46 protein-coding genes and 1 other annotated feature (2 of these 47 running past the window's edge) are annotated in these 57,671 nt (G+C 61.2%); of the genes, 28 read left to right on the top strand and 18 right to left on the bottom strand.

Annotation, left to right across the window (positions count from 1 at the left end; translation table 11 throughout):
• From serA to rpsO, 3 genes are all read right to left on the bottom strand, one after another.
• Positions 1 to 1,290 carry the 5' portion of a phosphoglycerate dehydrogenase gene (gene serA, locus SE16_RS08900; protein ID WP_054493168.1) on the bottom strand. Its footprint begins 324 nt before the window's first position, so the window shows 1,290 of its 1,614 coding nt (coding positions 1-1,290); the start codon lies at positions 1,288 to 1,290; its stop codon lies off the left edge, out of view.
• 108 nt (positions 1,291 to 1,398) lie between these two features.
• Positions 1,399 to 3,660, bottom strand: coding sequence for a polyribonucleotide nucleotidyltransferase (locus SE16_RS08895; RefSeq protein WP_082374270.1), 2,262 nt, complete (start codon positions 3,658 to 3,660; stop codon positions 1,399 to 1,401).
• A 209-nt stretch (positions 3,661 to 3,869) separates the two neighbouring features.
• Positions 3,870 to 4,139, bottom strand: a complete 270-nt coding sequence (gene rpsO, locus SE16_RS08890) for a 30S ribosomal protein S15 (RefSeq protein ID WP_054493167.1) — start codon at positions 4,137 to 4,139, stop codon at positions 3,870 to 3,872.
• A 210-nt stretch (positions 4,140 to 4,349) separates the two neighbouring features.
• On the opposite strand from rpsO, the gene SE16_RS08885 reads away from it, so the two are divergent.
• Complete coding sequence (locus SE16_RS08885) at positions 4,350 to 5,522, top strand: restriction endonuclease (RefSeq protein WP_160316992.1); 1,173 nt, start codon at positions 4,350 to 4,352, stop codon at positions 5,520 to 5,522.
• Positions 5,523 to 5,549: 27 nt separating this feature from the next.
• On the opposite strand, the gene SE16_RS08880 is transcribed toward SE16_RS08885, so the two are convergent.
• The 3 genes from SE16_RS08880 to cas6 form a co-directional block, all read right to left on the bottom strand.
• Positions 5,550 to 6,644, bottom strand: coding sequence for a response regulator transcription factor (locus tag SE16_RS08880; protein WP_054493165.1), 1,095 nt, complete (start codon positions 6,642 to 6,644; stop codon positions 5,550 to 5,552).
• On the bottom strand, positions 6,641 to 9,388 hold the full coding sequence (locus tag SE16_RS08875; protein WP_054493164.1) for a GAF domain-containing protein: 2,748 nt from the start codon (positions 9,386 to 9,388) through the stop codon (positions 6,641 to 6,643). The genes SE16_RS08880 and SE16_RS08875 overlap by 4 nt, the downstream gene beginning before the upstream one ends.
• A 110-nt stretch (positions 9,389 to 9,498) precedes the next feature.
• A complete protein-coding gene (gene cas6 / locus SE16_RS08870; RefSeq protein ID WP_054493163.1) occupies positions 9,499 to 10,515 on the bottom strand; it encodes a CRISPR system precrRNA processing endoribonuclease RAMP protein Cas6 in 1,017 nt (338 codons plus the stop codon).
• A gap of 269 nt (positions 10,516 to 10,784) precedes the next feature.
• Between cas6 and SE16_RS08865 the strand changes: the two genes are divergently transcribed.
• Genes SE16_RS08865 through SE16_RS08855 form a run of 3 tightly spaced genes read left to right on the top strand, consistent with a single transcriptional unit; the run spans position 10,785 to position 17,139 of the window.
• Positions 10,785 to 11,729 carry a DMT family transporter gene (locus tag SE16_RS08865; RefSeq protein ID WP_200907298.1) on the top strand — a complete coding sequence of 315 codons (945 nt, stop codon included), beginning with the start codon at positions 10,785 to 10,787 and terminating at the stop codon, positions 11,727 to 11,729.
• Between the two features lie 22 nt (positions 11,730 to 11,751).
• Positions 11,752 to 14,487, top strand: a complete 2,736-nt coding sequence (locus SE16_RS08860; protein ID WP_060687491.1) for a hypothetical protein — start codon at positions 11,752 to 11,754, stop codon at positions 14,485 to 14,487.
• 39 nt (positions 14,488 to 14,526) lie between these two features.
• The gene (locus SE16_RS08855; protein WP_060687489.1) at positions 14,527 to 17,139 is read left to right on the top strand and encodes a CBS domain-containing protein; all 2,613 of its coding nucleotides are present in this window, start codon (positions 14,527 to 14,529) and stop codon (positions 17,137 to 17,139) included.
• 6 nt (positions 17,140 to 17,145) lie between these two features.
• Here the strand turns inward: SE16_RS08855 and SE16_RS08850 are convergent, their stop codons facing one another.
• From SE16_RS08850 to SE16_RS08815, 8 genes are all read right to left on the bottom strand, one after another.
• Entirely contained in the window at positions 17,146 to 18,660 is a 1,515-nt protein-coding gene (locus tag SE16_RS08850; protein ID WP_161804527.1) for a LysM peptidoglycan-binding domain-containing protein, read from the bottom strand.
• A 17-nt stretch (positions 18,661 to 18,677) separates the two neighbouring features.
• Positions 18,678 to 20,255 (bottom strand): GAF domain-containing sensor histidine kinase, encoded by a 1,578-nt coding sequence (locus tag SE16_RS08845; protein WP_054492501.1) that lies wholly within the window; start codon positions 20,253 to 20,255, stop codon positions 18,678 to 18,680.
• Between the two features lie 5 nt (positions 20,256 to 20,260).
• Positions 20,261 to 20,836, bottom strand: a complete 576-nt coding sequence (locus SE16_RS08840; protein ID WP_054492500.1) for a PilN domain-containing protein — start codon at positions 20,834 to 20,836, stop codon at positions 20,261 to 20,263.
• Between the two features lie 49 nt (positions 20,837 to 20,885).
• Positions 20,886 to 21,746 carry a type IV pilus biogenesis protein PilM gene (locus SE16_RS08835; protein WP_054492499.1) on the bottom strand — a complete coding sequence of 287 codons (861 nt, stop codon included), beginning with the start codon at positions 21,744 to 21,746 and terminating at the stop codon, positions 20,886 to 20,888.
• A 6-nt stretch (positions 21,747 to 21,752) separates the two neighbouring features.
• Positions 21,753 to 23,714 carry a proprotein convertase P-domain-containing protein gene (locus SE16_RS16210; protein WP_060687485.1) on the bottom strand — a complete coding sequence of 654 codons (1,962 nt, stop codon included), beginning with the start codon at positions 23,712 to 23,714 and terminating at the stop codon, positions 21,753 to 21,755.
• Positions 23,715 to 23,808: 94 nt separating this feature from the next.
• A complete protein-coding gene (locus SE16_RS08825; RefSeq protein ID WP_082374421.1) occupies positions 23,809 to 25,317 on the bottom strand; it encodes a CpaF family protein in 1,509 nt (502 codons plus the stop codon).
• Between the two features lie 22 nt (positions 25,318 to 25,339).
• Positions 25,340 to 26,746 (bottom strand): hypothetical protein, encoded by a 1,407-nt coding sequence (locus SE16_RS08820; protein WP_054493946.1) that lies wholly within the window; start codon positions 26,744 to 26,746, stop codon positions 25,340 to 25,342.
• A gap of 24 nt (positions 26,747 to 26,770) precedes the next feature.
• Positions 26,771 to 27,061 (bottom strand): DUF6812 domain-containing protein, encoded by a 291-nt coding sequence (locus SE16_RS08815; protein ID WP_054493947.1) that lies wholly within the window; start codon positions 27,059 to 27,061, stop codon positions 26,771 to 26,773.
• A gap of 200 nt (positions 27,062 to 27,261) precedes the next feature.
• Between SE16_RS08815 and SE16_RS08810 the strand changes: the two genes are divergently transcribed.
• Positions 27,262 to 28,914, top strand: a complete 1,653-nt coding sequence (locus tag SE16_RS08810) for a GAF domain-containing sensor histidine kinase (protein WP_054493948.1) — start codon at positions 27,262 to 27,264, stop codon at positions 28,912 to 28,914.
• 30 nt (positions 28,915 to 28,944) lie between these two features.
• Positions 28,945 to 29,475 carry a tetratricopeptide repeat protein gene (locus SE16_RS08805; protein WP_054493949.1) on the top strand — a complete coding sequence of 177 codons (531 nt, stop codon included), beginning with the start codon at positions 28,945 to 28,947 and terminating at the stop codon, positions 29,473 to 29,475.
• 81 nt (positions 29,476 to 29,556) lie between these two features.
• Here the strand turns inward: SE16_RS08805 and SE16_RS08800 are convergent, their stop codons facing one another.
• Both SE16_RS08800 and SE16_RS08795 read right to left on the bottom strand, forming a co-directional pair.
• Complete coding sequence (locus SE16_RS08800) at positions 29,557 to 32,256, bottom strand: valine--tRNA ligase (protein ID WP_054493950.1); 2,700 nt, start codon at positions 32,254 to 32,256, stop codon at positions 29,557 to 29,559.
• Between the two features lie 36 nt (positions 32,257 to 32,292).
• A complete protein-coding gene (locus SE16_RS08795) occupies positions 32,293 to 33,012 on the bottom strand; it encodes a methyltransferase domain-containing protein (RefSeq protein WP_054493951.1) in 720 nt (239 codons plus the stop codon).
• Between the two features lie 33 nt (positions 33,013 to 33,045).
• Positions 33,046 to 33,265 (bottom strand) — a binding site (T-box leader).
• A gap of 1,000 nt (positions 33,266 to 34,265) precedes the next feature.
• On the opposite strand from SE16_RS08795, the gene SE16_RS08790 reads away from it, so the two are divergent.
• From SE16_RS08790 to SE16_RS08685, 22 genes are all read left to right on the top strand, one after another.
• Positions 34,266 to 34,844 (top strand): GNAT family N-acetyltransferase, encoded by a 579-nt coding sequence (locus SE16_RS08790; protein ID WP_054493952.1) that lies wholly within the window; start codon positions 34,266 to 34,268, stop codon positions 34,842 to 34,844.
• A gap of 3 nt (positions 34,845 to 34,847) precedes the next feature.
• Positions 34,848 to 35,762, top strand: coding sequence for a deoxyribonuclease IV (locus tag SE16_RS08785; protein WP_082381998.1), 915 nt, complete (start codon positions 34,848 to 34,850; stop codon positions 35,760 to 35,762).
• Positions 35,763 to 35,771: 9 nt separating this feature from the next.
• On the top strand, positions 35,772 to 37,379 hold the full coding sequence (locus tag SE16_RS08780) for an ATP-binding protein (RefSeq protein WP_054493953.1): 1,608 nt from the start codon (positions 35,772 to 35,774) through the stop codon (positions 37,377 to 37,379).
• 11 nt (positions 37,380 to 37,390) lie between these two features.
• Positions 37,391 to 40,147 carry a DNA polymerase I gene (gene polA / locus SE16_RS08775; RefSeq protein WP_054493954.1) on the top strand — a complete coding sequence of 919 codons (2,757 nt, stop codon included), beginning with the start codon at positions 37,391 to 37,393 and terminating at the stop codon, positions 40,145 to 40,147.
• On the top strand, positions 40,140 to 40,928 hold the full coding sequence (locus SE16_RS08770; protein ID WP_060687483.1) for a DUF72 domain-containing protein: 789 nt from the start codon (positions 40,140 to 40,142) through the stop codon (positions 40,926 to 40,928). Before polA ends, SE16_RS08770 begins: the two co-directional genes overlap by 8 nt.
• A gap of 73 nt (positions 40,929 to 41,001) precedes the next feature.
• Positions 41,002 to 41,595: a TetR/AcrR family transcriptional regulator gene (locus SE16_RS08765; protein WP_054492666.1), complete on the top strand. Its 594-nt coding sequence runs from the start codon at positions 41,002 to 41,004 to the stop codon at positions 41,593 to 41,595.
• Positions 41,592 to 42,524, top strand: a complete 933-nt coding sequence (locus SE16_RS08760) for a nucleoside hydrolase (protein ID WP_054492665.1) — start codon at positions 41,592 to 41,594, stop codon at positions 42,522 to 42,524. Before SE16_RS08765 ends, SE16_RS08760 begins: the two co-directional genes overlap by 4 nt.
• A 341-nt stretch (positions 42,525 to 42,865) precedes the next feature.
• Positions 42,866 to 43,969, top strand: coding sequence for an ABC transporter ATP-binding protein (locus SE16_RS08755; protein ID WP_054492664.1), 1,104 nt, complete (start codon positions 42,866 to 42,868; stop codon positions 43,967 to 43,969).
• A 5-nt stretch (positions 43,970 to 43,974) separates the two neighbouring features.
• Entirely contained in the window at positions 43,975 to 45,165 is a 1,191-nt protein-coding gene (locus SE16_RS08750; protein WP_054492663.1) for an ABC transporter ATP-binding protein, read from the top strand.
• Positions 45,166 to 45,298: 133 nt separating this feature from the next.
• Positions 45,299 to 45,619 (top strand): EthD family reductase, encoded by a 321-nt coding sequence (locus SE16_RS08745; protein ID WP_054492662.1) that lies wholly within the window; start codon positions 45,299 to 45,301, stop codon positions 45,617 to 45,619.
• A gap of 2 nt (positions 45,620 to 45,621) precedes the next feature.
• Positions 45,622 to 46,395 carry an enoyl-CoA hydratase-related protein gene (locus SE16_RS08740; RefSeq protein WP_054492661.1) on the top strand — a complete coding sequence of 258 codons (774 nt, stop codon included), beginning with the start codon at positions 45,622 to 45,624 and terminating at the stop codon, positions 46,393 to 46,395.
• Positions 46,396 to 46,428: 33 nt separating this feature from the next.
• A complete protein-coding gene (locus SE16_RS08735; protein ID WP_054492660.1) occupies positions 46,429 to 47,223 on the top strand; it encodes an enoyl-CoA hydratase-related protein in 795 nt (264 codons plus the stop codon).
• A gap of 62 nt (positions 47,224 to 47,285) precedes the next feature.
• The gene (locus tag SE16_RS08730; RefSeq protein ID WP_054492659.1) at positions 47,286 to 48,155 is read left to right on the top strand and encodes a 3-hydroxyacyl-CoA dehydrogenase NAD-binding domain-containing protein; all 870 of its coding nucleotides are present in this window, start codon (positions 47,286 to 47,288) and stop codon (positions 48,153 to 48,155) included.
• 56 nt (positions 48,156 to 48,211) lie between these two features.
• The gene (locus SE16_RS08725; RefSeq protein ID WP_082374163.1) at positions 48,212 to 48,784 is read left to right on the top strand and encodes a DsbA family oxidoreductase; all 573 of its coding nucleotides are present in this window, start codon (positions 48,212 to 48,214) and stop codon (positions 48,782 to 48,784) included.
• A 16-nt stretch (positions 48,785 to 48,800) separates the two neighbouring features.
• The gene (locus SE16_RS08720; protein ID WP_054492657.1) at positions 48,801 to 49,556 is read left to right on the top strand and encodes a 3-hydroxyacyl-CoA dehydrogenase family protein; all 756 of its coding nucleotides are present in this window, start codon (positions 48,801 to 48,803) and stop codon (positions 49,554 to 49,556) included.
• Positions 49,553 to 49,987 (top strand): PaaI family thioesterase, encoded by a 435-nt coding sequence (locus tag SE16_RS08715; protein WP_054492656.1) that lies wholly within the window; start codon positions 49,553 to 49,555, stop codon positions 49,985 to 49,987. The genes SE16_RS08720 and SE16_RS08715 overlap by 4 nt, the downstream gene beginning before the upstream one ends.
• A gap of 17 nt (positions 49,988 to 50,004) precedes the next feature.
• Positions 50,005 to 50,925 carry a hypothetical protein gene (locus SE16_RS08710; protein WP_054492655.1) on the top strand — a complete coding sequence of 307 codons (921 nt, stop codon included), beginning with the start codon at positions 50,005 to 50,007 and terminating at the stop codon, positions 50,923 to 50,925.
• Between the two features lie 90 nt (positions 50,926 to 51,015).
• Positions 51,016 to 51,321, top strand: coding sequence for a hypothetical protein (locus SE16_RS08705; protein WP_152918070.1), 306 nt, complete (start codon positions 51,016 to 51,018; stop codon positions 51,319 to 51,321).
• A gap of 57 nt (positions 51,322 to 51,378) precedes the next feature.
• Positions 51,379 to 52,950: an L-glutamate gamma-semialdehyde dehydrogenase gene (gene pruA / locus SE16_RS08700; RefSeq protein WP_054492653.1), complete on the top strand. Its 1,572-nt coding sequence runs from the start codon at positions 51,379 to 51,381 to the stop codon at positions 52,948 to 52,950.
• Positions 52,951 to 53,183: 233 nt separating this feature from the next.
• Positions 53,184 to 53,954: a slipin family protein gene (locus SE16_RS08695; RefSeq protein ID WP_054492652.1), complete on the top strand. Its 771-nt coding sequence runs from the start codon at positions 53,184 to 53,186 to the stop codon at positions 53,952 to 53,954.
• Between the two features lie 138 nt (positions 53,955 to 54,092).
• Complete coding sequence (trxB, locus tag SE16_RS08690; RefSeq protein WP_054492651.1) at positions 54,093 to 55,046, top strand: thioredoxin-disulfide reductase; 954 nt, start codon at positions 54,093 to 54,095, stop codon at positions 55,044 to 55,046.
• A 113-nt stretch (positions 55,047 to 55,159) separates the two neighbouring features.
• Positions 55,160 to 55,930 carry an alpha/beta fold hydrolase gene (locus SE16_RS08685; protein WP_054492650.1) on the top strand — a complete coding sequence of 257 codons (771 nt, stop codon included), beginning with the start codon at positions 55,160 to 55,162 and terminating at the stop codon, positions 55,928 to 55,930.
• A 38-nt stretch (positions 55,931 to 55,968) separates the two neighbouring features.
• Here SE16_RS08685 and SE16_RS08680 read toward each other — a convergent pair whose 3' ends face one another.
• Together SE16_RS08680 and SE16_RS08675 are read right to left on the bottom strand one after the other, a co-directional pair.
• The gene (locus SE16_RS08680; protein ID WP_082374160.1) at positions 55,969 to 57,159 is read right to left on the bottom strand and encodes an MFS transporter; all 1,191 of its coding nucleotides are present in this window, start codon (positions 57,157 to 57,159) and stop codon (positions 55,969 to 55,971) included.
• A gap of 63 nt (positions 57,160 to 57,222) precedes the next feature.
• A protein-coding gene (locus SE16_RS08675) for a hypothetical protein (protein ID WP_060687480.1) crosses the window boundary here: on the bottom strand, positions 57,223 to 57,671 show its final stretch. Its footprint extends 586 nt past the window's final position; only the last 449 of its 1,035 coding nucleotides appear in the window; its start codon lies beyond the right edge, outside the window; it ends in the stop codon at positions 57,223 to 57,225.

The following is a 57,671-nucleotide window of genomic DNA, read 5'->3' as shown; positions in this document are numbered from 1 at the left end:
CAGGCGCACCTCGATGGTTTCGCTCAACCCGTCGGTTGCCGTGTGGCGTTCTTCAACCACGCGCAAGCCCCGTTGTTGCGCCAGCAAATCGGCGTTCACGAAGTTCACATGGTATTCGCCAATCGGTTCCAGCAAGCCTTTGATGACCGCCGCACGCAAAAGCCGCGTATCTTCGTTGAACGCTCCCCGGTAGATGATGCGCACTTCACTGGGACCATGCGCCACCAATTGCACCGCCAGCCGTGCCAGGCGTTCCGCCAAGTCCACAAAGGGGCGCAGTTCGCGCAGGGTTTCGGGGGCGAGCATGGGGGCGTTGACGGTTGTCGGCGCGAGTTCGCCGCGCAGAGACATGAGCACGGCGCGCGCCACTTCCGTCGCGACGCCGATTTGCGCTTCGGTGGTACTGGCGCCCAGGTGGGGCGTGGTGACGATTTTGGGGTGCGTCGCCAGGCGTGTGTCGCGCGGGGGCTCTTCGCTGAACACGTCGAGCGCGGCGCCCGCCAGCCGCCCTTCGTCCAGCGCCTGTATCAGTGCGTCTTCGTCCACAACACCGCCGCGCGCCACGTTGATGAGGTAGGCGGTGGGTTTCATCAGCGCCAGCCGCTCCGCGTTGATGAGGTTGCGCGTGCTTTCCACCAGCGGCACGTGCAGCGAAATGAAATCGGCGGTTGCCAGCAATTCTTCCAGTGAGACGAGTTCAACGCCCAGCGCTTGGGCGCGTTCACGGGGAAGGTAGGGGTCGTAGGCAAGCACGCGCATGCCCAAGCCGCGCGCACGCCGCGCGACTTCACCCCCCACACGCCCAAAGCCGACAATGCCCATCACCTTGTCCACCACCGCCGTCCCGACGAAGCGATGGCGGTCCCACTCGCCCCGTTGCATGGCTTGGTGCGCTTGTGGAATGTTGCGCGCCACGGCAAACATCAGCGCGATGGCGTGTTCGGCGGCGGCGATACAGTTGGCGGTGGGCGCGTTGACGACGATAATCCCGCGTTCAGTGGCGGCGCGCAGGTCAATGTTATCCACACCCGTGCCCGCACGCCCGATGACGCGCAAACGTTCTCCCGCTTCAATCACATCGCGCGTGACTTTGGTGCCACTTCGCACGATGAGCGCGTCGTATTCGGGAATGATGCGCACCAACTCTTCGTGGGGAATTTTGTAGCGCGTATCCACCTCGGCTTCTTCACGCAACAGCGCCAACCCCGATTCGGCCAGCGGTTCGGTGACGAGAATGCGTGTTGTTGTGGGGCGGTGTGTGCGTTCAATCGGTTGAGCGACTTCTTGCATGGGTCTCCTCCTCAAAACTGGATAATGGTTGACAGTGGACCTCTCTCGCGACAAAAGCAAACGGGCGAACTCATTGAGTTCGCCCGTCGTTGGGTCTGTGTCGGGTGGTTAGCGGCGTCCGCCACGACCACCACCGCCGCCACGGCGGCCGCCGTCGCGGCCACGACCACCACCACCGCCACGGCGGCCGTCGCCGCTTGAGCGGCGCGAGCCACGGTCGGCGGCTTGGGCTTCTTCGAGCGTCCATCCTTCCAGCACGGCCTGACGCGACAGGCGGATTTTGCCTTCGGGGTCAATGTTGATGACCATCACCATGATTTCATCACCAACCTTGACCACGTCTTCCACCTTGTCCACGCGGCGGTCGGCCAGTTGCGAAATGTGCACCAGCCCTTCCTGACCGGGGCGCAGTTGCACGAACGCCCCGAAATCGGTGACGCGCACCACTTTGCCTGTGTAGATTTTACCGACTTCGACATCTTCGGTGTAGTAGCGCACCAATTCTTCGGCGCGTTTGGCGGCTTCGCCGTCGGTCGCCGCCAGATAGACCGTGCCGTCTTCGGCGATATCCACTTTGACGCCCGTTTCTTCCTGAATGCTGCGCACATGCTTCCCGCCGGGACCAATCAGCGCGCCAATCTTGTCCACAGGAATGCTCATGGTGAAGATGCGCGGTGCATACGGCGAGAGTTCGGCGCGCGGCTCAGGAATGGTTTCGAGCATGACATCCAGAATGGCGAGGCGCGCGTCGCGTGCTTGCGCCAGCGCCTGGCGCAGCAATTCGATATCCAGCCCCTTGATTTTGATATCCATTTGCAGGGCGTTGATACCGTCGCGCGTGCCAGCGACTTTGAAGTCCATGTCGCCCAGGTGGTCTTCCATGCCTTGAATATCGGTCAGCACCACGAAGCGGTTTGTTTCGGGGTCGCTGATCAGCCCCATGGCGATGCCCGCAACAGGCTTCTTGATGGGCACGCCGGCGTCCATCAGGGCAAGCGTGCTCGCGCAGACGCTCGCCATGGAGGTAGACCCGTTCGAGGAAAGCACTTCGCTCACCACGCGAATGGTGTACGGGAACTCTTTTTCGTCGGGAATCATGGGACGCAGGGCGTTTTCGGCCAGGTTGCCATGCCCGATTTCACGGCGGCGGGGCCCACGCAAGGGGCGGGCTTCGCCGGTGCTGAAGGGCGGGAAGTTGTAGTGGTGCATGTAGCGCTTGCTTTCCATCACGCCCAGGTCGTCGAGCATTTGCTCTTCGCCCATCGTCCCCAGCGTGGCAATGCTGAGCACCTGTGTTTCACCGCGCTGGAAGAGCCCCGAACCATGCGAGCGTGGGCTGAGACCGACCGCGGCAAAGAGTGGACGAATTTCATGCGGCTTGCGCCCGTCGGGGCGGATGCCTTCTTCCAGGATGCGGCGGCGCACGGTTTCTTTCACCACGTCATCGTACACGGTGGTAATGTCTTCGAGGGGGAATTCGTATTCGCCCGTGACCTCATCGTAGAACGAGGCGGCCAGTTCCGCGCCCAACGCCGCCAGGGCGTCGTTGCGCTCTTCTTTGCTCATCGCCGAGGCGATAATTTCTTCCACACGACCGCCCAGCCATTCGCGCACACGTTGCGCCACTTCGTCGCCCGGTTTGTACACTTCGTAGGGCATTTCAGGCTTGCCGATTTCGGCTTTCATGCGGTTTTGCAGGGCAATCACCGGCTGGAAGGCGCGGTGCGCCAGTTCGAGCGCGCGGAGCATTGTTTCTTCGTCCACTTCGTTCGAGGCGCATTCCACCATGTTGATGGCGTCGGCGGTGCCCGAAACGCGCAAATCCAGGCGGCTGTTTTCGTACTGCGAAACGGTGGGGTTGATCAGGAAGTTACCCTCGTCATCCAGTGAGATGCGCACGTGCCCGATGGGGCCCTCAAAGGGAATCCCGCTGATGCTCAGCGCGGCGCTCGCCCCAATCACGCCCAGCGTGTCAAGCGGGTGCTCCTGGTCATAACTGAGCGGCGTGACGATGATTTGCACATCGTTGCGGAAGCCTTTGGGGAAGAGCGGGCGCAGCGAGCGGTCAATCAGGCGGCTGTAAAGAATCGCCGACTCACTGGGGCGCCCTTCGCGGCGGAAGAAACTGCCCGGAATACGCCCGATGGCGTAGAGGCGTTCTTCAAAATCCACCGTCAGCGGGAAAAAGGTGATACCGGGGCGCGGCTCTTTCGCCGCAACCGCTGTCACCAGCACCATCGAATCGCCCATGCGCACCGTCACGGCGCCGTCGGCTTGCGGTGCGAGCAAGCCGGTTTGGATGATGATTTCCTTATCGCCGAGCGTCGTGGTGTACGTTTTGGGTTCTTGCGTCATTTTTTGAACGTCCATAGATCCTCCTCCAGAACCTTCATTGTTGTTTCTTCCTCGCCTGGCCCTGGAGGTAGGTACTGGAAAGAACCGCGAAGAGCCTTCGAGGCTCTCTCCAATCCCTACCCCCGCCAAGGCCAGGGCGAGTGTTGGCAAACGAAAAAGCGAGCAGATGGGATTGCCATCTACTCGCTTTTCAGGCCATCACATCATGCTCCAACCAACACACCTTACTTGCGCAGGCCCAGCCGCTCGATGATTTCCTTGTAGCGCTGGTAATCCTTCTGCTGGAGGTAGCGCAACAAGCGGCGGCGCTGGCCTACCAGTTTGAGAAGCCCACGGCGTGAGTGGTGGTCGTGTTTGTGTACTTTGAGGTGTTCGGTCAGGTAGTTGATACGAGCCGTCAACAAGGCAATTTGCACTTCGGGCGAACCCGTATCACCTTCAAAACGCTGAAATTCCTTGATGATTGCTTCTTTCTGTGCTTTATCGAGCGCCATGAAAAGCCTCCTCATCCTAACACCCGTCGGCCCGCTCGCAAGGCCGGGGGCTCGTTGTTTTCACCTTACAGCCTGCGTAGTATAGCATGAGCGGAAAATCGCGCAAAGTTTTCGGAGGCAGAGGGGGTGTTTTGCGGGTTGACGCGCACAATTTCTCGCCATACAATGAATGAAGGAATGAAAGAAGAAACGACCCATTTGGAAGCAACGATGGCTACCCCAAATTCGACCACCCCAATGACGTATCTTGATGCGGCATATGTTGTGTTGCGTGATGCAGGACAGCCGCTTCATTACCGCGAAATTACACAGCGTGCGCTCGAACGAGGGCTCATTGCGCCTGCCGGGCTTACCCCTGATGCCACCATGGGGTCACGCCTCTACACCGACACCAAGCAGAGCGGTTCTCGTTTTGTGCGTGCTGGGCGTGGGGTGTTCGGATTGGCTGAGTGGGAGCCTACGGGATTGGAAGCCGCCATTGCCCAGCAGGAAAAAAAGGTGCGCCAGGAACTTCGTGCGCGCCTGTTGCAAATGCCGCCCGAACGGTTTGAGGCGTTGGTGGCGGAACTGCTTTTGCAGATGGGATTTGAGGAGAACTCCATCCAGGTGACACAGCGAAGCAATGATGGCGGCATTGATGTCGTCGGTATTTTTCGCGCCGCTGGTATTACGCATTTGCATACTGCTGTGCAGGTGAAACGCTGGAAACAGCCTGTAGGGGCGCGCCTTGTTCGGGAATTACGTGGCTCATTGGAAGCCCACCAACATGGCATGATTCTCACGACGAGTTTTTTCACGCCGGCCGCGCGTAGCGAGGCTGTTGCCGCTGGAAAGAAAGCCATTACGCTCATTGACGGCGAGACACTTCTGGACTTGCTCATCAAGTATCGTGTCGGGATTGTGGACCGCCAGGTGTTCATTCTGGATTTGGATGAAGAATGGTGGCATGAGTGGAATAGTGCTGACACGGGTCGCGCTGAGAACGCCCCAGCAGAGCGCGAAAGTAGCAAAGCGCCAGAGGCGCCCCGTTCTGGGCGCGTTCGCTCAAAAACGCAACGCGCCCGCAATACGCGGATAACCGGTATGCGGCTTTTGGGGCGTGAGTATCGGCTTCGCACGTGGCGTGAAGCGCTTCTCACGGTTTGTCAGGTGCTTGCGGAACAGCACAGTGATTTTGCCCAACGTGCTGTGACGTTGAAAGGTCGCAAGCGGCAATACGTTGCCCCGACGCCCTCAGGGATGATTGGTCCTAAACGCATTCCCAATACGTCCCTGTGGGTGGAGACGAACCTGAGTGCCCAAAGCACGCAAAAAATGATTGCCAACTTGCTCGAACTTTTCGGGTATTCGGCGCAAGACGTGGCTTTTTTCAGCGAAACCTGACGGGCGTGTTCCCGCTTCTCACCCCCGCTATTCGTCTTGCGTTTCCACGTCCAGCCCGTGCTGCAACGCCACCGCCACCGCCGCCGCCCGTGAATTGACGCCCAGCTTGTCGAAAATCGCCAGCACGTGCTTTTTCACCGTGTTTGTCGTGACGATCAACTCCGCGGCAATTTCCTTGTTTGTTTTGCCCTGCGCCAGCAAGCGCAACACTTCCAACTGCCGCTCCGTCAGCGTATCCAGCGGGTTGGGGCCTTGTGTGGAACGCGCCGTCGCCGTTCCCTGCGATTGCCCTTGTTGCAAAGCGGTGCGCGCCAGCCGCAAGAACGATTCACGTTGCAGCCCTTCCTTGTCGAAGAAGCCGAACACGCCAAACTCCTCAAAAGCGCGATCAATCTCCTCCGGGGTCGCTAACCCGCTTACCACAATGGCCGGAACGTTCTTCTCGCGCGCCACCCGCAACAGGTGGAAGCCGTCGCGGTTTTCCCAGGGCGACACACTGCTGACGAGCTTCAAGTCGGTCACCACCAGGTCAAACGGTTCACGCTGCAACCACCCCCGCGCTTCCGCATAGCTGACGCTGATGAGCACGTCGCACCCCAAATCCTCGAACAACTCCCGGAAAATGCTCTGCCACGCCGGATTGTCTTCCACCACCAGCACACGCCCGCCTACCGCCGGCGTCGTGTCGTTCGCGCTAGCCTCGTTTGCTTGGCGTTCGCCAATGATGGTGGGGGTGGGGCGTGTGTGCACCACGCGCCGAATGGTTTCCAGAAAGCGCCGCCGGTCGAACGTTTCCTTGCGAATGAAATCGCGGGCGCCGTAGGTTGTCAGGGCTTGCACCGCCACATCTACCGTGCCGTAGCCCGTGATGAGCACCGCCGCGGCGTCGGGCCATTGTTCGCGGAAACGCGCCAGCACGCGCATTCCATCGCGGTTTTCGTGGTCTTCGCTTTCCAGCGACAAGTCGAGCAACGCCAGGTCATAAGGTCCCCGCTGAATTGCCGCCATGGCGCTTTCATACGATTCGGCGGTGGTGATACGCGCGCCGAGGTCTTCCAGCATTTCGCTGAGAAGTTCACGCCAGGCGGGGTCATCTTCAACAATGAGTGCGTGCCAAGTCATGCTTCTGCCTCCGCAAGTTCTTCTTCCCAGACTGGCAACCGAATGATGAACGTGGTGCCATGTCCTTCTTCGCTGAACACGTCAATATGCCCGTTGAGCCGCTGGAGCAGGGTGCGCACCCACCACAGCCCAAACCCCAATTTGCGCTCGCCGCCGCTCGACACGTTGAGTTCAAAAATGTGCGGTAGCAGCGCATCCGGAATCCCCGGACCGTTATCGCTGACGTGAATGACCACCTCGTCATTCGTGCGGTGGGCGCGGATGGTTATTTGCCCGGCGCCTTGCATGGCTTCGATGGCGTTTTCAATCAGGTTGATAAACACCAGCGCCAGTTGTGGGCGTCCCGCCCGCACGGGGGGCAAGGTTTCAATGTTTTCGGTGAACAACTGCACCTCAGGCGGTACACGCACCTCGCGCAACGCATCCAGCAGCGCGTCGCCGACGCGCACAGGCGCCATCTCGATGGGGCGCAGATGGCGCAGTGTGTCGCGCACGGTGCGCATGGCGTCGCGGGCGCTGGCGGCAATGGCGGCAAGGTTTTTCGCCAGGTACTCGTTCGCCTCGATTTCGGCGGCGCATTTGGCTTCGATACTCTGCACGCGCACGGGAATGGTGCCCACCTGATTGTTCAGGCGGTGCAGGAGATTGGCGGCAATGTCGCCCACTGCGGCGAAGGTTTCCGCCACCGCCTGGCGTTCGCGCGTTTCGCGCAAGGTTTCCAGGATTTCGGCGTCGCGAATGGCGATGGCGGCGTGGTTCGCCAGCACAGTGAGCAGGCGCTTTTCCCAGTCGCCAAAGGTGCGCTTGTCGGTCGTGTAAATGCTGAACGCCCCGATGGGGTCGCCGTTGCGCGCCAGCAGCGGCACGATGAGCGCCGAGCGCCAGCCGTGGCGGCGCGCCAATTCGGTGTTGCGGAAGGCAGCATGGTTCTGCACATCTTCAACGGTGATGGGCGCACGTTGGAGCACGGCTTTCCCCGTCAGGCTGGATTCGAGCGGGATGGTTTCGCCACGGCGTTGCCCGGTGCTGGCGGCTTGCAGCACCAGCACGCGCCCGTCGTCGCGTTGCTCCAGCCGCCAGATAGCGCCATAGGGCGCGTTGATGAGTTCGCACGCGCGGCGGATAGCCAGTTCAAACAGGCTGGTTTTGGTGTGCGTCAGCGTCGCTTCGGTCAGTTCCGCCATCGTGTCAATCAGTTTGAATTCCTGAATGGCGATGACGGCTTGCGTCGCCAGCGCCGAGAGCAGGCGTTCATCTTCTTCATCGAAGGCGTAGGGTTGGGTGCTTTCCAGGTTGAGTACGCCTTCCAGCCCACCCCCCGCGTTGAAGAGCGGAATAGCGAGTTCGGAGCGAATGGGAATGTCGGCGGCGAGGGGGCGATAGAGCCCCTTCCATTCGGGCGAGAACACATCATCCACGCGCACCGGTCGGCGTTGCTTCACGGCTTGCCCGATGACGCTGGCTTCATCGAGCCTGAGCGACGTGCGCACCACATGGTCGGCGAGCAAGCCCGCCGTGGCGGCAAGGTGCAGGCGCTCGTCATTGCGGTTGTAGAGGCGGAATGAGCCGTATTCGGCGCGTGTGGTATCCACGGCAATGCGCAGGATTTCGGCGAGGGCTTCATCGAGATGGGGGCGCTGGCTGATGAGCGCGTCCGCGCGGCGCAGTTGTTCCAGTTCGTACACTTTGCGCGCCAGTTCGCGGCTGACGTCGCCGATTTGTTCGGTGTGGTAGAGCGCGAGCGCCGCCTGGTTGACGAAGTTGTCCAACAGCATGAGTTCGTGGCGGGTGAAGCGCCGTTCGTCGCGCAGGGTGACGTAGAGCACGCCCAGCACACGGTCGGCGGCTATCAGCGGGTAAGCGACCACCGCCGCCGCGCCTTGCTGTTGTTGCGCCGGATTGATGACGAAGTCGGGTTGCTCGTAGGAGAGGACGCGCCGCCGCAGAAGGATGGCGCGTTCCCCCAACCCCCCTTTGCGCGGGTAGTCGTCCAGCGCGCCGTCGAAGTCGCGCCAGCCCGCCGCCACGCGCGAATGGCGGTCGAATTCGCCGCGCGTGTCATCGTAGCGGTAGATGACCGCTGCCGCTTCCCCCGCGCTGGACGCGCCCGCCGCGACCACTTGCACCGCTTTTTCGACAATGGCGCGCAGGGTGTCGGCGTACTCGGTGCGTGGTCCCATCTTGTTGAGGCGTTCGCCCACATCGCGCAGGTCGGCAAGCCCCTGGTAGAGTTTGGCGGTCTCGAAGGCGCTCGCCACATGGCGCGCCAGCGTCGTCAGCAGGCGTTCATCCTCTTCGCGGAAGGCGTTTTCCTCGGTGCTGTCCACCGCAATGACGCCAATCACACGCTCACGGGCGCGAATGGGCACGCAGAGCAATGAGCGCAGTTCCGCCCAACGGGGGTCGTGCGAGCGGCGAAAACGGGGGTCGTGGCGTACATCGGGGCAGTTGATGGGTTCACCCGTCAACCAGACGCGCCCGGCAATGCCTTCGCCGCGCTGGTAGCCGCGTGGTCGCCCTTGTCCCGTCCAGGGTTCCCCGTACCAGACACGCGGCAAGAGCAAATCGCGGTTGCGGTCAACCAGAAAGAGCGTGCCGCGGCGCGCCCCCATGAGTTGGACGGCGTCGCGGATAATGCGTTCCCACGCCTCTTCAAATTCAAACGTCTCTTCAAATTCAACCAGCGTTTCGAGGATGGATTGGAGCCGTTCCAGGCGTTCAACCGCGCGTTTGTCTTCTGTCATTGTCCCGCCCTACAAAAAAAGCCCACTCGCGGGGAGTGAGCATCTTCGCCGATGTTTGCGGAGATTGTACCGTGTTCAGCATCAGCGAGCAAACGTTTGGATTGTTCTCCTCACAGGTGGGCGGGACTCACGCGCAGCGCGCCGTTGCCTTTCACCACATCTTTGCCCACCTGGATGATGGGCATCCATGCCAGCAGCGGCGCAAACGGCGACCAATCGTCGGCGACGAATGTGGCTTGCCCGACAAAGCCGCTCAGCGGGGTAATGCGTTGCGTGCGTTGTGAACCGCTCCACAGTTCCACCCACGTCGTTTCGGAGTCGGCGACGCGCACGCGCTCCGCCAGGTCGAACAAGGCGAGCAAGTCGCCCCAACGTGGGCGTTTGCCGCCGTACTGCTCCATGAGGGCTTCCAGTCGGTCGAGCGCCCGCTGGAAAAGGGGACGAAAACGGGGCGTTTTGCAGAGCGCGCGCCGCTCGATGAGGCGCATCGGCGTATCGAAGAAGACGGTGAAGGCGCGCTGGCTTTCCCAGGCGGCTGCCAGCGCCAGCACGTCTTGCGTCGAGACCAAACAAGCCGACACATCGCCTACAAGCCGCCCTGCTTCTACCAGCGGTTGCCGGGTTTGGGTGAGTGGGTGTACCGCTTCAATGGAACGCAAGACAAATTGTCCGCGGCGTCCGCCCAGTTCGTCCAGCCGCCGCCCCAGCCCATTTTCCCCCATGCAGGGCAGGGTTGCCACCAGATACGGCAGCAGGTGGGTTGCTTCGCCGAACAGCGTCAGGCGGAATTGAAAGGGGGCGCCGGGGGCAAAGCGCCGCCATTCGGCGGTCGAATTGTGCAGACGTTGCCCCGTGGGACGCCCTTGCTCACCGGGAACCGCCAGCGCATACGGGCGTGCGGGGGTACGTCCCCAGCGCCATTGGGGGTCTTCGCGGGCGATGAGCCAGCAGACTGGGCAGGTGAGGTTGGGGGAATGGGTACAGACATGTTGGCGGAGCGCCGTGAGCAGGCTGCCGCGTACTGCCGAGCCGGGCCATGAGGACAAGACCGCGGGCGTAGCGGCTTCCAGCACAATATCGAGTACGAGCACACGCAACTCAGGCCATTCCGAGGGGAACAAGTACATGCATATCCTCCGTGGATCGAATGGTTGGGTTGGCAACTGAGATGATGTGGCTGTTTTGACAGTGTGTTGCACCATCAAAATTGATACACGCAAACCGCGCAGTTTGCAACTTGCCTACATCCGCCGTTTGCCTGGCGCGTTTGGCGCGCCGCTTGCCTTGCCCATAATGCCTTTACAGCCCATCTGCATGCGCATTTTTTCATCATAGTGGTTCTCTGAAATCATAGCGGTATCACACTACCGCGCCATACTTGAACATGGTGGCATGTATGCACGAGCAAACGACACCTACATCGGACACCGTTGGCTTGCCGACGCGCGCCTTGCTTGTCTGGATGCTGGCGGCGCTGGTTTCACACACCAGTTGGGGCGCGTATCCGGTGCTGGCGCGCTACCTGCAAACCGTCAGCGGCTTGCCCAGCATGTCGCTGCTGGTCGTCAGCATGACGTGCTCGCTTGTGCTGATGCTGGCATGGCGCGCCGTGCGTCGCCGACCGCTGCCGCGCCCGTCGCGCTTTTTGGCGGTGATTGCGCTGGTTGTGGCGGCGCGTTCCATCACGAACTTGTTGGCGGCGCGCTACACGCTCGCCATCTACGTGCAACTTATCACGCTGATGACGCCCTTTGTCGTGGCGATGCTCAACCGCCTGGCGTTTGATGAACCGACGCCCCCCGCCACGGGGCGCGCCATGGTGTTAGCCACGCTGGGCGCTTTGCTGATGCTCAGCGGCTCTATCGAGCAACAAGGCGTCATCAAGCCGTTGACGCCGTCCGACTGGCTGGGGCTTGGGTTGGCGGCGTTCAGCACCGTGGCGCTGGCGCTCTACATGCTGATTGTGCGCCGCAGTGTTGCGTACAACCTGAGCGGCGAGCAGGTCTTTCTGGCGCAAATCGTCACGGTGTTGGCGATTTCCACACCCGCCAGCCTGCTCCTGCGCGAAGAGTGGGGGCGCTGGTTGCAGTTGACACCCACCGATTGGCTGGTTTTTGGCGCGTTTGCCGGGCTGGTCATCTTTGGGGCGAACGTCTTGCAAATCGCCGCCCTGCGCCGTATCGGCGCGACCACGGTCAGCAGTATGCTCCCGTGGCGCATGGTGGTGGTGCTGGTGTTGGCGGCATTGTTGCTTGGCGAACGCCTCACGTCCATCTGGCAACTGATTGGGGCTGTTCTCGTCACGAGTACGCTCATGTGGTATCTTTGGAAGCAGAGATGAACGCAGGAGAAAGGAGCGCACCATGACGCTCTCGGCAACCCGAACCTACCTCACCGACGCCGGCGCGCGTCTCGTCGCACGCGCCATCCCGCTGGTGATGGCGGATGCGACGCAGTTTCGGCTGACGCGGCTGAGCCATGGCGAGATGCCGGCGTGGGACGTGTTCGTGGGCGAAACACACGAACCGATTGCCATGCTGGCGGTGCACACTGCCCAGCGCGGTCAATGCGCGATTGTGCTCACCCCCTACGAGCAGAGCCGCCATGTTGACCTTGCCGAATTTGAAGCCGAACTGTTGACCCGCTTGGAAGAGTACGGTGTGCAGGTGCAAACCGCGCCGCTTTCCGAAGAAGCCGATGCGCCGCCCGACGAGGACGACACACCAACCGAAGCCGCCCCCGCCGAGGAACCCGCCGCCGCCGCGGTCGCCTTTTTCGCCGCCCCGCCCCACCGCCGCTACGAAGCCCTTGCCGTGCGCCTGCAACCCCTGCTCGACGCGCACCAACTGCACTTGCGCATGGGGGGCGACACGTTGCCCGACAATACCGCCCTGCTCATCGCCGACGTCGGCACTGAGCGCGGCGTGCACATGGTGCGCCAAGCGCCGCCCACCCTGCCCGTCATCCTCATCGCCGCCGAGGAAGCCCATGTGCCCGCCGACATCACGGGCGACATCATTCGCTACGGCGACGACCTGACGCCTTTCCTGGATACGCTCGAACAGCGCGTGCAACACCTCTTGCGTGGTGCACCCGCCGAACCTGCGCCCCAACCCGCGCCTGAGGAACCCGCCGACGCCGAACCGCCCGCACCGCCGCCGTCGGTGCTGGTGCCCGAAAGCCACGCCGCGCCGCCGCCCGCGGAGATTCCCGCCGAAGCGCGCCGCCGTATCTATCGCCAAAAAGCGCTCGATGAAAGCGCCTCGCTCTCGTCGCGACTGCACGCCGCCCGCGTGCTCGTCAAAATCGGCGACCTCGAAGGCGCCGCCGAAGCCTACGGTCGCCTGGCAACCTACCACACCCGCGCGCCCGCCGTCGCTCAAACCGCTCTCAACGCGCTGACCGCGCTGGGACCCGCCGCCCTGCCTGTGCTGTGGCGGCTGGACACCGCCGAACGCGACCCGCGCCGCCAAATTGTGCTTGCCGCGCACATCGCCGCCGCCGGCGATCCCGAAACGGCGCGCGTGCGGCTGGAAGAACTCACCCGCCACGAAGACGCCGCCATCGCCCGCGCGGCAATTGACACGATGATGAGTTTCAACCTCGTCTCGTATCAGAACTTGCGCGCCCTCGTCCACACCAGCGAAGACCCCTTCGTGCGGCTCGCGGTCATGCGCTGGCTGGCTGACCAGGCTGTCAGCCCCGACCCGCTCAAAGCCGAGCGGGCGGTGATTGAATTGCGCACCATTGACATGCAAGCCGCCCAACTGGCGTTGTTGCGCGCGTTGCGCCACTCACCGCACGAAAAAGTGCGTTTCCTGGCGGCGCAAACCCTGCTCACAAGCCAAACCGAAGAACAGCACCACGCCGCGCGCACCTTCCTGCTGGAACTGGCGCGTGGACAAAGCAAACTCGCCCCTGCCGCCGCGCAAATGGTCTTGCCTGTCCTGACCCCGCAAGAAACCGAGCGCCTCATGCGCGAAGCCGTGCAACCCGCCGTGCGCCGTTTGGCGGCGGAACAACTGAGCGCGCCCAACATGCCCGACGTTGTGCGTCAACACGCCGCCCGCACCTTGCTTGACGTTGGCGCGACCGAAGAAGCCTTGCACGTGCTCGGCGACCTGCTCCGCCGTGCCAACGACCGCCGCTGGCGGCTTTGGGCGCTGAGCACCCTGCACGACGTGGGCAAACCCGCTTTGCCGCTCCTGCGTGAAGCGCTCGAAAAAGAGACCGCGCATGACATGGTGGTACGCCTGACCGAAACCGTGCTCACCCTCTCGGACGATCCCAACGAACAACGCCGCCTCGCGGCGCAACTCATCACCTTGGGCGAAGCCGAGCAAGCCGCCAACGTCCTTGTGGCGATTGCCACCGACGCCACCATGTCCCCCGAACAGAACGAAGCCGCTGTCGCCACTCTCATCGCCGCCTACCGCGCCCACGAAGAAGCGCGCGCCGTCATCACCGAAGCGCTGGAACGTGTCGCGCGACACGGCGCAACCCCCAATGTGCGCCACATGGCGCACCACTTCCTCATGGTGGAACGCCCGGCGGCGCTCCCGTTGCCGCTGCTCATTCGCGGGCTGATTGCCACCGACGCGCCGCCCAGCGAATACAGCGCCGCCTTGCAAACCCTGCACGACAGCGCTCCCATCGCCGCGCAAGCGCTTCTCGAAACCCTGCTTGCGCCCGACACCCCCACGCTGCACCGTTGGCGGCTGTTCAACCTGCTGGCGACGCTCCCCGCCGAGCACGCCTACGCCGCTCTGGAACAACTCATCGCGCGGGCGCCCAACGCCGCCTTTGCGCTTGCCGCCGCCGAACGCCTGTTGTCGTTGAGCGCCAAAGCCTCGGCGCTGGCTGTGTTGGCAACACTGGCGCAAAACGCCCCGCACCCCAACGTGCGGACACGGGCGCTCTATCGGCTGGCAACCTTCCAGCCGCGCCCCGACGCGCTCATCGAAACCGTGCGCCTGCAAACACCCTATCCCGACACCCAAAAACTCGCCTACACCATTCTGTACGGCGCACCGCCCGACACCCTGCTCGACCGACTTTGGGCGTTCACCCAGCGCCTTTTGGTGCGCCTGGACGAATAACCGCCATCGCCCAAACCAATCGAAGGCAACGAATACACCATGGAACTCAACGCCATTCTGACACACGAACATACCGACTTCGACGCCGTTGCCTCGCAACTCGGCGCGCACAAACTCTACCCGTCCTATGTGCCCATCTTGCCGCGCCGCGTCAACAAAAACGTGCAGGACTTTCTCGCCCTGCACCGCGACGTCTTGCCCTTCAAGCGGATTGACGAATTGCCGCCCAACACGCGCTTTGTCAACGTGATTTTGGTGGAAACGCAGACGCTCCCCAGCATCAAAGGCTTGCGCCCCGACACCGTCCGCTTGGTGCGGGTGATTGACCACCACGAAAAACGGGAAGACTTGCCCCCCGACTGGCACTTTGAAGGGCAATTGACCGGCGCTTGTACCACTCTCCTTGTGCAAAAAATTGCCGAACGCCGCATCGCGCTGACGCCTGTTGAAGCCACTTTGCTTTTGCTCGGCATCTACGAAGACACCGGCTCGCTCACGTATGCCGGCACCACCTCGCTTGATTTGCGCGCCGCCGCCTGGTTGCTGGAACAAGGCGCAAACCTCGACGTGGTGCGCACGTTTCTCGACCACCCACTCACCGAAAGCCAGCGGCGGCTCTATCGCCAGTTGCTGCAAAACATTGAGACGGTTGACATAAACGGCTACACGATCGTCATTGCCGCCACCGAATTCGACGAATACGTGGACGAAGTCTCGACCCTCTCGCACTTCATTCGCGAACTGCACGACCCCGCCGCGCTCTTCGTGGTGGTGAAAATGGGCGACCATGTGCAAATTGTGGCGCGCAGCACCACCGACGATATTCACGTGGGGCGCATCATGGAGCAGTTTGGCGGGGGGGGGCACGCCCGCGCCGCCGCCGCCTTTGTGGACAACCAGGCGCTGGACCAGGTGGTCCAACGCTTGCGCGCGCTTTTGCCCCGCTTTGTCGAACCGGCGCACCGCGTGCGCGACATCATGAGCCGCGGACGCATTCGCACCATTCACCCCGACACCACCATCCGCGAAGCGCATGAGCAAATGGTGCGTTGGGGGCATGAAGGCTTCCCGGTGGTGGATGAAAACGGACAGGTTGTCGGCGTGCTCACCCGCCGCGACGTGGACCGCGCCTTGCACCACCACATGGGCAAGCAACCTGTTTCCGCCGTCATGCACAAGGGCGCTATTTTTGTCACGCCGGATGAGAGCGTGGAGCGTGTCCAGCGCGTGATGACGGAGTACAACGTAGGGCAAGTGCCTGTGCTCGAAAACGGGCGCATCGTGGGCATCGTCACGCGCACAGACCTGCTCAAACTCTGGCAATCTCCTCAGGAACAACCCTACTCGCGCGAGGAGATTGCGCGCCGCCTGGAAGCCGCCATCCCCCCGGCAATTTTGCGCCTGGTGCGCGCCATTGCCCGCGAAGCCAACGACATGGGCTACTCGCTCTACTTTGTGGGCGGTTTCGTGCGCGATTTGTTGCTTGAACAACCGCTCAAAGACCTGGACCTGGTGGTTGAAGGCGACGCCGTGCGGCTTGCGCATCGTCTGGCGGAAAAATACGGCGGGCGTGTGGTGGCGCACAAGCGCTTTGGCACCGCCAAGTGGATTTTGCGCGAAGGCGAGCGCCCCCCCTCGCCCCTCATCAGCGACCCCACTTTGCCCCCGCATCTCGACCTGGTGACGGCGCGCACGGAGTTCTACGAAGAACCAACCGCCTTGCCGACGGTGGAGCAGAGCAACATCAAACTGGATTTGCACCGCCGCGATTTTACCATCAACACGCTTGCCATCGCGCTGGATGAATCGCGCTACGGGCAATTGCTTGATTTCTACGGCGGCGTGCGCGACCTGCGCGAAAAGCGCATCCGCGTCCTGCACAACCTGAGCCTGGTGGAAGACCCCACGCGCATTTTGCGCGCTGTGCGCTTTGAACAGCGCCTTGGGTTTGAAATTGAGCCGCGCACGCTGGAACTCATCCGCGATTCGGTGGAATTGCTGGCGCGTGTGAGCGGCGACCGCCTGCGCCATGAATTGGCGCTCATCTTTCAGGAAGACCGCGCCGAGCACATGTTGGCGCGCCTGCATGCGTTGGGGGCATTACGCGCCATTGACCCCGCCCTCACGTTCGACGATGACGCGGCTGAGCGAATGCGCCGACTGCGTGAAGCGGGCTTGACGGCGTTTTGGGCGTTGCTTGCGGCGTGGTTGTGGCCGCTGGCGTGGGAAGAGGTGGAGCGGATTGCCCAGCGGTTGAGCGTTGCCGGGCGCGATATTCGCAAGTTGCGCGCCTTGTGGGGTTTGAAAAGCCAGGCGGCGCGGCTTGCGGCGGCGGAACGCCCCAGCGAGGTGGTGCGTCTCATCGAGGCGCAGACCACCGACGAGCGTGTGCTGCGGGTGGCGTGGCATTTGCTGGATGAACCGCGCGCCCGCGACCACCTGCAACGCTATCTGGACGAGTGGCGGCATATGCGTCCCAGCATCAGCGGTCGCCGCCTGCGCGAATTGGGCTTGCCGCCCGGTCCGCACTACGCCGAGATTCTGGCGCAGGTGCGCAACGCCCTTTTGGACGGCGAAGTGCAGAGCGCGGAAGAACAAGCGGCGTTGCTGGAACGGCTGGCGCGGGAATGGCTGGCGACGCACCGCGCGTGAGCGCGTTTATTCGCCGGTGATGGCGTTTTTCTCGTTGCGGCATGCGCACGCTTCGCGCACTTCTTCGCCGCGAATGAGCCAACCGTCGTAGGCGCGGGGTGCGGCAACCGCCCGCCAGCCTGAAAGCACGAACGGAATGGCGCTGTCGGCTTCGAGCCATTGCCCGTTGTACTTGCGGGCAATGTGCAGGTGCGAGGCGTCGGCAATGCCCCCCTCACACGATGGATAGCCCACGGGGTCGCCCTTTTGCAAGCGCATACCCACCGTGACGCGCCCCGCTTCGGTCATGTGCATGTAGAGCACGCTCCAACCGGTGCCGTGGTAGCCGTCGCCGTCCAGGTCGAGAATCACTTGCCCGTCGCGGCTGCGCACAACCGTGCCCGCCGCCACCGCCACCGCAGGATACTGCGACGGCCAGCAACTGTACACGTCCGGCGGCAGGAAATCGAGCGACGCCCAGGCGCTGAAATCGCCCCACCCACCGTGTGGACCACCCGTAAAGTGCCAGACTTCGCCGTCGCGCCAGGGCAGGCGGAACGCGGGCTGTTCCACCCCCGGCGGAAGCAGCGGCACATCGTACTGCCAGGGGTCGCCAAAGAGGCGGCGGTACGTTTGCTGGAAAGCGCCCAGCATCAGCGGCAATTTGTCCGGCGTGGTGGTGCGTGCCAGCACGTTTGAGACGGCGGCGGTGCCGGGGTTCGTGGCGGGGTCGTAGCGCATGCGTTCCCCTGAGGCAAATTGCAGCACAGCGTCGCGCCCGCTCAATTGCCCGTAGTAGCCCTGGTTCAGGCGGTTAGCCGCCCACGAGGCTTGCAGGTACAAGCCACTGCGGGCGGGGTCGCGCAAGCCAAAGGGATAATCGCGGTTTTCGGGGTTCGCGCTGGTGAGCCACCCACTTTGAAATTCGAGCAGCGCCAGCAAAACCCGTGGACCGATACTGTAATCTTCGGCCACCTGTTGCAGAATGGTGCTGCCACTCAGCAAACGCCCTTCCACCCATTCCTGATACCCCGCCAGATAGCCGTTGTAGCGCCGCACTTCGGACGAAAGGTCAAAGGTTTTGTAGGTTGGTCCATACACGACTTCGCTGTCGGGGATGATTTGGGCAGGCGGGACGTAGGCGGTCACGGTTTTGTAGGGCAGTTGGAGCACTTGCCCCGCGTAAATTTCGTGCGGATTGCTGAGATTGTTGAGCCGCATCAATTCATCCACGGTCGTGTTGAACCGTTCCGCCAGCGCCAGCAAGGTATCGCCCGGCTGAACAGTGTAATACTCAGGGTAGGGGGTGGCTGTGGGCGCGGCGCGGGGTGTCGGCGTGCGCAAGCGTGCCGCCAAATCGGCGTCGTTGAGGGTGGGGGGCGGTTGATTGGCGATCTCATCGGCGGGGGCGGCCTGGTGTCCGCCAATGGCGAGCGGCGGGTTAGTGGGTACCAACAACAAGGGCTCGGATGCGTCGTGGCGCTGCGTGGTGCAGGCGCTGAGCCAGAGTGTCAGCAGGAGAACAAGCGAGATGGAACGCATGGTGCAACGCATGGCTTTCATGATGAATGTACGGGTTGGTATTCCTGCAAAGGGAGTTGGACGTGAACGCGAGTGCCTTCACCAGGGCGGCTGTCAATGAGCAAGCGGGCGTCAATCAGTTCGGCGCGCTCTTGCATGTTCATCAGCCCAAAGTGGTAGCGTTCGCCCGATTGCTGGTGAATGCTCTCCATGTTGAAGCCGACGCCGTCGTCTTCAACCAGAATGTCGAGCGTGATCTCATCGTGAATGCTGACGTGTACGCGAATGTTTTGCGCCTGCGCATGCTTGCGGGCGTTGTTGACCGCTTCTTGCACAATGGCAAAGAGTTCGCGCACCGTGGGAAGCGGCAAGTTGAGGCGTCGCGGCACGTCGGGGGCGACAATGTAGTGGTAGGTCACGTCCTGGTCGCCCATTTGGATTTGTTGCAAAAATTCGTCCAGGGCGGCGACCAAGCCGCGCGTTTCCAGAATGAGCGGGCGTAGCCCAAAGAGCAAGGAACGCGCTTCGCGCACGGCCTGGCGGGCGGTGGTGCGCAGGTATTCGATTTCAACATCGAGCCGCTCGGACTGGATACCGCTTTGCTTTACCAGCAGGCGAATGTTTTCGGCGCTGAGCGTGATGGCTGAGAGCAGTTGGGTTAGCCCGTCGTGCAAGTCGCGCGCCAGTTCGCGCCGCACGGTTTCTTGCGCTTCCAGAATGCGGTCGCGTTCCTGGCGGACGCTTTCGTAGAGGCGTGCGTTTTGAATCGCGACGGCGATTTGGGCGGCGAACACGTTCAGGAGTTGGGCTTCGCGTTCGGTGTAAGGGGTGCGCCCTGGCCGCCGATTGACGTTAATGACGCCGAGCGTGCGACGGCGCACTTTGAGCGGGACGCTCATGGCACTACCGATACGTCCAATGGTATCGCTGGCGAGATGTTCGTAGGGCGTTCCTTCCAGCCCCCCCAGCAGAATCAGCGGCTTCCCTTTGCGCACCACTTCCCCCGCGATACTGTTTGTGAGGGGCACTTCCGCCGCGACGGCGGCGGGCGGCAATCCGTGTTGGGCGACGATGATGAGGTGAGGACCGTCGGGTTGTTCTTCCAGCAACATGAGCGAGACGGTGTCGGCGAAAAAGGTGCGCTGGACAATCGTGATGGTTTGCTCGTAGAGCCGTTGGGAGTTGAGCGTGCTCGTGATGGTGCGCCCTAACTCCATGAGCGAGAGAATTTCGGAGAGTTGCTCGCGCTCTTCGCGCATTTCAAAGTGCTGTCGCCAGCGTTCCAGCGCCACCAGGGCTTCGTCGCGGGTGAGCGGGTGCGAGAGATAGTCGAAGAAGCCTTGCCGCATAACGGTGCGGGCGCGTTCGATGGATGGCGTGGGGTCCAGCACAACAATGTCAAATCCGGGGAAGCGTGTGCGCAGTTCGGTCAGGGCGGTGATGTCGTCATGCGCCCACAGGTAGAAGAGCAAGCCGCGCGCCAGGGCGGGGACGGTTTCGCCGATTTCGTCGCCTGATTCAACCGCGTAAAAGGGCATGTTCGCCATAAGGGCGGCTTCTTGCCCCGCCAGTTGGTCTTCTGGATACGTTGAGAGAAAGACAACACACGTTTCCACAGGTCTTATTTCTCCAGGCGTAACCGAAAGTTGACGGCGGTTGGCGGTCCGTTGGGGACGCCTTCTTCGAGTTTTTCCAGGCGTACACGCTTCCAGGTGGGGTCTGTTTGCAGTGCGCGTGCAAATTCCAGGGCGAGCGAGGCGCTGCCGGCTTCGCCTTCGATGATGAGGGCGTCGTCTGTTTCGGTGAGGTTGGTGATGCTCACGCGGGGCGGCAACGCCGTGGCGACGGCTTCCAACACGGTGGAAAACGGCGTGCCCTCGCGTTCGACGGCGTCGGCAAGGCGTTCAAGCCGGACGGCTGTTTCGAGTGTGGTGTGAATGTGCGTGGTGAGCGTTTCGTATTCCGCCAACAGGGTTTCGACGTCTTGGGCGCGTGCGCGTTCGGCTTCTACGGCGTCGCGCAGGCGCGACAGCTGCTTGTCGTTGGACTGTTTGACGAAGAAGAGGAACACAAGCACCACAAGCCCCGCGATGATGAGCAGCCCCCCAAGCCTTTCGGGGGCAGACGCCGACTGCCACGTGCGCGCGGCACGTGATGATGGGGCGGTCAGGTTGATGTCTGGAAACTCTGTTGCCATGGTTTTGCTCACCTTTTCCACAGGTTGTAGGCGATAGTGTGGCGTTTTGTCAAATGCGCTTGCGTGCCAGCCCTACCGCAGCCATGTAGAGGTGTGGGGGCAGGCTGGTGGGGAAGGGGGTATCGTCGGGCAATGGCGCGAGCGACAACCCCAGGACGGTGGTCAGCAGGTCGTGCAGTTCGCCGCTGGTTGCCAGTGCGCCGACAACGTAGGTTGGGCATGCGAGCGCCTCTTTGCCGTAGGTCGCCGCCACCCGTTGTGTGATGGTGTGGATGTGTTCGGCAAGGCGTGTCAGGCGTGCGCCGTGTGTGCGCAGAAGGGGCGCGGTCAATTGCCAGGTTGCCGAGACCAGCGGCAAGGCGTCCTGTACGAAGGTGAAGGTTGCCATGGTGCGCCCTACGTCCAGCACGAAGCAGTGCGGCGCGCCAATGCCGCGAATGAGGGCGAGGGGTTTGGGTTCGAGCGCCGCCATGTGCAAGCCCGCCATATCCAGCACTGTTTCGATAAAAGCAACCATGTTCTGGGGGGACGCCATGGCGAAAAGGTGGGGGACGGCGTGGCGCGTCAGCAGGTGGACGCCCACGCGGACGGCTTGTCCCGCCCAGAAGCGTTGCGCGATTGCCTGCTCGGTGGGGGGCGGTTCGTCAGGCGACCAGGGGACGAGGCGCGTATCGGCGGGCAGCCAGGCGCTGGCAACGATGACGCCCCGCGTAGGGGCGCGGTGGTGCGCCCAGAGGGTGCGCAATGCGGCGGCAATTGGTTCGGCGGGGGGAAGGGTGTCCGGTGGCGTCGCCGTCCATTCAGGAAGGGGGATGCTCCCCCAGCGCACAGCGCGCCCGCGCTCAAACAGGACCAGGCGGGCGGCGTCGGTTTCGAGCAACAAGGTTGGGCGTGAGCGTTGCCAGAACATGCACACCTACGGGTAGATTTCCAGGTTCCAACTTTCCAGCGTGCCCGTTTTGCCCGGCTTGGTGTCGGTGACGCGCAACGTCCAGGTGCCGTTGGCTGTGTCGGGCAAGCCGCCGCTGACGGTGTAGCGCGTGCGCAGTTCGTCGGGACCGCCGCCTACGTCGCGGTCGGCGTAGAGCAGGTAGGTGCTCCCGTTCGGCGCAATCAGTTCAACACGCAGGTCGTACACGTCTTCGTGCGTAATCCAGACGAAGACTTTGAGTTCGCGAATCGAAATGGTGTCGGGCACTGTGACGCTGCTGGTGAGCGGTGTGGTGATGTCGTCGGGAATGGCGAGCGGGCACCCCGTACAGGCGTATGCGACAGGTGTCGCAGTGGCGGTTGGGGTCGCCGTCGGTGTTGGTGTGATGGTCGGTGTGTTAGTTGGTGTGGGGGTGGCTGTGGGCGGGACGGTCGGCGTGCTGGTCGGCACGGGTGTGCCGTATGTCCCCGCGTAGCGAATGAAATCAATCACCACCACTTGCCGACCGGTTCCGTTGGGGTGGCAATCTTTCGCGTCCGTTTCAACGGTCAGGCGCGGCGAGAGTTCGCGCCCGGTTTCTGGGTCAACCACGGCGACATACCAGCGCCCCTCTTTGGGGTAGGGCGCGAGAACCACGTCCCAATAGCCGTTGGGCTGGTTGGTGTAGCCGATACCCGACGGATAGGAATAGACCTGGTCGGGCGCGGCGCCGTCCCACCAGACGCGCACGGTGACGCCGTTGAGCGGTTGCCCGTTTTCATCTTTGATGAGTCCCTTGATCATCGTCACGCCGCAGTTGGGCAGGTAGAAGGGCGTTGTTGCGCCGAACTGATACGGGTCGGGCGTTGGCGTGATGGTGGGCGTTGGCGTGCGTGTGGGTGTTGGCGTTCTGGTTGCAGGCGCCGATGTGTACGTTGGCGCGGGGGTGTTGGTGGGCGGCGGTGGTTGCGTGGGCGGCAAGGTTGGCGTAGCGACGGGCGTTGATGTGGCTGGAGTGGGCGTGGATGAAGGCGGCGGTGTGGGGGCAAGCGCCACGGTTGTTTGGTTGGGTTGCGGTGTTTGGGCAAGGGCTTCATTCACGCGGAGCAAGCCGGCGACGGCTTCTTGCCCGTTGGGATTGATGCTCAACGCCTGTTCGTACTGTTCTTGCGCCAGCAAGACGTAGCCTTGCGCCAGCAGGGTGTCGCCATAGGCGACGTATGTCTCGTAAAGCAAGGTGTCAATCGAGGGGTCGTTGGGTGTCAAGACCGAGAGACGAATGAGCAGGCTGATGGCGCGTTCGTAATCGCCTTGTGTCATGGCGCGTTCATACTCGCGGCGCAGCGTTTTGGCGCGTTCTTCCGGACTTTGGGGGGCGCCTGCCGCACGGGTGTCGGCGGGTGCGGTGAAGAGTACGAGCGTGCCTTCGAGCGTGTAGGTGTTCGGGTCGTTTTCGTCGCGTGTCAGGCGAGCGTTGCGCAGGCGGGCGGTGGGAAGGATATCACCTTCCACGGCTTGCAGGAAAGCCTGCACGTTGCTGAGCGTACCGCGCACCGCCAGCGTGTAGGTTTGGCGGATGATGCCCTCGTCGGTTTTCTCGGCGAGACCTTCTTCGAAGGTCACCAGTTCCACGTCGTACTGGCGCGCCGTGTCAAGCAGGGTAGCCGCGAGGTCGAGCGGGGTGTCGGCGCGCGCCAGGCGCGCTTGGGCGGCGTTCAACCGCTGTTCAGCCACAGCGGCCTGGCGTTGCAGTGTGGTTATCTGGTTGATGCGCGGGGCATTTTCGGCGATGAACGCCTGGTAGCGTGCGAGTTCGGCTTCCAGGCGGCGCTCTTCAGCGTGTTGCGTGCGAAATTCCCACGCGAACCAACTGTAAGCGGTCAACAGCGCAAGGGCTGCCACAAGCAGCCAGAAGGGGCGCGATGAAAATCTTTCGATGATGGGTGATAGGCGATTCAGTGCACGCATACGCTTCCAATAAGGCACCCGCCACGTGATGGGGCGGGTGCCTGCTCGGTTTCAAATAGCCGTATGCGTACAATACCGAAAGTGTGGGCTTTCGTCAATACGGGCGACGCCGCACTTTCGGGACGAAAATCTCGGCGGGCAAATTGAAGCCGTGGGCTTCGAGGCGTGGCGTGAAGTGGGGGCGCACACCGGTTGGCTCAAACGAGCCTTCAACCTTGTTGGTTTCGCTGTTGTAGCCCCGTTCCACAAAGCGGAAGATATCTTGCATGACAATGGTATCGCCTTCCATCCCCTGCACTTCGCTGATTTGGATAATTTTGCGTGAACCATCGCGCAGGCGGGAGGTTTGCACAATCAAGTCTACCGCGCTAGCAATCTGTTCGCGAATGACGCTGAGCGGCATTTCCATCCCCGCCATGAGGCACATGGTTTCAAGGCGGGAGAGGCAGTCGCGCGGGGTGTTGGCGTGCAGTGTGGTGAGCGAGCCATCGTGCCCGGTGTTCATGGCTTGCAACATGTCCAGCGCTTCGCCGCCACGGCACTCGCCGACGACAATCCGCTCGGGGCGCATACGCAGAGAGTTGATAACGAGGTCACGGATGGTGACGGCGCGCCCGCTGCCGTCAGGTTCGGCGGGTTTGGTTTCCAGGCGTACCACGTGGCGCTGTTGCAATTGCAATTCGGCGGAGTCTTCGATAGTGACAATGCGCTCCCCTTCGGGAATGAAGCCGCTCAGAATGTTGAGCAAAGTGGTTTTCCCGGAGCCCGTCCCACCGCTGACGATGATGTTCAGGCGGGAGACGACGCATGCCCGCAAAAATTCCGCCATCGCCGGCGTCAGCGAGCCGAATTTGATGAGGTCGCGGATGGTGAGTTTCTCTTTGCTGAATTTACGAATGGTAATTGTGGGACCATCAATCGCGCAGGGGGGAATGATGGCGTTGACACGGCTCCCGTCGGGGAGACGGGCGTCCACCATCGGCCAGCGGCGGTCCACACGGCGACCAAGTGGGCGTACAATGCGGTCAATAATGCGCAACACGTGGTCATCGTTGCGGAATTTGATGTTGGTTTCGATGAGTTTCCCCTTCTTTTCGATGAACACCTGGTAGGGACCGTTGACCATGATTTCGCTGATGTCCGGGTCGCGCAGAAGGGGTTCGATAGGTCCAAACCCCAGCAATTCGTCGAGGACTTCCTGATAGAGCGCTTTTTGCTCCTGCACCGTCAGCGAGACGTTGCCATGGCGATACAATTCCTGGAAACGCTCGTGAATGACCTGGCGCACTTCGGGCGTATCTTCCAGCGTGATGTGTTCCAAACTCACCATCAACTGGTCAATAATCCAGTCGCGCAGTTCATTGCGGCGCTGGCGCGCAATCTCTTCCACGCTGGCTTCGACTTCGCCTTCTTCAAAGACTGTGCCTTGCAGGGGGGATTCTTCTGGACGCACGTCTTCCTGGCGGATGGCTTCCCCCTCGTCCAGCCCCAGCAAGTTGCGAATATCTTCGGCCGGTTTTTGGGGCTGGGGTGCTGGGGGATTTTTCTCATCATCTTTCCGTGGGCGGTTGGGGTTATTTTGCATACGGCGCAACAGAGACATAGTTCACTCCTCTCATTCCCACCTAAAACTCAACGAAATAGGCATCGCACGCCTGGTCAATCAACTCTTTGGTCATCGCTGGGCGTATCCCGCGATAGGCGGCGATATCCAGAATCTGGTCAATCAAGTCGCGCGGGTGCGCCGACTTCAATTCGCGTTTTTGTTTGATGTAGTATTCGCGCAGCAAGTAGACAAACACCTTCTGGTTGAATTCAATACCCTTGGCGGCGCAGACGCGGCGGAAAATTTCGTAAAACTGGCGGTCGGTGGGGTTGGGAATTTCCAGTTTGTGCCGCAAGCGTCGCAAAAAGGCTTCGTCCACCAGGTCTTTGGGGTCAAGGTTGGTGCTGAAAACGATAAAAGTTTCAAAAGGAATTTCAATTTTCATGCCGTTTTGCAGCGTCAAAAAGTCAATGCGCAATTCAAGCGGTACAATCCAGCGGTTGAGCAAATCTTGGGGGCGCATTTGCTGGCGACCGAAGTCGTCCACCAAGAAGAGCCCGCCATTGGCTTTCATTTGCAGCGGGGCTTCATACGTCTTGGAAATGGGGTCGTAAATCAAATCGAGCATTTCCAGCGTCAATTCACCGCCTACCATCACCGTGGGGCGCTTGATTTTCACCCAGCGGCGGTCAATGCGCTTGGGTTGCAAGCCGTCGGTTCCTATTTTGCCTGTGCCCAACCGCCCCGTGCCGGGCTTGCGCAAACTCTCGGTTTTGGCGCCCAGGCTGGAAGTGCCGAGTTTCGATGTGTCCGATTCTTGCTCTTCCTCAACGGGTTCGTGTACCAGTGAATCGAACACTTTGATGATTGAGGCGCCGCCAACAGAAATGGCATACGGGATGTAAATATCCCCTTTCATCATGCGCGTAATCGAACTGGCGATGGCGGTTTTCCCGTTGCCGGGGGGACCATACAGGAAGAAAGAGCGCCCCGAATTGACGGCGGGACCGATGCGGTCAATCGTTTCCGGCGGGACAACAAGGTGAGAAAGCGCCTGGCGCACGTCTTCCGGCCCAATGCGGTATTTGTTGGGTTTCTGCTCGACAACCACTTTGCGGTATGCTTCAATAGGGACAGGTGCAGGACCGACGTATTGACTGCGTTCAAGGGCTTCGCGCGCGCGTTTGATACCTTTTTCGGCGATGGTGTAGCGAAAACTGCGTTCACTGATGCCGCGACTGCCGGTGACGCCGATCAACTCTTCACGTTTCAGAAAATCCAACACCGGCTCCACAACATTCACAAATGGAAGTTTGACGGTATCGGCAATATCCTGCGCGGTAATTTCACCGGCAAAGTAAACGACCTTCAAGACAAGGTCGGTCAAAAAGCCCATCGAAAGCCCGGTTTCTTCGATAGAACGAGGTTCTTTCAAAACTTCCCATGCTTCTTGTGAAAGATCAACGGGTATGGTGGCCACTGTCATGGTATTGGCTCCCTACACAAAGAATTATTCATCACGTTGGTTGATTGCTTCAACAGGGGTAATCCATATGATTTGCTGCTTATTGAGCGAAAGAAAACCCGTAAAAAATGAGGAACCATCTCGCAAGTGAACCGTGGCGTTGGTGAGCGCGAGGAAGCCGCGTTCCTTGTTGTTGACCTCATCGCTCAGTCGCTGGTCGAAGTGGATGTGCATTTCACCCTCAACAAGCCCGTCGTGTGTCGCAATGCGCACCAGCAAAGGGCGTGTGGTGACCTTGTCGGTGTAGTACTTGCCTTTGGCGTCGAAACGTTTCATGAGAGACCTCTTTCACGGTTCGATTGGCGGCTGAGAAAGTTTTTTCATATTTTCGCAAGGTTCTCGCTTCTGCTATCATATGGCAAGAAGCGGCGAAACGCAATAGGACTTTAGGCGGGCTTACTACCGTCAGCACCGTTGCCATCGCCATGACATTCTTACAGTAGTGGAGTGCCTTGACAGAATACACACGAGGACGCATGTTGAACACGGGACATTCGGATTCGTTCGCTTTCACACTTGAAGATTTGCGTTGGGTGCTGGAAGCCGAGAGCGGTACCGCTTTGTTGCAAACCGGCTTGGATATGATCATCCAAACCGTTCCCCCCATCATGGGCGGGGCTTTGCTGCTTCAAACGTCATCGCGGCAGTTGCAGGTGCAGAGCGGTATCCCGGCGGATGCGCTGGATATTGTCGAGGCATGGAAGACGGCGTGGCGTCCTTCGCAACAGGGTGAAGAGCATGAAGCCGATTTCACGCTTCCCCCCGACCAGTGGGTTGCCCTGCCCATGCAGAGTTATCGCCACCTGGTGGCGGGGCGTGCGCTCTTTTATGTGCAAGAGCCGTTGACGCAGGAAGTCTTGCACTTTCTCCAAAACCTGCTGAGCATTTTGGCGCATTATGCGAATATCATCGAAGAAAACCGCGCCGCCCGACGCTATTCCCAACGCCTGGAACTCCTGTTCGATATCACGCGCGCATTGACGGAAACGCTCGATTTGCAGGGGGTGTTGTCGTACACGATGCAGTTGGCGGCGACGGCAATGGACGCTGAGGCGGCTAGCCTTTTGCTTGCCGACCCCAAGACCAACGAACTCTATTTCTACGCGATCCATAGCACCCAGCGCGACCGCCTGGTGAATGTGCGTTTGCAAAACAACCAGGGTATTGTCGGGTGGGTCTATCAAACCGGTGAAGCCGTTATCTGCGACGACCCCGCCAACGACCCCCGTTTTAGCCAGGTGGTGGATGAACGCTCAGGATTTGTGACGCGCAACATTCTGTGTGTACCGCTCCAGGTCAAGGGCAAGCGCATTGGCGTTCTTGAAGTGCTGAATAAGCATGGTGATGAATCGTTTACCGAAGAAGACAAACACCTGCTCATGACGCTTGCCGCCGAAGCCGCCATTGCCATTGAAAATGCGCGGCTTTATCAGAATTTGCGTGAAGAGCGCGACCGTATCATGCGCATTCAAGAAGATGTGCGGCGTGAATTGGCGCGCACCTTGCACGATACCACCGTGCAATTGTTGTCTTCCATTGTGATGAGTGTGTCGCACGCCCAAAAATTGTACGAGCGTGCGCCGGAGTTGCTGCCGGATGAGCTGCGCAACATTGAGGATTTGGCGCAACGCGCCATGCTCTCGACCCGCCAATTGCTCTTTGAACTTCGCCCGGTGGTGTTGGAAACGCGCGGCTTGGGCGCGGCGCTCGAAGCCTACATTCAGCGTCTGGATGAAATCTCCCGGCAAACGCGCTTTATCTTGGACCTATGCGAAGACTTGCCGGATTTGCCGCCCCATGTGGCGCAAACGCTCTTTGCCATCGTGCAGGAAGCCATCAATAACGCCATCAAGCACGCCCAGGCGTCCACAATTCGGGTGAAGACTGTCTGCACGGACGAGGGAATGGAAGTGCTTGTTGAGGATGACGGCAAAGGGTTCGACTTGAAGAAGGTCCAGCAGTCGTATGATGTCTCCGGCAGCCTTGGCTTGATCAACATGTATGAGCGCGCGAATCTTATCGAAGCCTCGCTGACTATCGAGAGCGAAGTTGGCAAAGGCACGCGCATACAGATTGTGCTGCCATACGAATCACTTGACCGACTGCGTGCTATCGCAGAAAATAGATGACAGGCACCACCCAAACCCAAGGAGCCGAAAATGACCCCGGACACGTTGAGTGCGCAAGGCCAAGCGGCGTATGACGCCGAAGATTATGAAACCGCTGTTGCCGCGTTTCGGCAGGCGCGCCAGGTATGGCATGAGATGGGCGACCCCTTTGGCGAAGCCCAGGCTGCCATGGACGAGGGGCGTGCGCATGCCCGTTTCGGCAACATTGAAGCGGCAATTGAAGCCCTGAGCGATGCGCTCAAACTCTTCAAGGAATGTGATGCGCTGGAAGAGCAAGCCGCCGTCGCCATGCAGTTGGGGCAGTTGATGGTCCAGCGTGGTGATTACAAGCGCGCGTCGGAGTTGCTGGCGTATGCCGCGCAACTGTTCGATGAACTGGATGACGTCGAGCATGCCAATGAAGTGCTGGCAACGCTGGAAGAAGCCTTTGGTCAGCAAGGCGATTGGTTGAACCGCCTGATTGTGCGCTATTACCTCATGCGCCGCACGGGTGACGATGTCTCCCTTTCGGCGCGCTTGTTGGGGCTTTTCTTGCGCCTTTTGGGGGTGAGCCTTTCCTGACCGGTGGGGCTGGTGTGGCAAGCAGAACGGGCGAGCCGTGCGGCTCGCCCGTTTTGGTTTGGTAGGGCAAGGGAGCGCCCCTCAGGACGCACCACCCCCCAAGCGTTCCAGCCGTTCGCGCACTTTCGCCAACTGTTCCTCAGCGTCGGCGAGCGCTTGCCGCGCCCCTTCGACAATGTGCGCCGGCGCTTTCTGCACAAAGTTTTCGTTCGCCAGCCGCGCCCGATGCCGCTTGACCACCTCTTCCAGTTCGGCGGCTTGTTTTTGCAAGCGCGCGATTTCCTGTTCCAGGTCAACCATGCCCGCCAGCGGCAGGAAGGCTTCCAGCCCTTCGCGCACCACCACGTGGGCGGCCATTTCAGGCGCTTGCTCCACCTGCGGCACAATTTCCAGGCGGTCTTCATCCAGACGCGCCAGCGCCAGCAGAACGTCGCGCTCGGCTTCCAGGTCGTCCAGCGCCGCGCCGGCGGCAATCAACGCCGCAATGCGCCGCCCCGGTTCCACGTCGTACTCGTTGCGCACGTTGCGGATGGCGCGGATGAGTTCTTGCACGGCGGTAAAGCGCTCGATGGCGTCTTCGTCCACAAAGCCGGGGTGCGGCCAGGGGGCTTTCATGAGTGTTTCGCCGCGGTGCGGCAGGTGTTGCCACGCTTCTTCGGTGACAAACGGAATGTAGGGGTGCAGCAGGCGCAAGGTGCGTTCCAGCACGTACACCAGCACGCGCCGCGCCATGCGCGCCCGCGCGGCGTCGTCCCCGTAGAGCCGCGTTTTGGCGGCTTCGATGTACCAGTCGGCAAATTCGTTCCAGAAGAAGTGGTAGAGCGTGCGCCCCGCCTCGCCGAAGTAGAAGCGGTCCAGCAGGTCGGTGACTTCGGCGATGACCTGGTGCAGGCGGCTTACAATCCAGCGCTCGGGCAAGGGCAACGCTTGCACGTCGGCGTCGCTGAAGGTGATGTCGGCGAGCGCTTCGCGTTCGGCTTCTTCGATTTTTTCCAGGTTGGCGAGCACAAAGCGCGTGGCGTTCCAGATTTTGTTGCTGAAATTGCGGTTCGACTCGATGCGCGCAATCGAAAGGTTGATGTCTTGCCCGGGGGTTGAACCGGTGGCGAGCGTGAAGCGCAGGGCGTCCGCGCCGTACTGCTCCACCACGTCCAGCGGGTCAATGACGTTGCCGAGCGTCTTGCTCATTTTGCGCCCGTGCTCATCGCGCACCAGCCCGTGCAGATAGACCACCTCGAACGGCGGTTTGCCGGTGAATTCCAGCCCCGTCATGATCATGCGGGCGACCCAGAAGAAGAGGATGTCGTACCCCGTTTCCATGACGGTGGTGGGGTAGAAGTAGCGGTAGTCTTCGGCCTCTTCGTTGGGCCAGCCCAGTGTGCTGAACGGCCACAGGGCGCTGGAAAACCACGTGTCGAGTACGTCGGGGTCGCGTTCCAGGGTGACGTTGTCGCCGTAGCGTTCACGGGCTTTGGCGTAGGCTTCTTCTTCATTGCGTGCCACGATGTACTCGTCCTCGTTCCCGTTGACGTACCAGACGGGAATGCGGTGCCCCCACCAGAGTTGGCGGCTGATGCACCAGTCGCGGATGTTTTCCAGCCAGTGGAAGTAGATTTTCTCGAAGCGTTCGGGAATGATGCGGATTTTGCCGGAGCGCACCGCTTCCAGCGCCGGTTCGGCGAGCGGCTTCATCTTCACGAACCATTGCTTGCTCACCATCGGTTCGATGATTTCGCCGCCCCGTTGCGAACGCGGGACGCGCTGCATGTGGCGTTCGGTTTTGATGGTGAGCCCCGCGGCTTCCATGTCCGCCCAGAGTTTTTTGCGCGCTTCAAAGCGGTCCATGCCGGCGTAGGGTCCGGCGTTGGCGTTCAGTGTGGCGTCGGGGTTCATGATGTTGATGATGGGCAGGTTGTGCCGCCGCCCGATTTCGTAGTCGTTGGGGTCGTGGCCGGGTGTGACTTTGAGCGCCCCCGTGCCAAATTCGCGGTCCACGTATTCATCGGCGATGACGGGAATTTCGCGGTTGAGGATGGGCACCAGCACGGTGCGCCCGATGTACTGCCGGTAGCGCTCATCTTCGGGATGGACAGCGACGGCGGTATCGCCCAAAATGGTTTCGGGGCGGGTGGTTGCCACGGGAATGTAGTCGTCCGAATCTTTCAGGCGATACTTGAAGTAGTAGAGCGTGCCTTCTTCTTCGCTGTATTCCACTTCCAGGTCGGAGACGGCGGTTTGCAGGTTGGGCGACCAGTTGACCATGTACTCGCCGCGGTAAATCAGGCCTTTTTCGTGCAGGCGGATGAACGCTTCCAGCACTGCCTCGCTCAGCCCTTCATCCAGGGTGAAGCGTTCGCGTGTCCAGTCGCACGAAGCCCCCAGCCGCCGCAATTGTTGGGTGATGTAGCCGCCGTACTTTTCTTTCCACGCCCAGACGCGCGCCTCGAACGCTTCGCGCCCCAGGTCCCAGCGCGTTTTGCCTTCCTGCGCGAGCGCTTTTTCCACCTGCAACTGCGTGGCGATGCCGGCGTGGTCGGTGCCGGGCAACCAGAGGGTCGGTTCGCCTTTCATGCGGTGGTAGCGCGTCATCAGGTCTTCCAGCGTGACGAACATGGCGTGCCCCATGTGGAGCGCGCCGGTGACGTTGGGCGGCGGCATGGCAATCACAAAGGGCTTTTTGCTCCAATCAATTTCGGGGGTGAAAAAGCCGGATGATTCCCACCATTGGTAGAGTTTGGGTTCGGTTTCGCGGTGATTGTAGGTTTTGGGTAGTTGGCTCATGGCATTCCTCCTCTTGCTGTTTTGGTTCTGGCGGGGTTATGGCGTCGAGCGCAGCACCCACCAGCGTCTGTCGTCCAGGGTGATTTCTTCCAGAATGCGCCAGCCGGCGGCGGCAAACGCCTGCTCGGCTTCATCGCGGAAGATGGCTTCGTAGAGCATTTCGCGCACCTCGACGTGCCACTTGCTGGCGCCGAAAGAGACGTAGAAGTGCGAACAGTGCGCCATGCGTTTGTCGGTGTACTCCCACGCTTCAAACATGAAAAGCCGCGACCCGTTGACGCGCGCAACCTGGCGGGGGATGAACGTCTCGCGTCGGCGCAGGTGTTGCTCCCAATCGCGCAACCCGACCACCAACAGCCCGCCGGGGCGCACCACGCGGTGCATGGTGTCGAGCAGGCGGGCGGCAGCGGGCTGACCGACGAGCGCCAGCGCGTCGTCCAGTAGGAGCGCCATATCGAAAGGCGCGCCCTCAATGTTCGCCAGTCGCGTCATCCCCAGGCGGTAGAGCGTCACGGGGGCGTGGGTGGCGCGCACCAGCCGCGCCGCGGTGGCAAAGCGCCATTCGTCGGCTTCGGCGGCGGTCACGTCCAGCCCCGCCGCCGCCAGCGCCACCGCGCGGTGCCCGACGCCGGCGTGCCCGTCCAGCACGCGCTGGGCGCCGTGGGCGCGGGCGAGCGCCGCCAGCCGCTGGGCGGCTTGCTCCGCCTCTTGCTCGTCGGTTGTGTACAGGCGTTGCCAGAATGGGCGTGGCAACATACGCTCCCCCACAAGTGAAAACGCCTTCGCCCCCTCAGGGACGAAGGCGTTGCCTCCGCGGTACCACCCTGCTTCCGGCAGAAGATGCCGGCGCTCGTGGCGCGATAACGGGCGCTCCCGGCAACGGCTACTGCGCTTCACCGTTGCGGCTCCCCGGCGACCTTCGGCGGTTCGTGTCGAGGGCGGCTTCCAGCCGATGACCGCCCCTCTCTGGCGACCGTCGCCGCCTACTCCTCCGGTTCACAGCCGTTTTCACTCTTGGCTTGGCTGGGCAGGAGTATAACCGCTTGTGCCTGCACTGTCAACGCTCCGCCGTGCACCCAACAAAAAAGGCTCCCGTGGGAGCCTTTGGCGCACACACCGCGCGCGAACACTCACGCGACGGTGCAAGAACGACACGCCCCTTGCGGGGATGGGAGCTTTTCAATCGCGTTCGATTGGATTATCGCTCTAGGCGTCGTTCTGGGGCTTCAATCCCCTTGCGGGGATTAGGGTTTTTCAGACGCGGGGGTCCACACATCCTCCCGGATGTGTGGTTATGCGTTTCAATCCCCTTGCGGGGATTAGGGCTTTTCAGACGTGGGGGTAGCTCAGAAGGTGAGAGCAACGGTCTTATAAACGTTTCAATCCCCTTGCGGGGATTAGGGCTTTTCAGACTCAATGTTATAAATGCGGGCGAGTCGTTATGATTTACAGTTTCAATCCCCTTGCGGGGATTAGGGCTTTTCAGACTGACTACCGCGCATTGCTTTACCTTATTGAGCGTAGGTTTCAATCCCCTTGCGGGGATTAGGGCTTTTCAGACGTATTATATGTTGAGATTGTCGGAAATAGAAGTTTTTGGGTTTCAATCCCCTTGCGGGGATTAGGGCTTTTCAGACTGTACGGATGTGCTATGGGCATCGTCCGCTCGTCTGCTTCATCTGTGGCACAGCATACAGGAAAATGGCGCGTTTGTCAACCCCCAAAACCATGCCAAATGCCGCCTCTTTTTCCAGAAAGTTGAACGTTTTCAGACCCCCTCAAAATCGCCCCAAAATCGCCTCGTTTCAGGGGGGGGGCTGACAGAACTTTATCACGTTCAACTATTTGCTTGGCAAAATATGCTCTCGCCTCTGGCAAAAGCGTGTGCCGAGCATACCGCACTCCGCGCCAATGGGCAACCCCGCGCGTGCGCCTGGTTGCCACGTCCCCCACACCTGCTATCATACCCCCGACCAACCACCAGAGCCAACCGAGCAGGATTGAGCGCCATGGCGACGACCATCTTCCCCCGCCTGGTCACACTCAAAACAGGAGAAACCGCACGTTTGCGCACCGTGCGCGAAGCCGACGCCGCCGACGTCTTGCGGCTGGTGCAGGCGGTGGCGGCGGAAGAAGTGCTCATCGGCGTCGAAACGCCCAACATTCCCCAAAGCGTCGAAGAAGAACGGCGCTTCATCCGCGCCGCGCTCAACACGCCGCGCCGCCTCTTCATGGGGGCGGAAGTCAACGGGCGCATCGTGGGCACGCTCTCGCTCACGCCGGGGCAGTTCGGGCGCAAGGACGCCCACCTCGCCACGCTGGGCATCGTGCTTGCGCCCCAATACCGCGGTGTGGGCTTGGGCGGCGCCATGATTGACGCCGCCCTGGAGTGGGCGCGCGCCAAAGGCTTCGAGAAAATCCAACTGGAAGTCTTCGCCACCAACGAGCGCGCGCTGGCGCTCTACCGGCGCAAAGGCTTCGTGGAAGAAGGTCGCCGCCGCCGCGCCTACAAACTGCGCGGCGACTACGTGGACGGCGTCCTCATGGGGCTCTGGATTGGCGACGACCATGTCATCGAGGAGGAATAACCCATGCCCAAATTTGGCGCACACATGAGCATCAGCGGCGGCGTCGCCACCGCCTTCGAGCGGGGGCGCGACATCGGCTGTGAGACCATACAACTCTTCACCAAGAACAACCGGCAGTGGAAAGCCCCACCCCTCAAACCCGACGAGGTGGCGCGCTTTCACGACCTGCACACCCAAACCGGCATAGACCCCGTGGTGGCGCACGCCTCGTACCTCATCAACATCGCGTCGCCTAAAGAATCCGTCTGGCAAAAGAGTTTCGACGCTCTGCGCATCGAAATGGAACGCTGCGACACCCTGGGCATCCCCTGGCTCGTCCTGCACCCCGGTTCCCACACCGGCGCGGGCGTCGAAGCCGGGCTTGCCAAGGTCGCCCACTCGCTCGACCGCCTCTACGATGAAGGCGGCTACCAGACCGCCGTCGCACTCGAAATCACCGCCGGGCAGGGCACCAACCTGGGGTACGAATTCGAGCACCTGGCGCGCATCGTCGAACAAATGCGCTACGGCGACCGTATCGTCTACTGCTTCGACACGTGCCACGCCTTCGCCGCCGGCTACGACCTCACCACCGACGAAGGCTATCAGGCGACGTTCGACGCCTTCGACCGCCTCTTGGGGCTGGACCGCCTGGTCTGCTTCCACCTGAACGACAGCAAGGGCGACCTCGCGTCGAACCTCGACCGCCACACCCACATCGGCTTGGGCGCCATCGGCTTGGGCGGCTTTGCGCGGCTGGTGCGCGACCCCCGCTTTGCCGACGCCCCCATGATTCTGGAAACGCCCAAGGAAGACGACATGGCGGAAGACCGCCTCAACCTGCGCGTCTTGCGCGCACTGGTGGAAGGCGACCTCAGCGAAGACGACCTGCGCGATTGGTGGCGCACCTTTGAACAGGAAACGGGCAGAACCCCGTAAGGACACAGGATGAGCGGAACCGAACTCGCACCCTTTGGCGCGCACGAATACCTGCTGGCGCTCTCGCGGGCGCTCAGCCGCAACCTTGATTTGGGCACCGTCCTGCACATCGTGCTGGAAGAAGCCGTCGTGCTTCTCCAAGCCGACGCGGGCTTTGTCGCCCTGCGGCTGCCCCGCACCAACATGCGCGTTGTCGCCACCACCGGCTTGCCGCTGGAAACGGCGCGCGCTTTCGAGCCGTTGCTCAACAGCATTCCCCAGCACAGCGAAACCGCCGACGATACACCCCCCTGGTGGAAACAACCCGCCCTGCAACGGGCGTTGCTGCGTATCGCCCGCCGCCAGCAGTTGCCCTTCACCCACATCATCGCCATGCCGCTTGAAGTGGACGGCGACGTCATCGGCGCGCTCATCGCCTTTCGTTCCAGCGAACGCGCCTTCACCCGCTACGAAGAACGCCTGCTCTCCGGCTTCGCCGACCAGGCGTCCATCGCTATTCGCAACGCCATGCTCGTGCGCCAACTGGTGCAAGAACGCGAACGTCTGGCGGCGGTGCTTGCCAACAGTGCCGACGGCGTGGCGCTCATCAACGCCGAAAGGCGCATCGAACTCATCAACCCCGCGCTGGCGCGGCTCTCCGGCTGGAACCTGGACGACGTAGTCGGGCAACCGTTCGAGCATGTCCTGCGGCTGGAAAACGAAGCCGGCGTGCGCTTGCCCGCCCCCGCCCCGCATAGCGACCTGGTGCGGCAGGAAGGCTACCTCATCCGCCGCAACGGTACACGCGGACCCTACGTCAGCGTGGTTTACACACCGCTGGCGCAGGGGCGCGGCATGGTGGCGAGCGTCCACGATTTGAGCGAACGCCGCGCACTCGAAGCCTCGCAACGCGCCTTCATCGCCGGCATCTCGCACGAACTCAAAACCCCGCTCGCCATCATCATCGGCTACGCCGAAACCCTCTTGCGCGACGACGTGCAATGGGACGAAGCCACCTGGCGCGAAGGCTTGCACGTCATCCTGGACGAAGCCCAGCACCTCACCCGCCTGGTGGACAACCTGCTCGACGCCGCCCGCCTCGAAGCCGGCGGGCTTCAACTGCACCTCGAACCCGTGCAACTGGACGAATGGTTGCCGCGCGTGCTCAGCGAATTTGCCCGCGCCCACCCCTCGCACCATTTCGACATCGCGCTTGACGGCGCGGCGTTCCCGCCCGTCATGGCGGATACGGGACGCCTGCGGCAAGTGGTGCACAACCTGCTCTCCAACGCCGTCAAATACGCCCCCGCCGACACGCGCGTCAGCCTGCGCCTGACCTACGACGACGCGCGGGGCGAACTCATCTTCTGCGTCAGCGACGAAGGACCCGGCATTCCGCTGGAAGAGCAAGAACGCATCTTCCGCCGCTTCCACCGCGTGGAAGGCGAAGCCTCGCGCACCGAAGGCGCCGGGCTGGGGCTGTACATGGCGCGCGCCATCGTCGAAGCCCACGGGGGGCGCATCTGGGTGGAAAGCGAACCCAACCGGGGCGCCACCTTCTGCGTGGCGTTGCCCGCCGCCGACGACAACGCCCCCAAGCGCACCATTCGCATTCGCCCAATTGACACAACCGAGTGAGGCAAAATCGTATGAGCCGACCCAAAATTGTTCTCATTGACGGGCACTCGCTCGCGTACCGCGCCTTTTTCGCCTTGCCGCCCACCCTGGCGACCAGCAAAGGCGAACTCACCAACGCCGTGTACGGCTTTGCCAGCATGTTGCTCGAAGTGCTCGAAAACGAACGCCCCGACTACATCGCCGTCGCTTTCGACGTGGGGCGCACCTTCCGCCATGAGCTGTTCGACGACTACAAAGGACACCGCGCCAAACAACCCGACGAACTCGCCGTGCAGTTTGAGCGCATCTACCAGCTGGTGGACGCCTTCAACATTCCCATCTTCACCGCCGAAGGCTACGAAGCCGACGACGTGATTGGCACCCTGGCGCGGCAAGCCGTCGAACAGGGGCTGGACGTGGTCATCGTCACGGGCGACACCGACGCCTTCCAGCTCATCAACGCGCATACCGTTGTGCTCACCAGCGGGCGCCGCTTTTCCGACGTGCGCCGCTACGACGTGGACGCCGTGCGCGAACGCTACGGGCTGGAACCCCACCAGCTGGTGGATTACAAAGCCCTCGTGGGCGACCCCAGCGACAACATCCCCGGCGTGCGCGGTATTGGCGACAAAACCGCCCGCAAACTTCTGCAAACCTACGGCTCGCTGGAAGGCATCTACGAACACCTGGACGAAATCAAGCCCGCCCGCGTGCAAAACGCCTTGCGCGAAGGGCGCGAACTCGCCTTCCTCAGCCGTGATTTGGTGCGTATCCGCACCGACGTGCCCATCACCCTCGACCTGGACGCCGCCCGCACCCGCGACTTCGACCGCCGGCGCGTGCTCGACCTCTTCCGCGAACTGGAATTCAACAGCCTGGTGGAGCGCATTCCGCCCCCCGCGGGGCAAACCGAACCCATGCAGACCGAAGAAGCCGCCCGCCCCGTGGCGTACCACATCGTCCAGCCCGACGACCTGCACACCCTGGCGCAGCGCCTCGGCGACGCCGACTTCATCACCTTTGACGTCGAAACCGACGACCTCGACCCCCACACCGCCAACCTCGTGGGGCTGGCGCTCAGCGTGCGCGAAGGCGAAGGCTTCTACATCCCCATCGCCCACAAAGGGCTGGAAGCCAGCGCCTACAACGTCCCGCTGGAAGACGTGCGCGCCCTCATCGGTCCTTTTTTGGCGGCGCGGCGCATTCCCGCCCGCGCCCACAACGCCAAATTTGACATGCTCGTCCTCTGGCGGCACGGCTTCGACATCACCAACGTGGACTTCGACACCATGATTGCCGCCTGGCTCATCAACCCCGGTCGGCGCACCTACGGGCTGAAAGCGCTCGCGTTCGAGCGGCTGGGCGTGGAAATGACCCCCATCGAAGAGCTCATCGGCGCCAAAAAGCGCGACCAGATTTCCATGGCGGAAGTGCCCGTGGAAGACGTCGCCCCCTACGCCTGCGCCGACGTGGACATGACCACCCGCCTGGCGCGCCTGCTCGAAGCCGACCTGCGCGACCTCGCCTTGTGGGACCTCTTCGCCAACGTCGAAATGCCGCTGGTGCCCGTGCTGGCGGAGATGGAACGGGTGGGCGTGGCGCTCGACGTGGACGTACTGGCGGCACTGCGCGCCGAACTGCGCGAGCGGCTCGACGCCATCGAACGGGAGATTTACGACCTGGTGGGCTACGAATTCAACATCAACAGCAACCAGCAGTTGAGCGACGTCCTCTTTGGCAAACTGGGGCTGGACAAACGCGCCAGCAGCAAAACCAAAAGCGGGCACTACTCCACCTCGGCGCGTGTGCTCGAAAACCTGCGCGGCGCGCACCCCGTGGTGGACCTGATTTTGGAACACCGCCACCTGAGCAAACTGCTCTCCACCTACATCGAACAATTGCCGCGCATGGTCAACCCTGCCACGGGGCGCATCCACACCGACTTCAACCAGACGGGCACCGAAACGGGACGGCTCAGCTCATCCAACCCCAACCTGCAAAACATCCCCATCCGCACCGACGTGGGGCGGCGCATTCGGCGCGCCTTCGTCGCCGAACCGGGGTACGTGCTCCTCTCCGCCGACTACTCACAAATCGAACTGCGCGTGCTCGCCCACCTGAGCGGCGACGACGCCTTGCGCCGCGCCTTCCTGGAAGACGGCGACATCCACCGCGCCACCGCCGCCGCCGTGTTTGGTGTGCCCGCCGAAGAGGTGACGCCGGAAATGCGCAACCTTGCCAAGCGCGTCAACTTCGGCTTGCTCTACGGCATGAGCGCCTGGCGGCTCGCCACCGAAACCGGCTTGTCGCGCGAAGAAGCCGAGGCGTTTTTGGAACGCTACTTCGAGCGCTTTCCGAGCATCGCCGCCTTTCTGGACAGCATCGTCGAACAAGCGCGCGAACGGGGCTACACCGAAACCATCCTGGGGCGTCGACGCTACTTCCCCGAATTTCGCGCCGGGGCGCAAATTCCCGCCAATCAGCTGCGCGCCGCTGAACGCGCCGCCCGCAACCACCCCATCCAGGGCTCCGCGGCGGACATCATCAAACTGGCGATGATTGACATCCACCGCACCTTCCGCGATCGGGGCGTGCGGTCGCGCATGATTTTGCAAGTGCACGACGAACTGCTCTTTGAAATTCACGAAGACGAGTTGGGCGACATCCCCCCGCTCGTGATTGACCGCATGAGCAACGCCTATCCGCTCAGCGTGCCCCTCAAAGTGGACGCCAAAGTGGGCTACAACTGGGAAGAAATGGTCTCGCTGGACGAGTTTTTGCATGCGTGAGCAAGCCGCCGGCGTGCGCTGGTATCTGGGCACCATGGGCTACGGGTTCAAGGATTGGGTGGGTGTCTTCTACCCACCCGACCTCAAACCGCGCGATTTTCTGGCGTGGTACAGCCGCCACTTCAACGCCGTCGAAATGGATTCGACCTTCTACGCCCCGCCCGCCGCCGCGCACGTGCGCCGCTGGTTCACCATCACACCCGACGACTTCACCTTTTGCCCCAAAATGCCGCGCGACATCTTGCTGGCGGCGCGCACCGAAGACCCCCGCGCGGCGGTACACGCCTTTGTAGAGCGCGTCGCCCTGCTCGAACACAAACTCGGACCCATCTTGCTCCAATTCCCGCCCGATTTTGACCGCGCGCGCTTTTTGCCCGCTTTTGAACGCCTGTTGCACGCCTTACCGCCCACACAGCGCTACGCGGTGGAATTTCGCCATCGCAGTTGGTTCGTGCGCGAGACCATTCACCTGCTGCGCGCCCACGGCGTCGCGTGGGTTGCCGCCGATTACGAAGGCGTGCCCAAACAGGTGCTCGCCACTACCGATTTTCTTTACCTGCGTTGGATTGATCGCCACGGGCGCTACGCCCAAAAGAACCGCGAACAGCGCGACGTCACGCCGCGCCTGCGCTGGTGGCTGGAACGCATCGAAGCGCGGTTGCCCCACGTCTCGGCGGTGTATGGCTTCTTCAACAACCAGTATGCGGGGCATTTACCCGCCACCTGCAACCGCTTCAAAGAACTGGTGGGATTGCCCGTCCACTCCGCCCGCCTCTTGTAAGCCCCACACCTGCTTGACAATTCCCCCGCCTCACGCCATCATCGAATGAACATTCACTCAGCAGAGGGGTTCGATGAGCGACAAACGCAACGCCATTTTGCAAGCGACCCTCAAACTTGTCTCGCAGTATGGGTTTCACGGCACATCCATGGCGAAAATCGCCGCCGAAGCGGGCGTCAGCGCCGGCATCATCTACCATTATTTTGCCAGCAAAGACGACGTGATGAACGCGCTCTATCGCGACATCAAGCAGCGCCTGGCGGACACCTTCCAGCGCGAATTTGACGCCGGGCAACCGCTCGAAAAGCGCGTGCGCCAGGCGTTGAGCATCCTCATGCGCTACTACCTCACCCACCCGCTGGAAGCCGCCTTTGTTGAGCAATACACCCGCTCGCCCTACTACACGCCGGCGATTGAAGCCGAAACACGCCATTTGTACGACCCCATCTTGCGCACCTTTGAAGAAGCGCAAGCCGCCAACCTGCTCAAACCCTTGCCGCCCGTGGTCATGCAAGCCTTCACGCTGGACGTTGCCACCGGACTGGCGCAGCGTTGTGCGGCGGGCTTCCTCACATTGGACGACGCCGCTATCGCGCACATTGTCGAAGCGGCGTGGGACGCCGTCCGCCGCCCCCCCTCACCAACCGCAGAGGAGGCGTCCCGATGAGACCGCTCTTTGTGGATACCGACGTGGGCGTGGATGACGCCATCGCCTTGCTCATGCTCCTGCACGCGCCCGACATCGCCTTGGTGGGCATTGGCGGCGTCCAGGGCAATTGCCCGCTCGACGCGGTCATGCGCAACATCGCCATCGTGCTGAACGTCGCCGACGCGCCGCAGATTCCCGTCTATCGCGGCGCGGCGACCCCGCTCATGGGCGTGTCTCTTCCCTTCGACCTCGTGCATGGTGACGACGGGTTGGGGGGCGTCGCTCATCGCTACCCCGCCGCGCCGATTGCTCCGTCCGCGCTGCCGGCGGCAATGGCGCTGGTGGAAACCGCGCGCGCCATGCCCGGCGACCTGGACGTCCTCGCGCTGGGACCGCTGACCAACATCGCCCTTGCCATGCGGCTCGACCCCGACCTGCCCCGCCTGGTGCGGCGCTTCATCATCATGGGGGGCGCGCTCACCGCCCAGGGGAACGTCACGCCCGTGGCGGAATTCAACATCTGGGCGGACGCCGAAGCCGCCAAAATCGTGCTGGAAAGCGAAGCGCGTATCACCCTGGTCACGTGGGAAGCGACCCTGGCGCATACCGTGCCGTGGGAGCGGTGGCACGCAATGCTGGCACATGAAACGCCCACGGCGCGCTTTGTGCGCGCCATCAGCGCCCCATTGGCGGCGCGTTGCCGCACTGAATGGGGCTACACCGGCATGCCCCTGCCCGACCCGCTTGCCGCGGCGGTGGTGTTGCGCCCCGAAGCGGTACAGCGTGCCGCCACCTGCTGCGTCGCCGTCGAAACAGCGGGGTTGGCGCGTGGGCTCACCGTGCCGCAGGCGGGCGCGCCCGACGCGGCGAACGTCTTCAACATTGAGGCGTTCGACACAGCCACGTGGCATACCCTGCTGGAACGAACCTTCACACATGAAAGTTGACACATCCAAAATGGCACAAATGGCCACTAGACAAACAGGCTTTTTGTGCATAAGATGAAAGCCAGCCATTTTGAACATGAAAGGAGGTGAGGCACACACACACATTCGCTTGACCCATCTTCGTTGACGGCATTCATGGGTTGGAGCGGGAGCGGTGACGGCCGAATGGCCCGCAGAGGGGAGTGCCCGGCGGTGCGTGGTGGGTCACACGCAACCGCGCCTGCGACCGAAAAGTTCTGTCTCCTCCAACCCGCGGTGTCGGCGCAACCAGGTGCCACTCACGCCTCGGTTGTGGCTGCCCGCACAGCATCAACCAATTTCAATTGAAAGGAGTTTTTACAATGGCAAGCGTGACCTACGAGCACGTATGGAAAGCCTTTGGCGACAACGTCGTTATCAAAGACCTGCACCTCGAAGTCAAGGACAAGGAATTCCTCGTTTTGGTCGGTCCTTCTGGTTGTGGGAAGAGTACCGCCCTCCGTATGCTGGCTGGTCTGGAAGAAGTCACCGAAGGCAACATCTGGATTGGCGACCGCATTGTCAACGACGTGCCGCCCAAAGACCGCAACATCGCCATGGTGTTTCAGTCCTACGCGCTCTATCCGCACATGAGCGTTTACGACAACATGGCGTTTGGCTTGAAACTGCGCAAAATGCCCAAAGATGAAATTGACCGCCGCGTGAAGGAAGCCGCGCAGATTCTGGGCATTGACCACCTGCTCGACCGCAAGCCTAAAGCGCTCTCCGGTGGTCAGCGCCAGCGTGTGGCGTTGGGGCGCGCCATCGTGCGCGAGCCGGCGGTCTTCCTCATGGACGAGCCGCTCTCCAACCTGGACGCCAAATTGCGTGTGCAAACGCGCGCCGAGTTGATTCGCTTGCACAAGCGCCTGCAAACCACCTTCATCTACGTGACGCACGACCAGGTCGAAGCGATGACCATGGCCGACCGCATCGCCGTCATGCGTGATGGGGTGTTGCAGCAGTTGGACACGCCGCAAAACCTCTACAACCACCCGCAAAACGTTTTCGTGGCGGGCTTCATCGGCAGCCCGGCGATGAACTTCTTCAACGCCACGCTGACCGGCACCAAAGAGGAAATGTACGTGGATACGGGCGGCTTCCGCCTGCGCTTGCCCGAACACATTGCACGTGAAGTGAGCGACTGGCTGGGCAAAGAGGTCATTTTGGGCATTCGTCCCGAACACCTCTTCCACAAAGCCTTTGCCATGCCCGGCATCAACCCGCAACCCATCAAAGCCAAACTGGACGTGAAGGAATTGCTGGGCAACGAAGAGCTGCTCTACCTCGACGCCAACGGACAGCAGTTTGTGGCGCGGGTGGATGCACGTGTGGACGTTGTTGCGGGCGAAACCGTCGAACTGGTTGTGGACGTGGACCAAATCAAACTTTTCAACCCGGCGGATGAGCAGGCGATTTACTCCTAACCACCATGACACGCGTTCAGATTCAAGGCGTCACCAAAAAATTTGGCCGCCAGGAAGTCTTGCGCGGCATTGATTTGGACGTTCAGGAAGGCGAACGTCTGGTATTGCTTGGGCCTTCGGGCACGGGCAAGACGACGCTTTTGCGTATCATTGCCGGGCTCGAAGTGCCTGACCGTGGCGCCGTTCTTTTCGATGGTGAAGATGTCACGCGCATTCCGCCGCGCGACCGCAATCTCGCCTTTGTCTTTGAATCGCTGGCGCTCTGGCCGCATATCACCGCCTACGAAAACATTGCCATGGGGCTGGAGTTCCGCGGGTTGCCGCAGGACGAAATTCAGCGGCGTGTCCAGCGTGTCGCCGAGTATTTGGGCATCGGCGCGTTTCTGGACCGCCGCCCAACGCAACTTTCGGCAGGGCAAATGCAGCGTGTGGCGCTTGCGCGGGCGCTCACCCGCGAACCACGGCTCTTCCTGTTCGATGAACCGATGGCGCACCTTGACCCGCCGTTGCGGGTGCAAATTCAGCGTGAATTGCTCAAAGTCCACGCCGACACGGGCGCCACGTTCATCTACGTGACGCACGACCAGGCAACGGCGTCGCGCCTGGCGCACCGCGTGGCGGTTATGCATCAAGGCAAAATCGAGCAGGTGGGGACCGCCGACGAGCTCTACGATCATCCCAAAACGTGGTTCGTTGCCGGATTCATTGGCCCGCACTTGATGAATTTCTTTGACGTCGTTATTCGACAGGGGGAAGGCGGGTTAGTTGCCGACAGTGGGCAATTCCGCATGCCCGTTCCCGATCGCGCCATTGAATACCTGTGGGAGTGGCGCGATAAGGAAGTGGTGTTGGGTATTCGCCCTGAGCATATTCACCACCCCGCCTTCTTGCCGAAAGCCGTCACGACGACGTCGCCGCTGAAGCGCATTCGTGCACAATTGGATTTGAAGGAACTCCTGGGCGACAAGCAGCTCTACTACTGCAAGGGGTTCAAGATTTCCAAGGTGCGGGCGCACGTGCAAAGCCTCATCCTCGGCGAAGGGTTCGAGTACTACGAAATGACCGAAGGCGACACCTTCCTTGCGTTGGTGGACGCCGCCGCGGATGACCCAGTGGGTGAAACCATCGAGCTGGATGTCGAAGTTGACCAGTGTAAATTCTTCGACCCACAGACCGGCCGCGCGATTTATTCCTGACGGCTGATGTCCTTCTGTCCGCCCAGGGGCGACCAGACCCGGTCGCCCCTTTTTGATTGCCCCTCTGTTGGCTGGCGGTTATAATCGCCGCGGCATGCATCGGAAACAATCAAACGAGCGAGGAGGCTCAGCCATGTACAAACTTGTTGCCATCTATCGTCCCCCCGAAGATGAAGCCGCCTTCGACGACCACTACTTCAACGTGCACGCCCGCCTGATGGCGCGTGTGCCGGGCTACAAACGCATTGAAGTGAGCAAAGTGACGCGCCACCTCTTTGGCGATCCCCAGGTCTATCTCATGTTTGAAATGTGGTTTGAGGATAAAGACGCCCTCAAAGCGGCGCTCAAATCACCCGAAAACGCCGAAGCCGGCAAAGACCTGATGGGGTTTGCCAAAGACATTGTGTCGGTTTTCACCGTGGACGTGGTCGAAACGATTGAGCAAGGAGGCTGAACATGTACGAAAACATCATCGTCGAACGCCCGGAACCCAAAATCGGCTTGATTCGGCTCAACCGCCCCAAGCGCCTGAACGCGCTCAACCGCGCGTTGATGAGCGAACTGGCGCAGGCGCTCAACGAATTCGCCCAGGATGATGAGATTGTGGTGGTGGTCTTGACGGGCGACGAACGCGCCTTTGCCGCCGGCGCTGACATTGGCGAATTCCAGGGCAAAAACCCGGTGGACATGCTCAAATCCTACCGCTTCAAGGAATGGGAAGCCGTGCGCACCTTCCCCAAACCGCTGATTGCCGCCGTGAGCGGCTGGTGCTTGGGGGGCGGCAACGAACTGGCGATGATGTGCGACATGATTGTGGCGAGCGAAAGCGCCGTCTTTGGGCAGCCCGAAATCAACCTGGGCATTATGCCGGGCGCAGGCGGCACGCAGCGCTTGCCCCGCGCCGTGGGGAAGGCGATTGCCATGGAAGTCATCCTTGCCGACCGCCGCTTGACCGCGCAAGAAGCCTTGCAGTGGGGCTTGGTCAACCATGTGGTGCCGACCGAACTCTACCTTGAAAAAGCGCTCGAACTCGCCCGCCAGATTGCGCAAAAGCCGCCGCTGGCGCTTCAACTGGCGAAGGAAGCGATCCTCAAATCCTACGAAATGAGCCTGGCGGAAGGGCTCGAATACGAACGCCACAACTTCTACCTGCTCTTTGCATCCGAAGACAAGGACGAGGGCGTGGCGGCTTTCCTGGAAAAACGCAAACCCGAATGGAAAGGGCGCTAAGGCGCCTGTATCCCTCAACGAGGAGGTTTTGGCATGGCTTACGAAACAATTTTGTACGAACAGGATGGCGGTGTGTTGACAATCACGCTCAACCGCCCTGACAAACTGAACGCCGTCACCGATACCATGCTGCACGAACTGCGCGACGCCTTCAAGCAGGCAAAGCGTGATGAGAGCGTGCGCGCCGTCATCCTCACGGGCGCGGGGCGCGGTTTTTGCGCCGGGCAGGATTTGGCGAGCGTCAAGGAGCGGGACCCGTCGGCGGGCGGCTTTTCGTATGGCGAACACCTGCGCCACACCTACAACCCGCTCATCTTGCAAATGCGCGAACTCCCCAAGCCGATTATCGCCGCCGTCAACGGCGTGGCGGCTGGCGCCGGCATGAGCCTGGCGCTGGCGTGCGACTTGCGCCTTGCCGCCGATACGGCTTCCTTCTTGCAAGCCTTCATCAAAATTGGGCTGGTGCCCGATAGCGGCTCCACCTGGTTCTTGCAGCGGTTGGTCGGTCCGACCCGCGCCATGGAACTCATGTTGCGCGGTACACGCATCAGCGCCCAGGAAGCGCTGGACTACGGCATCCTCAACCGTGTGGTGCCCGCCGACAGCCTCATGGACGAAGCGCGCGCCCTCGCGGCGGAACTGGCGGCGGCGCCGACCAAAGCGATTGGCTACATCAAGCGGCTGGCGGACTTTGCCGCAACGCACACGCTGGCGGAAACGCTGGAATACGAAGCCGACATGCAGGAACTGGCGGGGCGCACCGCCGACCACGCCGAAGGGTTGCAAGCCTTTCTGGAAAAACGTGCACCAACCTTCCAGGGACGTTGATCGGGGGCGCACAGCCTGCCCAGGCTGTGCGCCACACCTACGACTTGTAGCGAGGAAGCCCTATGCTCGAAAGTATCACCACCATTGGCGTCATCGGCGCCGGCACCATGGGCAGCGGCATCGCACAGGTGGCGGCGCAGGCGGGCTACACCGTGCGGCTCTACGACATCGCCGACGACGTGCTCCAACGTGCGGTGGAGCGAATTCTGCATTTTGTGAACCGCGCCGCACAAAAAGGGCGGCTCGACCCTGAATTGGCGCGCACCGTGCCCGAACGCCTGCACCCCACAACCGACTTGCACGCTTTCGCCGATTGCCAGGTCGTCATCGAAGCCGCGCCGGAGCGGCTCGACTTGAAGCAACGCCTGTTCGCCGATTTGGAAAGCATTGTTGCGCCTGACGCGATATTGGCGACCAACACCAGCACCCTCAGCGTCACGCAGATTGCCGCGGCGACGCAAACACCGCACCGCGTGGCGGGCATGCACTTCTTCAACCCCGCGCCGCTCATGCGCCTGGTGGAGATTGTCGCCGGCGCGCAGACCGCGCCGCATGTGTGCGAGACGCTGGCGGCACTGGCGGAGCGCATGGGCAAAACGCCGGTTCACGCCAAGGACGTGCCGGGGTTCATCGTCAACCGCGTTGCACGCCCCTTCTACCTGGAAGGGTTGCGTTTGCTCGAAACCGGCGTCGCCGACCATGCCACCATTGACCGCCTCATTCGCGAAGGGGGCGGTTTCAAGATGGGACCGTTTGAACTGATGGACTTGATTGGGCTGGATATCAATTTCGCGGCGTCGCAGTCGGTCTACAACGCCTATTTTGGCGAGCCGCGCTATCGCCCCAGCCTGCTGCAACAACGCATGGTCGAAAGTGGCCGCCTGGGGCGCAAAACCGGGCGTGGGTGGTATGACTACGAGGAGGACGCATGAGCACCAAGCCTTTGCATGTGGTCGTGTTCAGCGACTACGTTTGACCGTTTTGCTATATGGCTGTGTCCAGTTTGGACCGCGTAAGAGAGGACGTTCCGTTGACCGTCGAATGGCGGGCGTTTGAGTTGCGCCCCGAAGGAAAAAGCGGCATGACGCCGGAACAGGAAGCCCGCTACCGCCAGATGATTGAGCATCATTGGCCGCGCACGATTGAGATGGGACGCCTGTATGGTGTTGAAATGCGCACGCATCGCTGGGGCATCAACACGCGCCCGGCGCACGAAGGCGGCAAGTTTGCCCGTGCGCATGGCAAGGGCGAAGCATACGACCGCGCTGTGTTCCACGCCTATTTTGTGGATGACCGGGACATTGGCGATGTGGACGTGCTGACCGAGATTGCCGCCTCGGTAGGGCTGGACGCGGACGCATTCCGTGAAGCGTTGGAGACGCACCGCTACCTGGATGAAGTGCTGGCGGATGAAGCGTGGGCGGCGCAAGCGGGCATTCACGGCGTGCCGGCGTTCTTGTTTGCTGGGCGGTATCTGCTTTCGGGTGTGCGCCCACCGGAAGAGTTGCGCATGGCAATTGAACAGGTGCAGCATTTGCTGGCTCGCGAAACCCAGGAGTGAAGGAGAAAAGGCAACGATGGAGCATGTGTGGGTGTATGGCGATGGTCCCCTGGCTGTGGCGGTAGCCGAGCAGGCGCGCCAGGCTGGTTTTGAGGTGGATGTTTGCTACGAAATGCCCTTTTCGCGCGACGATATGCCCCCCTACCCGGCGACGAAGCCGCTGGTCATCGTCGAAGCGGTGATTGCCGACCGGGCGCGCAAAGCCGACGTGTTGCGCCACCTGGGGCGTGCAATGACGGGGGAGACGCTCTTGCTCAGCGCCACACTCAACGCCAGCGCCACCGAAGCGGGGATGTGGAGTGGACGCCCGGAGCGGACGGTTGGGTGGGCGGCGTTGCCCCCGCTGGCAAGTGGGGTGGTTGAAGGCTACGCGGGGCGGCGCACGACACATGCTGCCTGTGAGGCGGCGCACGCCTGGTGGGCGCGGCTAGGCAAGACGATGGTGCTCGTCGGCGATACGGCGGGGGGCGTTTTGCCGCGTACCGTTGCCGCGCTCGTCAATGAAGCGGCGTTTGCGGTGCAGGAACAGGTTGCGACGCCGGAAGACATTGACCGCGCCATGCAATTGGGCACTAACTACCCGCATGGTCCGCTCGCGTGGGGCGACCAGATTGGGCTTGACCAGGTGCTGGGCATTCTCGAAGCCTTGTGCATCCACCACGACCCCGCCCGTTATCGTCCGGCGGCGCTATTGCGCCAGATGGTGCAGGCGGGTGAATGGGGGCGGCGCACCGGGCGCGGCTTCTACACCTATGCGGAGGCGGACGCATGAGCGAGACGATTTCGCCCGCGTTGCGCGCCCGCATGGAAAGCGACGCCTTTGCGCGCCACCTGGGGGCGCAGATTCTGGACGTTCGCCCCGGCTTTGCCCGTGTGGCGCTCGATTTGGAGCCGCATCATCAAGCCATGCAAGGCGTCACACATGGCGGGGTGGTGTTCGCCCTGGCGGATGTGGCGCTGGCGGTGGCGACGCACGCCTACAACCGTGTGCATCTGGCGCTGAACCTGAGCATCAATTACCACCGTGCCACACGACCGGGCGACCGATTGATTGCCGAAGCGCGCGAGCGGCATCAGGGCGGGCGTATCTGTTCCTACGATATCGAAGTGCGCGATGGGGAAGGCTTGTTGGTGGCTTCTTTGCTGGCGATGGTGTACCGCACACGCGAGCAGTTGATTGACGAAGATTCCCCCTTGACATAACGGCGGAGTTGCTTGCCATGCAGACGCGCCTCTCCTCGCCCCACGATACGGTAGTGAGCGCCTGGCTGGCATGCATGCTGGGGTGGGGGCTGGTCTGGTGGTTGCCTGGGGCGCATAGCGCAAGCGAGCGGCTGCTGTGGGTGTGGAGTGTGCCGCTTGTGGCGGCGGGGGGCAGTGCGTTGGGGCAGACCTTGCTGGCACACCGCGCCTGGCGATGGAGCGCCGTGCTGGCGGTCGTTGCGCCGTTCTGGTGGTGCTCCCCCGCCTACCCTGACCTGACCGCCGGCGTGTTCCTCTTTCTGGCAGCGGTAGCGCGTTTGCTGCGGCGAGGTATGGACTTGCCCGCCTTGCTGGTGGCGGTGGGCGTGTGGGGCTGGCTGGTGATACGCGAGCCGCCGTTGCTCTGGCTGGGGAGCGTGCTAGTGCTGGTGTTTCTCATCCTGTGGCAGGAGGCGCGTTTCCCCACGCAACGGCTGGCGCTGGGCGGCATTGTGGTGGGGCTGGGGGTTGTGCTGGCGGGCGGCCTCATGGTGATGGTTGGTCTGGGGCGTGGGCAATGGTTGCTCGACCGTCTGGCGCTGATGGTGCAAGCGGCGGTGGTGGTGCACCCAAGTGTGGAGGGCGGTGTGCGCCTTGGCGGTGCTGTTTGGCTCTGGATGGTGGTGTGGAGCGTGGCGGCGCTCACGGGCGTGCGGATGCAGTGGGCAACCGTTCGCGAAAGCGATATTTGGCCGGTGATGGTCGGCGCGGTGGGGGTGTTCGTCTTGCTGGGTGTGCTCTTCGAGCCACAGTTGGGACGTGTGGGGGCGCATGTGCTTGTGGTTTTGGCGTTTCCTGGATGGCGCGCGCTGGTATCGCACCGCCTGTTGCGCCCCGTGTGGGTGTTGGCGGGTGTGGGGATGTGGTGTGTGCTGAGTCTGATGTGCCTCTTTTTATGACTTTTGACGTATTGTCATCTCAAGGTAGATGTGCTATGCTGTCGGCGCTCATTTCAAAAAATATGAAACGGTTTGTGGAGCAGGAAGACTGTGGCACGGATGAAACTTTTGATGAGTTGGGATATTCGGCCAGGAAAAGAAACCGCGTATCTCGACTTCATCACGTCAGAATTTGCGCCGCGCCTCATCGAACTGGGGCTGGAACCCACCGATGGGTGGTACACCGTGTACGGCAATGGGCCCCAGGTGCTGATGGGGGGCATTACCGACGACATGGAAACGATGCGCGAAATTCTTTCAAGTGATGAGTGGCAGGAACTGTACGAAAAATTGATGGAATATGTGACCAACTTTTCCTACAAAATTGTCCCGGCGACGGGGCGCTTCCAGTTTTAGCACTCGCAAGGGTGCTTTTTTCTTGACAACGGATAGACCAACAAGGAGGTTGGAACCATGCGTTTGCAAGACTTACCCCCCTTCCGCAATGAGCCGTTGACGGACTTCTCGAAGCCCGAAAATCGGGCTGCTATGGAAGCCGCGCTGGAAAAGGTGCGCGCGCAATTCGACCGCCACTATCCGCTCATCATCGGCGAGGATGAAATCTACCTCGATGAGACTATTGCCTCGCTCAACCCCTCGCACCCCGACCAGGTCGTGGGGCGTGTCTCGGCGGCGACGGCTGAACACGCCGCGCGTGCGGTCGAAGTGGCGTATGAGGCGTTCCAAACCTGGCGCAAAACGCCCGCCGAAGAGCGTGCCGCCATTTTGTTGAAGGCGGCGCAATTGATGCGCGAACGCAAGCATGAATTTTCGGCGTGGATGGTGTACGAAGTCGGTAAATCGTGGCCCGAAGCCGATGCGGACACCGCCGAAGCGATTGACTTCCTCGAATACTACGCGCGCCAAATGCTCGACATTGAAGAGCGCGCGCCCAAACTGGTCTATCAGATTCCGACCGAACGCAGTACCTACCGCTACATTCCGCTGGGTGTGGGCGCGATTATCACGCCGTGGAACTTCCCCGTGGCTATTTTCACGGGCATGGTTTCATCGGCGCTGGTGACGGGCAACACGGTGGTGGCGAAGCCCGCCGAACAATCGCCCGTGGTGGCGTACCATGTGGTGCAACTCCTCTACGAAGCCGGGATTCCGCGCGGTGTGCTGAACTACCTGCCCGGCTACGGTGAAGTGGCTGGCGAGGCGCTGGTGGTGCACCCCAAAACGCGCTTCATTTCGTTTACCGGCTCCAAAGAGGTGGGGATTCACATCAACCAGCGCGCCGCTGAAATCCAGCCTGGGCAAATCTGGCTGAAGCGCACGGTGCTGGAAATGGGCGGCAAAGACGCCGTCATTGTGGATGAAACCGCCGACCTGGACGCCGCCACCGAGGGCGTGGTGGTGAGCGCGTTTGGCTTCCAGGGGCAGAAGTGCTCGGCGGGGTCGCGCGCCATTTTTGTGGAAGATGTGTACGACGAGATGGTCCAGCGCGTTATCGAACGCACCAAACAATTGAAGATTGGCGACCCGGTTGACCCCACGGTCTTTTTGGGGCCGGTGATTGATACCGACGCTGTGAACAAAATCATGAGCTATATTGAAATCGGGCATGATGAAGGCAACCTGGTGTTGGGCGGCAAGCGTCTGGACCTGGACGGTGGCTACTTCATCGAACCGACCATCTTCACCGATGTTCCGTGGGATGCACGCATTGCGCAGGAAGAAATCTTTGGTCCCGTGCTGGCGATTATCAAAGCCAAAGACTTTGACGACGCCCTGCGCATTGCCAACTCCACCGAATACGGTTTGACCGGCTCGGTCTACAGCCGCGACCGTGCGCGGCTCGAACGCGCCGCGGATGAGTTCCATGTGGGCAACCTCTACTTCAACCGGAAGAGCACCGGCGCGCTGGTGGGGGTGCACCCGTTTGGTGGTTTCAACATGAGCGGCACCGACAGCAAAGCCGGTGGTCCCGACTATTTGCTCCTCTTCCTGCAACCGAAGAGCATCAGCGAGAAAATCAAGTAAGAACAGCGCCATGCAGACGCACGGGCGGTCATCAGGACCGCCCGTATCTGTTTTGTGCTGATGCGTTGGAACGTCTGCAACCCTCGTTTTTCAAGAGACGTAGAGGCAAAGGGTGCGCGGAGTGGTTGTCTATTTCCCGCCTTTTCGTACAATTCAACTGTACTGGACAGAAGAGACCACACCACGCACCATCAACAATTTACCCTCAACTCAACACAGAGGAGGCAACACCTATGGAGTTCTTGATTGGCTTGTTCCCGGTTCTTCTGATTCTTGTGGGGCTTTTGCTTTCCATTCTCCGCTCCTCGGTCAAGATTGTGCAGGAATACGAACGGGGCGTCATCTTCCGCTTAGGGCGCGTCGTCGGGGCACGTGGACCGGGTTTGTTCTTCATCATCCCTATTCTTGAAAAGATGGTCAAGGTGGATTTGCGTGTCGTCACGTTGGACGTGCCGTCGCAGGAAGCCATTACCAAAGACAACGTGACGGTGCGCATCAACGCTGTGGCCTACTTCCGCGTGCTGGACCCCGTGAAAGCCGTCGTAGAAGTGGAGAACTACCTGAAAGCCACCAGCCAGATTGCCCAAACGACCTTGCGCAATGTCATCGGGCAGGTGGAATTGGATGAATTGCTCGCCGAGCGTGAAGCCATCAACCACCGTTTGCAGCAAATTATTGACGAAGCGACCGAGCCGTGGGGCATCAAGGTCAGCATCGTCGAAGTGAAAGATGTCGAATTGCCGGATGTGATGAAGCGCGCCATGGCACGCCAGGCGGAAGCCGAACGTGAAAAACGCGCCAAGATTATTCACGCGGAAGGTGAATTGCAGGCGGCGCGCCAACTCGCCGAAGCCGCGCGCACCATGAGCGAACAGCCGGCTGCGTTGCAACTGCGCTACTTGCAAACGCTCACCGAAATTGCGGTTGAAAACAACTCGACGATTGTCTTCCCGGTGCCGGTTGATTTGATCAGCGCCTTTTTGGAAGGGCGGCAACAACACTAACACCAACACAGGCCACATGTAAGACCAACGCCCCCATGCGCATCAAAAGGGGGCGTTGTGTTTGATTTTTGGGAGGAAACGTATATACTCCCCACGTGTATGAGGGGCTAATACCCAATATGATGAATGGAGGCGACAATGGCACAACGTGAAAAGGTGATTATTTTGGGGTCCGGACCGGCTGGGTTGGCGGCGGCGATTTACACAGCCCGCGCCCAGCTTGAGCCGCTGGTGATTACGGGGAATGAGCTTGGCGGCCAAGTGGCGACGACCAACGAGGTTGAAAACTACCCCGGTTTTCCCGAAGGGTTGACGGGACCGGAATTGGTGGAGCGTTTTCGTGAGCAAGCCGAAAAATTCGGCGCGCGCCTGGAATTTGATGAAGCAGTGGCGGTTGAGTTTCGCGAACAGCCGCCGCACCTGGTGCGCACACATGGCGGCGAATATGAAGCCGACGCGATCATCGTGGCGGTGGGGGCGTCGCCCCGCAAGCTGGGCGTGCCGGGTGAAAAGGAACTGACTGGGTATGGCGTGAGCTATTGCGCTACATGCGACGGCTTCTTCTTCCGTGGCAAGGATGTGGTGGTTGTCGGGGGTGGCGATTCGGCGCTTGAAGAAGGCTTGTTCCTCACCAAGTTTGCCAATTCGGTGCGTGTCATTCACCGCCGCGATGAGTTGCGGGCGGGACCCTTCTTGCAGAAACGCGCTTTTGCTAACGACAAAATGTCCTTCATCTGGAACACGGTTGTGACGGCGATTGAAGGGGACGGCAAGGTTGAACGGGTGAAGACGCGCAATGTTGTGACGGGTGAGGAAGGCGAATTGGAGACCGATGGCGTCTTCATCTACATTGGTCACTACCCGAACACCGATATTTTCAAAGGACAGTTGGAAATGGACGACCACGGCTACATCCTGGTGGATCGCTTTATGCGTACCAACGTGGAAGGCGTGTTTGCCGCGGGTGAAGCCGCCGACCCCATTTATCGCCAGGTGGCGACCAGCGCCGGCGACGGGGTGAAAGCCGCCATGCAGGTGGAACGGTATTTGTCGGAAAAGAGTGGGCGCGAACTGGTGGGCGAAGAAGCCTAAAGTGCCCAAGCCGGCGGAAGCAGAACGGCGGGGGTTTTTTCCCCCGCCGTTTTTGGTTGTGTGAGGAATTGTGTATGCTTGCGGCGCGCAGCAAGCATCTCGAAGGAGGGATAATGACCACGGTGCTCCTTGACGATACACCCATCTTTTACCAGAAACGAGGAAACGGCGAGCCTGCTATTGTGTTCATTCATGGTGCCGGCGGGACGTGGAAACATTGGGCGTATTGCCTCAAACAGATGCCGGTGGGACAACGCATTGCGTTCGATTTGCCGGGGCATGGCCGTTCGGGCGGCAAGGGACGCTATAGCATTGAGGGCTATGCGTACTTCATGCTCTCTTTGCTGGATGCGCTGAACATTCAGCGTGCTGTGCTGGTGGGGCACTCCATGGGCGGCGCAATTGCCATCCAAACCGCCTTGCTTGCTCCTGAGCGTGTGCAGGCGTTGGGACTTGTGGCAACAGGCGCACGTTTGAAAGTCAACCCGGCCATTTTGGAAGGCTTGCAGAATGACCCCCTGGGCACCATTCGGCGCATGGTGCGCTGGATGTACGCCCGCGACCTTACCCCTCAGGAGACAACAACCGCTGTGCAGGAAATGGCTGCTACCCCGAAAGCGGTTTTGTACGGCGATTTTGCCGCCTGTGATGCGTTCGACAGTCGGGCGTCGCTGTTTGATATTCAATGCCCTACGCTGGTGATTGGGGCGGAGCAGGACAAAATGACGCCCCCTGCGTTGTCGGAGGAGTTGGCGTTGGCGATTCGGCGCGCTGAACTGGTGATGATTCCCGATGCGGGGCACATGGTGATGCTGGAACAGCCGCAGGCGGTCTGTGAGGCGCTCACCAACTTTGTGAAGCGCATTGGCGAGGTGCAACGCTAGCACAAGAGGCTTGGAAAGAACCGCCGCTGTGACGTCCGTCAGGCTTCCGCAAAAATGGGGCTGATGCGGCGCAGGTGGCGAAAAGCCAGCCCATACACGCCAAAGAGGCTCACCCACGCAACCAGCCACCAAAACGCCACCTGCAAGGGGCGCGCCGGGTCCACTGCATAGAGGAAACCGCTCAGGAATTCAGCCAGTGTGATGGCGAGCCCGCTGAGCGCATAGAACACGCCGGTGATGGTGCTCTGATAGGCGTGGGGCGTGAGCCGTGCCAGCAGAACCGTTCCCAATGAGCGGAAGGTGTGGCGCGCGCCAAGCAATACGAAAGCCACGAAGTGCATGCCAAACGATGGGATGCGCCACAGCGTCCATAGTCCGATGGCAACATTGGCTGTTGCGAGGAACAGGGCTTTGCGACCTTTGGCGTCGAGTTCGCTCAACAGCAGCAGCCAGAGGATTGCCCCCAGCGAGTTCATTGTGCCAAGCATTCCAATGGTGCGTATGTCGTATGCAAAACGGTGTGTGAGATAGTTGGGCAACAACACATCGCCCAACCGTGTGCCCCATTCAAACGCCGCCAGAATAACCAACAAGCCCAAAATGGGCCACAGCGCCGGCAGATGACGCCACGCAATCCGTTCTTCGTTTGCCCGCTCGGCGGTGGGAGACTGTGGCGCAATCCCCCAGGTGATCCCCGACGAGATGAAGAACATCAGCGCTACGCTGGTAAAGAGTACCGCGCGTCCCCCGATATCTGCGAGCCAGCCCCCCACAAGCGGCGCGCCGAGCAATCCCAGCCAGAAAGCGGCGACCAACCGGTTGAGAATGCGTGTATGTTGGTTGGGTGGGGTTTCTTGCAGAACGTAGGCGTTGATCACGGGAATGCAGTAGGACGAGAGCCCATATACCACCATGCCGAGGGCGAAGAGTTGCCATGTGGGTGCCACCGCCATGATGAAAGCGGCTATGCCTCCGATAAGATAACCGCCTAAAATCAAGCGGCGGCGTTCGAGGCGGTCGCCTAACCATCCGGCCGGCACGTACAAAAAAGTGACGATAAGTGCGGAAATTGCCATGGCCACGCCAATTTGCTGATATGAGGCGCCGGTGTGTTCGAGAAAAAGCGGCTCAAAGTAAACAAAAAGCCCTTCACCGAAGCCCCAAATCAAGTAGGAAAGTAGCAGAAGCCGGATATTGCGGGACATGAAACACCTTTTCAAGGAATCCATGTGAGACGGATGTGACGGTAGAATAGACCACCTTTTTTCAAAAAACAAATGCTCGGTTTGTTCTCACCAGCGGGAACAGTGGGTGAGAAACGCAGGAGAGACGCCCCCCGTTTTCAGTAGTGCAATGTGGGCGCTCAACAGCAATGACCAAAAATGCCGCGCCGCTGCATCGTGGTGTGAAGGGGGCGACGGTACAGCAGAGGTCATGTGTTTTTGCAGGATGACGACGCCGCGCCGCGGGACGCTGTATGTGGCGATGTGCAGCGCATAGCGAGGGGGGAAAGGGGCGGGGGCGTGTGTGCAAAGACGTGCCAGCGTGAAGGCGGCGATAAGCGGCAGTGTTCCGTATGGCCAATCGCCGCATTGCTGATTGAACATGTCGAAAAGTTGCATGTGTTGTCGCATTTCGACGTGGATGGGTTCCAGCCAAAAGAGCGTGTACGCCTGGCGATGGCGATGAATGCGCGGCGTTGCCGCTGTAAAGAAGCCCAGCGCACGGACATATTCGCGCA

This window comes from Ardenticatena maritima (assembly GCF_001306175.1).
In the GTDB taxonomy this organism is placed as follows: Bacteria; Chloroflexota; Anaerolineae; order Ardenticatenales; family Ardenticatenaceae; genus Ardenticatena; species Ardenticatena maritima.
The sequence above is the reverse complement of the archived record's forward strand: the minus strand, read 5'-3'. Positions and strand labels throughout refer to the sequence as shown.

Excerpts from the sequence above, each read along its gene's own strand:
- SE16_RS08895 (WP_082374270.1), bottom strand. The coding sequence starts at position 3,660 with ATGGACGTTCAAAAAATGACGCAAGAACCCAAAACGTACACCACGACG.
- rpsO (WP_054493167.1), bottom strand. The coding sequence starts at position 4,139 with ATGGCGCTCGATAAAGCACAGAAAGAAGCAATCATCAAGGAATTTCAG.
- SE16_RS08885 (WP_160316992.1), top strand. The coding sequence starts at position 4,350 with ATGGCTACCCCAAATTCGACCACCCCAATGACGTATCTTGATGCGGCA.
- SE16_RS08880 (WP_054493165.1), bottom strand. The coding sequence starts at position 6,644 with ATGACTTGGCACGCACTCATTGTTGAAGATGACCCCGCCTGGCGTGAA.
- SE16_RS08875 (WP_054493164.1), bottom strand. The coding sequence starts at position 9,388 with ATGACAGAAGACAAACGCGCGGTTGAACGCCTGGAACGGCTCCAATCC.
- cas6 (WP_054493163.1), bottom strand. The coding sequence starts at position 10,515 with ATGTACTTGTTCCCCTCGGAATGGCCTGAGTTGCGTGTGCTCGTACTC.
- SE16_RS08865 (WP_200907298.1), top strand. The coding sequence starts at position 10,785 with ATGCACGAGCAAACGACACCTACATCGGACACCGTTGGCTTGCCGACG.
- SE16_RS08860 (WP_060687491.1), top strand. The coding sequence starts at position 11,752 with ATGACGCTCTCGGCAACCCGAACCTACCTCACCGACGCCGGCGCGCGT.
- SE16_RS08855 (WP_060687489.1), top strand. The coding sequence starts at position 14,527 with ATGGAACTCAACGCCATTCTGACACACGAACATACCGACTTCGACGCC.
- SE16_RS08850 (WP_161804527.1), bottom strand. The coding sequence starts at position 18,660 with ATGCGTTCCATCTCGCTTGTTCTCCTGCTGACACTCTGGCTCAGCGCC.
- SE16_RS08840 (WP_054492500.1), bottom strand. The coding sequence starts at position 20,836 with ATGGCAACAGAGTTTCCAGACATCAACCTGACCGCCCCATCATCACGT.
- SE16_RS08835 (WP_054492499.1), bottom strand. The coding sequence starts at position 21,746 with ATGTTCTGGCAACGCTCACGCCCAACCTTGTTGCTCGAAACCGACGCC.
- SE16_RS16210 (WP_060687485.1), bottom strand. The coding sequence starts at position 23,714 with ATGCGTGCACTGAATCGCCTATCACCCATCATCGAAAGATTTTCATCG.
- SE16_RS08825 (WP_082374421.1), bottom strand. The coding sequence starts at position 25,317 with ATGTCTCTGTTGCGCCGTATGCAAAATAACCCCAACCGCCCACGGAAA.
- SE16_RS08820 (WP_054493946.1), bottom strand. The coding sequence starts at position 26,746 with ATGACAGTGGCCACCATACCCGTTGATCTTTCACAAGAAGCATGGGAA.
- SE16_RS08815 (WP_054493947.1), bottom strand. The coding sequence starts at position 27,061 with ATGAAACGTTTCGACGCCAAAGGCAAGTACTACACCGACAAGGTCACC.
- SE16_RS08810 (WP_054493948.1), top strand. The coding sequence starts at position 27,262 with ATGTTGAACACGGGACATTCGGATTCGTTCGCTTTCACACTTGAAGAT.
- SE16_RS08805 (WP_054493949.1), top strand. The coding sequence starts at position 28,945 with ATGACCCCGGACACGTTGAGTGCGCAAGGCCAAGCGGCGTATGACGCC.
- SE16_RS08800 (WP_054493950.1), bottom strand. The coding sequence starts at position 32,256 with ATGAGCCAACTACCCAAAACCTACAATCACCGCGAAACCGAACCCAAA.
- SE16_RS08795 (WP_054493951.1), bottom strand. The coding sequence starts at position 33,012 with ATGTTGCCACGCCCATTCTGGCAACGCCTGTACACAACCGACGAGCAA.
- SE16_RS08790 (WP_054493952.1), top strand. The coding sequence starts at position 34,266 with ATGGCGACGACCATCTTCCCCCGCCTGGTCACACTCAAAACAGGAGAA.
- SE16_RS08785 (WP_082381998.1), top strand. The coding sequence starts at position 34,848 with ATGCCCAAATTTGGCGCACACATGAGCATCAGCGGCGGCGTCGCCACC.
- SE16_RS08780 (WP_054493953.1), top strand. The coding sequence starts at position 35,772 with ATGAGCGGAACCGAACTCGCACCCTTTGGCGCGCACGAATACCTGCTG.
- polA (WP_054493954.1), top strand. The coding sequence starts at position 37,391 with ATGAGCCGACCCAAAATTGTTCTCATTGACGGGCACTCGCTCGCGTAC.
- SE16_RS08770 (WP_060687483.1), top strand. The coding sequence starts at position 40,140 with ATGCGTGAGCAAGCCGCCGGCGTGCGCTGGTATCTGGGCACCATGGGC.
- SE16_RS08765 (WP_054492666.1), top strand. The coding sequence starts at position 41,002 with ATGAGCGACAAACGCAACGCCATTTTGCAAGCGACCCTCAAACTTGTC.
- SE16_RS08760 (WP_054492665.1), top strand. The coding sequence starts at position 41,592 with ATGAGACCGCTCTTTGTGGATACCGACGTGGGCGTGGATGACGCCATC.
- SE16_RS08755 (WP_054492664.1), top strand. The coding sequence starts at position 42,866 with ATGGCAAGCGTGACCTACGAGCACGTATGGAAAGCCTTTGGCGACAAC.
- SE16_RS08750 (WP_054492663.1), top strand. The coding sequence starts at position 43,975 with ATGACACGCGTTCAGATTCAAGGCGTCACCAAAAAATTTGGCCGCCAG.
- SE16_RS08745 (WP_054492662.1), top strand. The coding sequence starts at position 45,299 with ATGTACAAACTTGTTGCCATCTATCGTCCCCCCGAAGATGAAGCCGCC.
- SE16_RS08740 (WP_054492661.1), top strand. The coding sequence starts at position 45,622 with ATGTACGAAAACATCATCGTCGAACGCCCGGAACCCAAAATCGGCTTG.
- SE16_RS08735 (WP_054492660.1), top strand. The coding sequence starts at position 46,429 with ATGGCTTACGAAACAATTTTGTACGAACAGGATGGCGGTGTGTTGACA.
- SE16_RS08730 (WP_054492659.1), top strand. The coding sequence starts at position 47,286 with ATGCTCGAAAGTATCACCACCATTGGCGTCATCGGCGCCGGCACCATG.
- SE16_RS08725 (WP_082374163.1), top strand. The coding sequence starts at position 48,212 with ATGGCTGTGTCCAGTTTGGACCGCGTAAGAGAGGACGTTCCGTTGACC.
- SE16_RS08720 (WP_054492657.1), top strand. The coding sequence starts at position 48,801 with ATGGAGCATGTGTGGGTGTATGGCGATGGTCCCCTGGCTGTGGCGGTA.
- SE16_RS08715 (WP_054492656.1), top strand. The coding sequence starts at position 49,553 with ATGAGCGAGACGATTTCGCCCGCGTTGCGCGCCCGCATGGAAAGCGAC.
- SE16_RS08710 (WP_054492655.1), top strand. The coding sequence starts at position 50,005 with ATGCAGACGCGCCTCTCCTCGCCCCACGATACGGTAGTGAGCGCCTGG.
- pruA (WP_054492653.1), top strand. The coding sequence starts at position 51,379 with ATGCGTTTGCAAGACTTACCCCCCTTCCGCAATGAGCCGTTGACGGAC.
- SE16_RS08695 (WP_054492652.1), top strand. The coding sequence starts at position 53,184 with ATGGAGTTCTTGATTGGCTTGTTCCCGGTTCTTCTGATTCTTGTGGGG.
- trxB (WP_054492651.1), top strand. The coding sequence starts at position 54,093 with ATGGCACAACGTGAAAAGGTGATTATTTTGGGGTCCGGACCGGCTGGG.
- SE16_RS08685 (WP_054492650.1), top strand. The coding sequence starts at position 55,160 with ATGACCACGGTGCTCCTTGACGATACACCCATCTTTTACCAGAAACGA.
- SE16_RS08680 (WP_082374160.1), bottom strand. The coding sequence starts at position 57,159 with ATGGATTCCTTGAAAAGGTGTTTCATGTCCCGCAATATCCGGCTTCTG.